The 41,036-nt window shown below is 66.2% G+C and carries 37 protein-coding genes, 2 tRNA genes and 1 pseudogene; 23 read left to right on the plus strand and 17 right to left on the minus strand.

Annotated features, from left to right (window positions below; genetic code table 11):
* Window positions 1-221 precede the first annotated feature (221 nt).
* On the plus strand, window positions 222-1,220 hold the full coding sequence (locus tag ACSBP4_RS18420; protein WP_435553087.1) for an SDR family oxidoreductase: 999 nt from the start codon (window positions 222-224) through the stop codon (window positions 1,218-1,220).
* Window positions 1,221-1,375: 155 nt separating this feature from the next.
* A complete protein-coding gene (locus ACSBP4_RS18425; protein WP_435553088.1) occupies window positions 1,376-5,284 on the plus strand; it encodes an Eco57I restriction-modification methylase domain-containing protein in 3,909 nt (1,302 codons plus the stop codon).
* Between the two features lie 236 nt (window positions 5,285-5,520).
* Here ACSBP4_RS18425 and ACSBP4_RS18430 read toward each other — a convergent pair.
* A tRNA-Ala gene (locus ACSBP4_RS18430) sits at window positions 5,521-5,592 on the minus strand.
* Window positions 5,593-5,748: 156 nt separating this feature from the next.
* On the opposite strand from ACSBP4_RS18430, the gene ACSBP4_RS18435 reads away from it, so the two are divergent.
* The 5 genes from ACSBP4_RS18435 (at window position 5,749) to ACSBP4_RS18455 (ending at window position 9,084) form a co-directional block, all read left to right on the plus strand.
* Entirely contained in the window at window positions 5,749-6,450 is a 702-nt protein-coding gene (locus tag ACSBP4_RS18435) for a class I SAM-dependent methyltransferase (protein WP_049964631.1), read from the plus strand.
* 262 nt (window positions 6,451-6,712) lie between these two features.
* Window positions 6,713-7,663, plus strand: a complete 951-nt coding sequence (locus ACSBP4_RS18440) for a WD40/YVTN/BNR-like repeat-containing protein (protein ID WP_006649182.1) — start codon at window positions 6,713-6,715, stop codon at window positions 7,661-7,663.
* A gap of 150 nt (window positions 7,664-7,813) precedes the next feature.
* A tRNA-Gly gene (locus tag ACSBP4_RS18445) sits at window positions 7,814-7,884 on the plus strand.
* A gap of 530 nt (window positions 7,885-8,414) precedes the next feature.
* Window positions 8,415-8,609, plus strand: a complete 195-nt coding sequence (locus ACSBP4_RS18450; RefSeq protein WP_006181985.1) for a cold-shock protein — start codon at window positions 8,415-8,417, stop codon at window positions 8,607-8,609.
* A gap of 217 nt (window positions 8,610-8,826) precedes the next feature.
* Complete coding sequence (locus ACSBP4_RS18455; RefSeq protein WP_049964616.1) at window positions 8,827-9,084, plus strand: HalOD1 output domain-containing protein; 258 nt, start codon at window positions 8,827-8,829, stop codon at window positions 9,082-9,084.
* Between the two features lie 17 nt (window positions 9,085-9,101).
* On the opposite strand, the gene ACSBP4_RS18460 is transcribed toward ACSBP4_RS18455, so the two are convergent.
* Both ACSBP4_RS18460 and ACSBP4_RS18465 read right to left on the minus strand, forming a co-directional pair.
* A complete protein-coding gene (locus tag ACSBP4_RS18460; protein WP_049964615.1) occupies window positions 9,102-9,914 on the minus strand; it encodes a TrmB family transcriptional regulator in 813 nt (270 codons plus the stop codon).
* Between the two features lie 352 nt (window positions 9,915-10,266).
* Window positions 10,267-10,569: a hypothetical protein gene (locus ACSBP4_RS18465; protein ID WP_049964614.1), complete on the minus strand. Its 303-nt coding sequence runs from the start codon at window positions 10,567-10,569 to the stop codon at window positions 10,267-10,269.
* Window positions 10,570-10,792: 223 nt separating this feature from the next.
* On the opposite strand from ACSBP4_RS18465, the gene ACSBP4_RS18470 reads away from it, so the two are divergent.
* Window positions 10,793-11,347: a GNAT family N-acetyltransferase gene (locus ACSBP4_RS18470; protein ID WP_435553089.1), complete on the plus strand. Its 555-nt coding sequence runs from the start codon at window positions 10,793-10,795 to the stop codon at window positions 11,345-11,347.
* Between the two features lie 19 nt (window positions 11,348-11,366).
* Here the strand turns inward: ACSBP4_RS18470 and ACSBP4_RS18475 are convergent, their stop codons facing one another.
* Window positions 11,367-12,374, minus strand: a complete 1,008-nt coding sequence (locus ACSBP4_RS18475) for a sulfurtransferase (RefSeq protein WP_435553090.1) — start codon at window positions 12,372-12,374, stop codon at window positions 11,367-11,369.
* A gap of 136 nt (window positions 12,375-12,510) precedes the next feature.
* On the opposite strand from ACSBP4_RS18475, the gene fen reads away from it, so the two are divergent.
* On the plus strand, window positions 12,511-13,488 hold the full coding sequence (fen, locus tag ACSBP4_RS18480) for a flap endonuclease-1 (protein WP_435553091.1): 978 nt from the start codon (window positions 12,511-12,513) through the stop codon (window positions 13,486-13,488).
* A gap of 58 nt (window positions 13,489-13,546) precedes the next feature.
* Here fen and mvaD read toward each other — a convergent pair whose 3' ends face one another.
* Window positions 13,547-14,530 (minus strand): phosphomevalonate decarboxylase MvaD, encoded by a 984-nt coding sequence (gene mvaD / locus ACSBP4_RS18485; protein ID WP_006649174.1) that lies wholly within the window; start codon window positions 14,528-14,530, stop codon window positions 13,547-13,549.
* A 91-nt stretch (window positions 14,531-14,621) separates the two neighbouring features.
* On the opposite strand from mvaD, the gene nth reads away from it, so the two are divergent.
* Together nth and ACSBP4_RS18495 are read left to right on the plus strand one after the other, a co-directional pair.
* Complete coding sequence (nth, locus tag ACSBP4_RS18490; protein WP_435553092.1) at window positions 14,622-15,305, plus strand: endonuclease III; 684 nt, start codon at window positions 14,622-14,624, stop codon at window positions 15,303-15,305.
* 100 nt (window positions 15,306-15,405) lie between these two features.
* Window positions 15,406-15,666: a hypothetical protein gene (locus tag ACSBP4_RS18495; RefSeq protein WP_049964608.1), complete on the plus strand. Its 261-nt coding sequence runs from the start codon at window positions 15,406-15,408 to the stop codon at window positions 15,664-15,666.
* 51 nt (window positions 15,667-15,717) lie between these two features.
* Here the strand turns inward: ACSBP4_RS18495 and ACSBP4_RS18500 are convergent, their stop codons facing one another.
* Entirely contained in the window at window positions 15,718-16,521 is an 804-nt protein-coding gene (locus ACSBP4_RS18500) for an NAD(+)/NADH kinase (RefSeq protein ID WP_435553093.1), read from the minus strand.
* Between the two features lie 75 nt (window positions 16,522-16,596).
* Window positions 16,597-17,907: a M28 family peptidase gene (locus ACSBP4_RS18505; RefSeq protein ID WP_435553094.1), complete on the minus strand. Its 1,311-nt coding sequence runs from the start codon at window positions 17,905-17,907 to the stop codon at window positions 16,597-16,599.
* A gap of 138 nt (window positions 17,908-18,045) precedes the next feature.
* Here ACSBP4_RS18505 and ACSBP4_RS18510 point away from each other — a divergent pair, with 138 nt between their 5' ends.
* Window positions 18,046-19,110, plus strand: coding sequence for a polyprenyl synthetase family protein (locus ACSBP4_RS18510; RefSeq protein WP_435553095.1), 1,065 nt, complete (start codon window positions 18,046-18,048; stop codon window positions 19,108-19,110).
* Between the two features lie 285 nt (window positions 19,111-19,395).
* On the opposite strand, the gene pan1 is transcribed toward ACSBP4_RS18510, so the two are convergent.
* A complete protein-coding gene (pan1, locus tag ACSBP4_RS18515) occupies window positions 19,396-20,613 on the minus strand; it encodes a proteasome-activating nucleotidase Pan1 (protein ID WP_006181969.1) in 1,218 nt (405 codons plus the stop codon).
* Between the two features lie 125 nt (window positions 20,614-20,738).
* Here pan1 and ACSBP4_RS18520 point away from each other — a divergent pair, with 125 nt between their 5' ends.
* The 3 genes from ACSBP4_RS18520 to rad50 all read left to right on the plus strand — a co-directional run bounded on the left by ACSBP4_RS18520 (window position 20,739) and on the right by rad50 (window position 25,167).
* Window positions 20,739-21,008, plus strand: a complete 270-nt coding sequence (locus ACSBP4_RS18520) for a MarR family transcriptional regulator (protein WP_006649167.1) — start codon at window positions 20,739-20,741, stop codon at window positions 21,006-21,008.
* A gap of 167 nt (window positions 21,009-21,175) precedes the next feature.
* Window positions 21,176-22,483: a DNA double-strand break repair protein Mre11 gene (mre11, locus tag ACSBP4_RS18525; protein WP_435553096.1), complete on the plus strand. Its 1,308-nt coding sequence runs from the start codon at window positions 21,176-21,178 to the stop codon at window positions 22,481-22,483.
* Window positions 22,480-25,167 (plus strand): DNA double-strand break repair ATPase Rad50, encoded by a 2,688-nt coding sequence (gene rad50 / locus ACSBP4_RS18530; protein WP_435553097.1) that lies wholly within the window; start codon window positions 22,480-22,482, stop codon window positions 25,165-25,167. The genes mre11 and rad50 overlap by 4 nt, the downstream gene beginning before the upstream one ends.
* Window positions 25,168-25,185: 18 nt before the next feature.
* Here rad50 and ACSBP4_RS18535 read toward each other — a convergent pair whose 3' ends face one another.
* Genes ACSBP4_RS18535 through ACSBP4_RS18545 form a run of 3 tightly spaced genes read right to left on the minus strand, consistent with a single transcriptional unit; the run spans window position 25,186 to window position 26,430 of the window.
* Window positions 25,186-25,644 carry a DUF7346 family protein gene (locus tag ACSBP4_RS18535; protein ID WP_435553098.1) on the minus strand — a complete coding sequence of 153 codons (459 nt, stop codon included), beginning with the start codon at window positions 25,642-25,644 and terminating at the stop codon, window positions 25,186-25,188.
* Window positions 25,641-26,195: a DUF7322 domain-containing protein gene (locus ACSBP4_RS18540; protein WP_049964601.1), complete on the minus strand. Its 555-nt coding sequence runs from the start codon at window positions 26,193-26,195 to the stop codon at window positions 25,641-25,643. Before ACSBP4_RS18540 ends, ACSBP4_RS18535 begins: the two co-directional genes overlap by 4 nt.
* A gap of 49 nt (window positions 26,196-26,244) precedes the next feature.
* A complete protein-coding gene (locus ACSBP4_RS18545) occupies window positions 26,245-26,430 on the minus strand; it encodes a DUF7331 family protein (protein ID WP_006649160.1) in 186 nt (61 codons plus the stop codon).
* Window positions 26,431-26,633: 203 nt separating this feature from the next.
* Between ACSBP4_RS18545 and ACSBP4_RS18550 the strand changes: the two genes are divergently transcribed.
* The 6 genes from ACSBP4_RS18550 to ACSBP4_RS18575 all read left to right on the plus strand — a co-directional run bounded on the left by ACSBP4_RS18550 (window position 26,634) and on the right by ACSBP4_RS18575 (window position 34,402).
* Window positions 26,634-29,363 (plus strand): DNA-directed DNA polymerase, encoded by a 2,730-nt coding sequence (locus ACSBP4_RS18550; RefSeq protein WP_435553099.1) that lies wholly within the window; start codon window positions 26,634-26,636, stop codon window positions 29,361-29,363.
* A 272-nt stretch (window positions 29,364-29,635) separates the two neighbouring features.
* On the plus strand, window positions 29,636-30,547 hold the full coding sequence (locus ACSBP4_RS18555; RefSeq protein ID WP_006649158.1) for an ABC transporter ATP-binding protein: 912 nt from the start codon (window positions 29,636-29,638) through the stop codon (window positions 30,545-30,547).
* Window positions 30,548-30,607: 60 nt separating this feature from the next.
* Window positions 30,608-32,038, plus strand: coding sequence for a Fe-S cluster assembly protein SufB (sufB, locus tag ACSBP4_RS18560; RefSeq protein WP_006181959.1), 1,431 nt, complete (start codon window positions 30,608-30,610; stop codon window positions 32,036-32,038).
* A gap of 1 nt (window position 32,039) precedes the next feature.
* Entirely contained in the window at window positions 32,040-33,254 is a 1,215-nt protein-coding gene (sufD, locus tag ACSBP4_RS18565) for a Fe-S cluster assembly protein SufD (RefSeq protein WP_049964598.1), read from the plus strand.
* An 85-nt stretch (window positions 33,255-33,339) separates the two neighbouring features.
* Entirely contained in the window at window positions 33,340-33,834 is a 495-nt protein-coding gene (locus ACSBP4_RS18570; protein WP_049964597.1) for a rubrerythrin, read from the plus strand.
* 133 nt (window positions 33,835-33,967) lie between these two features.
* The gene (locus ACSBP4_RS18575) at window positions 33,968-34,402 is read left to right on the plus strand and encodes a metal-dependent transcriptional regulator (RefSeq protein WP_006181956.1); all 435 of its coding nucleotides are present in this window, start codon (window positions 33,968-33,970) and stop codon (window positions 34,400-34,402) included.
* Window positions 34,403-34,408: 6 nt separating this feature from the next.
* Here the strand turns inward: ACSBP4_RS18575 and ACSBP4_RS18580 are convergent, their stop codons facing one another.
* The 3 genes from ACSBP4_RS18580 to ACSBP4_RS18590 all read right to left on the minus strand — a co-directional run bounded on the left by ACSBP4_RS18580 (window position 34,409) and on the right by ACSBP4_RS18590 (window position 38,812).
* A complete protein-coding gene (locus ACSBP4_RS18580) occupies window positions 34,409-36,220 on the minus strand; it encodes a phospholipase D-like domain-containing protein (protein ID WP_435553100.1) in 1,812 nt (603 codons plus the stop codon).
* Window positions 36,221-36,676: 456 nt separating this feature from the next.
* Complete coding sequence (locus ACSBP4_RS18585; protein ID WP_435553101.1) at window positions 36,677-38,020, minus strand: HEAT repeat domain-containing protein; 1,344 nt, start codon at window positions 38,018-38,020, stop codon at window positions 36,677-36,679.
* Window positions 38,021-38,086: 66 nt separating this feature from the next.
* Complete coding sequence (locus ACSBP4_RS18590; RefSeq protein ID WP_006649152.1) at window positions 38,087-38,812, minus strand: protein sorting system archaetidylserine synthase; 726 nt, start codon at window positions 38,810-38,812, stop codon at window positions 38,087-38,089.
* Window positions 38,813-38,949: 137 nt separating this feature from the next.
* On the opposite strand from ACSBP4_RS18590, the gene ACSBP4_RS18595 reads away from it, so the two are divergent.
* Window positions 38,950-39,387, plus strand: coding sequence for a cupredoxin domain-containing protein (locus tag ACSBP4_RS18595; RefSeq protein ID WP_006181951.1), 438 nt, complete (start codon window positions 38,950-38,952; stop codon window positions 39,385-39,387).
* Window positions 39,388-39,464: 77 nt separating this feature from the next.
* The gene (locus ACSBP4_RS18600) at window positions 39,465-39,770 is read left to right on the plus strand and encodes a putative quinol monooxygenase (protein WP_435553102.1); all 306 of its coding nucleotides are present in this window, start codon (window positions 39,465-39,467) and stop codon (window positions 39,768-39,770) included.
* 173 nt (window positions 39,771-39,943) lie between these two features.
* On the opposite strand, the gene ACSBP4_RS18605 is transcribed toward ACSBP4_RS18600, so the two are convergent.
* From ACSBP4_RS18605 to ACSBP4_RS18615, 3 genes and pseudogenes are all read right to left on the minus strand, one after another.
* Window positions 39,944-40,564, minus strand: coding sequence for a 30S ribosomal protein S3ae (locus tag ACSBP4_RS18605; protein ID WP_006181949.1), 621 nt, complete (start codon window positions 40,562-40,564; stop codon window positions 39,944-39,946).
* Window positions 40,557-40,847, minus strand: a complete 291-nt coding sequence (locus ACSBP4_RS18610; RefSeq protein WP_049905626.1) for a KEOPS complex subunit Pcc1 — start codon at window positions 40,845-40,847, stop codon at window positions 40,557-40,559. Before ACSBP4_RS18610 ends, ACSBP4_RS18605 begins: the two co-directional genes overlap by 8 nt.
* Window positions 40,844-41,036, minus strand: a pseudogene (locus tag ACSBP4_RS18615) (exonuclease); the annotation flags it as partial. The gene ACSBP4_RS18610 and the pseudogene ACSBP4_RS18615, both read right to left, overlap by 4 nt.

Here is a 41,036-nt window from a genome sequence, read left to right on the forward strand (position 1 = left end):
GACCGCGGGCCGCCGGCCGGCGACGGTCCGGGACCGCCCGACGGCACCGAGCGTGGCCCACCGGACGGGTCCGGACCACCCGGCGGTGACCGCGGTCCGCCCGACGGCGCCGGTCCGCCGGGCCGATAACGCCCGCTACGCCCGGACCCGTCGGTTCCCGTGACGGTCCGTTCGATCGGCCGACGCGGAACCCCTTCTTTCGGGCCGTCGTAGGCGCTCGCATGCCATCGACTGCACTCGTGACCGGCTGTTCGTCCGGGATCGGCTACGAAACCGCCCGCGCCCTGCTGGACGAGGGGTGGCGCGTCTACGCGACCGCCCGCGATCGCGACCGGCCGGGCCTCGAACGACTGGCGGACCGCGGGGCCGACATCGCGGCGCTCGATCTCACCGAGCCCGAGGCGCCCAAGCGCGTCGTCTCGCGGATCCGCGAGGAGGCCGGCGGCGTCGACTGTCTGGTTAACAACGCGGGCTACGGGCAGTTCGGGCCCGTGGAGGACGTGCCGACGCGCCTGCTCGAGCGCCAGTTCGCGGTCCACTGTTTCGGGCCCCACCGACTGATCCGCGCGGTGTTGCCGGGCATGCGCGAACGGGGTCGCGGCCGGATCGTGAACGTGACCAGCGCCGCGGACCGGCTCGCACTGGCGGGCATCGGCGGTTACACGGCCTCGAAGTGGGCGCTGGCGAGTCTCAGCGACGCGCTTCGACAGGAGTTGTCGGAGACCGAGATCGCGGTCGTCGTCGTCCAGCCGGGGATCGTCGCGACGCCGTTCTACGACCGCGCGCTGGCAGCCGTCGAGGACGCGGCCGCGAGCGCGGAGTCGCCGCGACCCGGCGCCGACGGGGCGACCCCCGATCGCGACCCCACGACCGCGGCGCGCAGGAACGTGACCGTCGTCGGATCGGACGGGAACACCGACCTCTATCGGGTCCTCGATCGGCTCCGAGCCGTCGAAGGCGGCGGGCCGTTCGTCAACGAGCCCGAGCGGGTCGCCGAGACGGTCCGAGAGGCCGCGACCGCTCGAACTCCCGACACGCACTACCGCGTCGGACCGGTCCCGCTGCTGGGCTCGCTGTACGGCACCCTCGTCCCCGCGACGATCCGGGACCGACTCACTCGACTCGGGATCCGCCTCGCCGCGAGCGAACCCGTGCTGGACTTGCTCGAGCGCCGGACGCCCGCCGCCGCGTCGGATCGGTATCCGCGCGGTGATCGATGACGCGGCCGGGTCGTCGTCTCGAATCGTCGGAGACTGAGGAAAACCTATGTGTCGCGGGCCTGACTTGGGAAGGGACACAGCACCGGAGCCGCCCGATCGCTATCGGCTCCTCGCGTCCCGCCGGCCCGCCCGGCCCGCGAGCTGTCCACACAGCTATGCAGTCGCCACACGTTCGCGCCGTTCACGGCCCGTTCTCGAGCGCCTTCCTCGAGCGGCGGCTCCCGGAGACCGACGAGTGGGCCGCGATCGACGACGCCGACTGCCGCGAGACGTTCGACGAACTGCGCCGCTGTTGGGATCGGGTCCGTGACTCGGCGGCGACCGACGCCATCGAGGAGCGATTCGTTCGCCCGGCGTTCCGGACTCTTGGACTGTCGGTCGTCCCGGTCGAGTCGACCGGGCCACCGAGAAGTCGGCCGGATTACGCGGTTCTGGCGGGCGACGCCGGGGCCGAGCGCACGGCACGAACCGACCGTCCAGATCGTGACGATTCGAACGCGGCCGCGAGCGAGGTCCCGGACGCGGCCGTCGCGATCGCCGACGTCAGGTCGTGGGGCCGAGCCCTCGACGGGCGCGGGGCCGCGGGGGACGATCGGCCCGCCGAGAACCCCACTCATAGGCTCCACGTTGCCGTACAGGAGAACGACGTTCGCTGGGGCATCCTGACGAACGGCCGGCGATGGCGGCTCTACGACGCCTCGACCAGCGGCCGGCTGGATTCGTACTACGAAGTCGACCTTTCCGCGATCCTCGAGGCCGGCGACCGTGAGGCTTTCAGGTACTTTTACTGTTTCTTCCGTCGCGAGGCCGTCAGTCCCGACGCCGACGGCGACTGTTTCCTCGATCGCGCCGCCGAACGGTCGGCCGCCCACGCGCAGACGCTCCGAGACGACCTCCGAGTGAACGTCGCCGAGGCCGTCGCCGTTGTCGCCGACGGCTTTCTCGCGTCGCCCGACACCGACCTCGAGCGGGACACGCTCGACGAGAGCGACCGCGACCTCCTCTTCGAGGCCTCCCTCACCGCCGTCTATCGGCTGCTGATCGGCGCGGTGGTCGAGCGGGAACGGACGCGCTCGAGCGCGACCGAGCGGTCCGACGGCGGCGGACTGCGGTCGTGCATGCGCTCGATCGCGCTCGGCCCCGACGAGTCAAACGAGTCTGACGATGTCGACGGGACCGACGCTTGGGCGCGCCTCGAGGATCGGCTCGAACGGTCGGCTGGCGTCTCCAGCAGTCGGTCCGTCGACGAGCGCTCGAGCCCCGCATTGTGCTTTCTCGCTGCACACGGCGTCGACGACGACAGCCTGTCGCACGCGCTCGAATTGCTCGCCCGACGGGACGGGGACGGACGGCTCGTGTTCGTCCCCACGTCGCTCGACGTCCGCGACCTCGGACGCGTTTACGAACGGTTGCTCGAGGCGCGCCTCAAGGTCGCCGACGAACCGCTCGCGACCGCCGACGGCGAGTACGTCCCGGCCGACGGGGGCCCCGTCGCCGTCGACCGGGGGAAGCCGTATCTCGCCGCCGACGGGAGTCACCGGAAGACCTCGGGCTCGTACTACACGCCGCCGTCCATGGTCGAGTACATCGTCGATCGGATCGTCGGGCCGCTCCTGTCCGAGATCCGCGCCGACCTCACCGATCACGACCCCGAGACGGACGCGCCGGTCGCGGACCGGGTCGCCGACCGCGTGTTCGATCTCGCCGTCCTCGACCCCGCGATGGGCAGCGGCCGCTTCCTGACCGCAGTCGTCGACGCGCTCACCCGGGACCTGGTCGCCGCACAGGAACGACAGGCCCGCGAGCGTGGACTCGAGTCCCTCGCCTCCGAGCGCGACGCCGACTGGGCCCGCCGACGGGTCGTCCAGCACTGCGTCTACGGGGTCGATCGCCGCCCCCTCGCGGTGGAACTGGCGACCGCGTCGCTCCGGCTCCGGACGCTGACCGCCGACCGGCCGCCCGTGGCCCTCAGTGGTCATTTCCGGGCCGGGAACACATTGGTCGGCAGCGACCGCGACCCGCTCGGAACGACGGCGACGGGACGGGACGATCCGATCGATTGGACCGAGGCATCCGTCGACCTCTCGTCTCTCGTTCGGGATCGCATCGCCCTCGAGGCCGACCCGCCAGCCGCTCCCGCGGAACTGGCGGCCGGCGTCCGCTCGTTTGAACGCGATCCCCACTGCCGGCGACTCGAGGCGGTCGCGAACGTTCGGACCGCCCGCGCGTTCGGCCTCGAGTCGGCCCCCGACGACGCGGTCGATCGGCTGCTGGCCGCGCTCGACGGCGACGGGGACGAAGCGTGGGATCACCTCGCGCGGACCGACTGGTTCACCGCCGCACAGCGGGCAGCCGCGGCCAACGGCTTCCTCCACTGGCGGCTGTCGTTTCCCGAACGGTTCTACGACCCGGCCGGCCGCCCGCTCGAAGCGGGCGGCTTCGACGCGGTCGTCGGCAACCCGCCTTGGGTCGCGACCGCGGGCCGGGCCGACATCAGCGCGTCGCTCGAGCCCGCGCTCCGCTCGTACCTCGCGGACGCGTTCGTCACGACCGAGAACCAGTTCGACCTCTACGTCGCCTGCTACGAACGGGCGGTCCGCCTGTCGACGGACGGGCGCGTCGGATTCGTCGTCCCCGACTCGATCCTCACCCGCGAGGGCAACGCGCCACTCAGGGCGTTTCTCCTGACGAACGCCCCGCCGTCGACGATCGTCCGCGTCGGCGCGGCGTTCGACGGCGTCGAAACGGGCGCGGCGATCGTCGTCAGCGGCGGCGATACCTCCAGCGACGGCGACGTCACGGTCGACTGTGCCGATACGACCGACGTCGGTGACCTCGACGCGCTGTCCTACAAATCGATCCCCGCCTCGGTCTTCGAGTCTCAGGACGCCGCCCGGTTTCGCATCTATCTGGACGCCGAGACGCGACGCGTGCTGTCGACGCTCGAGGAACGGCCGGCTCTGGGGTCGTTCATCGACATCTCCCGCGGCGAAGAGATCGGCAAGCGCGCCGATTCCCTCGCCGACAGCCCGGGGGCAAACCGCCGCCCGATCGCGCCTGGCGCGGCGATCCGCCGGTACGGACTCGACGCGGACGAACTCCGATACGTCGACCCGGCCGACGTGGCGAAAGCCGAGCGACAGTACGAGAGCCCAAAACTCCTCCTCAGACAGACCGGCGACGCCCTCGTCGCCGCCTACGACGCCGACGGCCTCGCCACGATCAAGTCGGTATACAACGTCCGGCTCGAGTCGGGATCGGCGGCCGCGCTGAAACACCTGCTCGGCGTCCTGAACTCGTCGGTACTCGCCTTCTATCACCACTACAAACACGCCGCCTATCGTGCCGTCTTCCCCCAGCTCAACCAGTCCACCGTCGAGTCGTTGCCCGTCCCGATGGCCGACGCTCCCGATCCGGAACTCGTCGCAGCCGTCGACGAACGGCGCTCGCTGACCGCCGAGCGATCCACCCTCTCGCTGGCGCTTCCCGACTACCTCGGCGACTACCGAGATGGTCCGTCGGTCGGCGATCTCCCCATCGTCCGTCGAGCTGACGGCGTAGCGACGACTCCCCTCGTGGCGACGACGACCGATCGTCCGACCCTGAAACTCGGCTCCGTCGCCGTCGACGACGGCACGACGTTCCGACTCTCGGCGACCGTCCGGTACAAGCCCGACGACGCTGCCGTCGATACCGACCGCTGGGGATACGCCGAAACCGATCCCATCCCTGCACTCGAGGTCACCGATCCCGACGACGACCGGGCGGCGCTGCTCGCGGCGTTCGTCCCCCACGCGGTCTCGGCTGGCCACGGGGCCGCGGGTTGCAGACGCGACGCGACGAAGACGCTCTCCCCGCTCGACCGACTCGAGTCGCTGGCCCTGCCCCGACTCGAGGACGTCGCCGACGGACTCGCGGCCTATCGTGAGGCACGGGAGCGTGTGGCGGCGTTGGACGCACGACTCGAGGCGCTCGACCGACGGATCGACGAGCGAGTCAGTGCGTTGTACGGCCTCTCGGCGACCGAACGCGAGACCGTACGACGCGAGTTCGGCAGCGAGTGAGCCGCGTTCGGAATCCGCGATCGCGACGACTCGAGATCGAAGCCGTTCGAACAATTGATCGCTGGTCGATTGCGACGCAACGAGAGGTCTTCGCGCTGTATTACTCTCCGACTCGAGGCAATTGAATCGGTGAGCGATCGCGTCTCGTTCCGGGCGTCTCTCGGCGGTACGATTCAGGCGCGTTCGGGGAAGCGTCGCTCGAGCGTCGTTCCCTGATCACGGCGGAAAATTTCGAGTGGACTCGCCGGGATTTGAACCCGGGGCCTCTCCCATGCCAAGGGAGTGATCTACCCCTGATCTACGAGCCCTCGAGCGCATTCTCCAGTTCCCGTCGGGAATAGATAAACCCCTCGAATTCATCGAGGCCCGTCACGGATACACATTCGTCGGGGCGACACGGGCAGCCCGTACCGTTGCTCGCGGTGGCGAACGCTTTTTGACCGTCCCGAGACGAGAGCCAACGGATGGCCGGGAACCGGGACCGAACGCAGCGTCGGGACGAAAGTGATGTGAAACGCGGCGATGTCCGGGAGACGTACGACCGGATTGCGACCCACTTCGCGTCCACGCGCGAGTACGCGTGGCCGGAGGTCGAATCGTTCGTCGCGTCCCACGCGACCGATCGGGGCTTCGATGCGGTCGGGCTCGACCTGGGGTGTGGCAACTGTCGCCACGCCGAACTGCTCGCAGCGGAGTGCGGGTCCGTCGTTGGCCTCGACGTGAGCCGTGGCCTGCTCGAGACGGGTCGGGAACGCGCCCTCGAGCGGAGGTTCGACGTTGAGTTGGTGCAGGGAGACGCGGCCGCGCTGCCGCTCACTGACGACGGCGTCGACCTAGCGGTCTACGTCGCGACGCTGCATCACCTGCCGACGCGAGCGGCGCGGCTGGCAAGCCTCGACGAACTCGCCCGCGTGTTGTCCCCGGACGGTCGTGCGTTGGTCAGTGCGTGGTCGACCGCTCACGACCGGTTCGATGCGACTGAGGGGTTCGATACGACCGTCGAGTGGACCCTCCCCGGCGGCGATCCGGTCGATCGGTTCTATCATATTTACGCGCCCGAGGAGTTCGAGGCCGACCTCGCTGCCAGCGACCTCACGCTCCGGGAGTGGGAACTCTCGAGCGGGAACTGTTATGCCACGGTTGCGGGCGCGGGCCAGTCGGGATAGCGCGACCGTACCCGGAATTCGGTTTCGAGAGGGATCGTTCGGCCGACGGTCGCCCGGTGGCTATGGTGGTATTTGTTCCCGTGACAGGTGATTCCACAAGCGATCCGACTCGCTATTTTAGCCGGTCGAATCCGTAGATATCGGGCTCAGTCCCACTCGATGAAAACGGTTTGAAATCGAGTAAAAGGTCCGGAATAGACGCTAACGATCTGAAGAACGTCCGGCTTTTATGATGGTCTCGTCCACCAGACCGGAATGCGCTATGACGCGCTTGACTCGACGTTCGGCGCTGAAGGTCGCAGGCGCATCGCTTGCCGCAGCCACCGTCCCCGCGACGGCTGCCGCCGCCGAGAGTGACGACGGGTGGACCGTCGTCGAGACGCCGGTCGATAGCACCCTCCACGACGTCGCCTATACGGCCACCAACCCGCACGCGGTCGCGGGCGGTGGGCTGGTGATCGAACGCACCGCCACCGGCTGGGAGGTCGTCCTGCAGGGCGGCCCGACCGGCAACGGGAACGACCTCTACGGGGTCGACACCACCGACGACGGCAAGCGGCTCTGGGTCGTCGGCTCGAGTGGTGCGATCGGCGAGTACGACGTAACGACCGGGAACCTGGTCGACCGCTCGGCGCCCAACGATTACACGGCGAACTTCAACGACGTCTCCGTCACCGGTCCCGCCGGTGAGGCCGACGTCTACGTGGCCGACGACTCCGGATCGATCCACTACAGCTTCGACAACGGTAAGGAGGGCACCTGGAACTACGTAGTGCCGGGCAGCGGCTCCGGGCTGAACGCGATCGAGTTCTACGCCGACGGCGCGGGCCACGTCATCGACACCAACGGGAAGGTCTTCGCCACCGACGACGGCGTCACCTGGAACCCGATCGGCATTGAGGACGCCGGCGTCACCTACTACGGCCTCGACAGCGACGCCGAAGACGACGTCTACGTCAGCGGCGGTAACGCGTCCGTCTTCGACTACACCGGCAGCCGCTGGATCCCCGAGAGCCTCGGCGACGCCGCCCTCTTCGACATCGAAACCGAGGCCGGCACGGGCTACACCGTCGGCAGCGGTGGCGCGGTGTTCGAACTCGAGGACGACAAGTGGACCCGGAACACGACGCCGGTCGGTGAGAACCTCCGTGCCGTCGCCACCGGTGACGTCGACATCGCCGTCGGCTCCTCGGGCGCGCTGCTCGAGCGGTAACCGCCGGCCGACCCGCGGTGTGGACCGCCCGGTAGCCCGCTGATCGCTGAGTACCGATCTCCTGTTTTTCCCCTCGGCGACCGTGATCGCGAGCGGGCGGCGACACAGAAAAGGAAGAGCCTTAAACGTGGACCGAAAAGCCGGTGATGCGCGCGGATGGTCTAGTGGTAGGACCTGAGCCTTCCAAGCTCATGGCCCGGGTTCAAATCCCGGTCCGCGCACTGTCTGCGAATCTGTGATTCGCAGGTCAGCAAATCTTTGATCTGCGCTACTGTCGTGAGCAAACTCGCGAGCGACAGCAATCGGAAGCGGGATTTGAAGCACGCGAGTCGCAGCGCGAACGTCGTGAGCGACCGTCTCGCAGTCGGGTTCAAATCCCGGTCCGCGCACTTTTCGACGAGCAGACGACGGGAACAACGCGTCGAGGCCATAGTTACGAACTCGTGAGAGACAGCAGTACTCGGCCCCGTTTGCAGGACGCTGTGCGATGACTCGAGACGGTGACAGGCCGGACCGACCGTCGTCGGTCGCGGGGTGGCTCGAGCGATGGCGGACCGAGCGGTCCAGAAGTGTCGATACGGCGGAGACAACAGATCATTCTGACGGTGCAGTCGGTTATTCGGACACAAATACGAGTAGTAGACGAAAATACAGACAGACCATACTATTCTAAACACTCGTCTACTCGAGATGGATTTTGGAAAACAGATGCAGAACACTTATCCGTGTATCGGACTTTCGTCTAATCGCAATGGCAAACGGAACGGTTGATTTCTTCAACGACACGGGCGGTTACGGTTTCATCGAGACTGACGACGCGGACGAGGACGTTTTCTTCCACATGGAGGACGTTGGCGGTCCGGACCTCGAAGAAGGCACAGACATCGAGTTCGACATCGAGCAGGCCCCCAAGGGCCCGCGAGCGACGAACGTCGTTCGTAACTAACACGGGTTCGCACCGTCGTCTTACGGCGACGTCGCGTGACTTCGTTTCTTCGACACCCTTACCCTCGAGAGTCATCGATAGACAGTGGGTGCTGCCGACCGACTCGGCCCGATAGCGACAGCGCTGCCGAAATCGGGCGTAGACTGTGACCCGAGTTCTCACAACGGTTATATACCCCTCCGCGTCGTCGTGGGTTTACCGTACCGGTGATCCCTGCGTGGACGACGTGATCGTACGACGTGAGTTCGACTGGTCGGAGACACCGCCGAGCATCGCTATCGTGACCGCCATCGCCGACATTGAGAACGTCGATCCGATCGACCTCCCGACGACCGCCGGGACGACGCTGTACTCGTACGTCGATCCCGGTGCGCTGGACGCGCTCGTCGACGGCGAGCGAGTCGCTGTGTCGTTTTCCATGGCGGAGTATCGGATTCGGATCGACGGTGCCGAACTGACAGTGGCCGCCGAGTAATCGTCGCTCGCTTTCGGTTACGGCTCCGGGTCCTCGACGGCGGCCAGCCCCGACGAGATCAACCGGCGGAGCAACACGACGATCCCGTTCTCGAGGCCGCTGGCGAAGATCGCCTGCTCGGTCGGGTCCTCGCTGTCGGGATAGTACGACCCGATCAGCAACGTCTCCCGATCGACGAGCAGGATGCGACTGATCGCGACCTCGTGGTCGGTCATCGAACCGATGAGGAAATCGAGGTTCGTCTCGAACACGCTGGCGGCCGGCAGCTCCGTCTCCAGCCGCGAGGTGATCTCCTCGGTCCGACCGCCGAGGACGACCGAGACGTCTCGATCGACCGCGCCGTGTAACGTCTCGTAGACCTCGTCCGAGAGGAAGGTTTCGTCGGCGACGACCAGCGCGATCTCGCTGTCGGCCTCCGCGAGCAGATCGAACGTCCGCGATTCGATCGCGTCGCGTCCGGTCAGTGACCACACCTCCTGCATCCGGTCGTCGTCGGGTTCGGTCTCCCGGTGTTCGACGGTTTCGAGATATGACTCGAGGGTGTCGATCCGGTCGTCGTACTTCTGTCGGAGCGTCCGCGTGGCCTCATCGATACCGACCGCCCGGAACTGCTGGGGGCTCGAGTGTTGTACCTCGACCAGTCCCTGTGATTCGAGTACCCGAATGGCGTCGTAGACCCGCGTTCGGGGGACCTCCGAGATCTCGTGTATTTCTTTGGCCGTACCGCTGGGTAACCGCGTCAGCGCCAGAAAACACCGCGCTTCGTACTCCTGAAGCCCGAGATCCTGGAGTAGACTGACCGCCTCGTTCGTAAGATTGTCCTGTGTCATGGCCCAACCACGTGTCCGGCGTTCCGAACAGGTACAATAGGAACTGACGGCGGGAAAAGGATTCGTGTCTGGCTTGCAATCACTGATACGAGCCGCCGAAAACGGTGGTTTCAGACGGAGTCTCCGATTCACCCAGATTATCACACAAGCTACTTGAGTCTACGACCGGTAGAGTTCGCTGGCGCGCCCCGTTACGGCCCAACCACGGCGGGGCGTGTCGTTTCATTCGTTCGAGCGACCCGCTCAAACCCATTACTATTAGATAAGACATCTGTTCCCATACTGGTATGTGTGGCGCGCCGGGGGGAATCAGCGTCGCGAGACCGGAGGAAAGAAACCGCTTCGGTCGCTCTCAGGGCCATCCATCGGGGAGTTCGTCCCGATGGTTCTCCAGTAGCTCGAGCAGCGGACGTATCTCGTCGAACCGCGGCCCTTTGACGACGTTTCCGGCCTCGCGGTGCCACTCGATGTAACCGTAGTCGGCCAGTTTCGGGAGATGGACGTGGTATTTCTGCGTCAGTCCCTCGTCGATCTCAGCGACCTCCCAGGGGATGCCGTCGACCGTCGAGACGTCTTGCGGGTTGTGATCCAGGAGACTGAGCAACAACCGTCGTCGGTGACCGTCTGCCAGCGCATCGAACGCATCGTCGACCATGGAGAGTTCCTCTAACCGCCGGTAGCACGCCCGCTCACTTGACGTAGTGCGGTTTTCACGTGAAAGCTTTTTTTGAGTAAGCGAGTGAACGGCTCGTTCGAGGAGACCGGCCGACCGGTCGATCGGAACGGGTCCAACCCACCTTCGTAACCGATGGGAGACGCGCGTGCCGAGGGACCGTCGGATTCCGAGGGTTGTTGTGCGGTCCCCGCGAAGCGACACCGTGGAGTACGACCTGCTCGGCTGGCCGCCCGACGGCCCGAAACTCCGGCTCGATCACGAACGGTTCAGCTACGCCGGCAAGTTCGTCATGACGAACACGGGCAAGGCCGTCGCCCGTACCGACGACGGCCGGCTCGTCGCCGCCGTCGCGTTCAACGAGGACCGGACTGACGCCGACACGCTGTGGCTACGGTACGTCACCGTCGATCGGGACCGTCGCGGCGAGGGGATCGGCCCCGCGCTCTGTCGGCTGGTCCGCGATCGGGCCCTCGAGCGAGGCTACGAGCGACTCCGGATCGCCGTCAACAACCCCTTCGCCTACGAGGCGCTCTACCGGACCGGCTTCGTCTACACCGGCGAGACGACCGGCATCGCCGAACTGATCCTCGAGTACCCGATGCCGGACGATCCCGATACCGCGACGTGGACCGACCGCGAGCGGTACCAGGCCGGCCTCGCGGAGTACCGCGATCGGGACCTCTCCGACGCGGAAGAACGGTTCCTCGCGGAACGACGCGACGGCGAGCCGCCGGGCGTCGATCCGAGCGACGAGTGAGTGGACGGCCGCGCCCCGATCACGAGAAGGTATCGACGACCGTCCCCGCGTCGGGACCGGACGTGTAGTAGTAGCCGTCCGCGTCCGAGAGTGTCCCCCAGTCCTCCCAGCTGCCCTCGTAGTTCCGGACGGTGTCCCAGCCGAGTTGTTCCATGACGAACCAGCCGACGGAGCCGCGGACGGCCGTCGAACAGTACGAGATCGTCTCCTCGCTCGGATCGAGCCCGGCGTCGTCCAGCCACAACGTCTCGAGGTCCGCGGGCGACCGCAACCGCTCGCCCCCGTCGACGAGGTTCTGTGTGAACTCGACGTTGACCGCACCCGTGATGTGGCCGTGTCGGTCGACGTCGTCGTCTCGCTCCTCCCCGCGGTACTCCGCCGGCGACCGGTTGTCGACGAGTTGTACGTCCGCGCCGTCCTCGCGAACGTTCGCCGCGACGCGCTCGCGCGTCGCGATCACGTTCATCTCGAGGTCGGGTTCGTACTCCTGGGTCGCCGTTTCGGCTGCCCCAGTTTCGGTCTCGCCGTTCGACGCCGTCCAGGCCGCGTACCCGCCGTCCAGGAGGGAGACGCGCCCCTCGTGACCGATCGCGCGGAGCGTGTAGATCGCGTAGGTCTCCCAGAGGTTCGATCCCTCGCCGTAGACGACGACGTCGTCGTCGGGCGCGATGCCGGCCGCCCCGATGGCGTCCGCGACCGCGTCCGGCGACGCCCGATAGCCGTCGGGCGTCTCCTCGTAGTGGGTATCGAGCAAGTCGGACCGCGGGATCCGGCCCGCGCCCGCAACGTGACCCTCGGTGAACGCGTCTTCCGCCCGGATGTCGAGCAGCGCGACGTCCGCCAGCCGCTCCTCGAGTCGCATGCTATCGACGACCGCCTCGAATGCATCGGCCGCCGGCGTTTGAAACAGGTCCGGCTCCGCCGCCTCTCGAGTTTCGCCCAGACACCCGCCGAGCGAGAGACCACTGGCCGCTGTCCCGATACCCCGAAGCACCGTCCGTCGGTCGGCCCGGCGATCCGCGCCCATGTTCTGGGCGAAAACGGGACCGAGAAGCAAAAGCGTAGTGCCCGACGGCGCTCGCGCTCGGGACGTCCCCGACCGCCGCCACGAGTCCCCGTCCGGAAGCCGACGATTCAAATCCCGGTCGACCCAACTACCGCCAATGGGAAACGCTGCACTCCGGGAGATCGCCGCGATCGAGGAGATCCCCTTCGACGATATCGAGGGGGTCGTCGCCGTCGACGCGCACAACTGGCTCTATCGCTATCTGACGACGACCGTCAAATGGACCGACAGCACGAAGTACACGACCGCCGACGGGACCGAGGTCGCCAACCTCGTCGGGATCGTGCAGGGACTGCCGAAGTTCTTCGAACACGACATCACGCCGGTGATGGTCTTCGACGGCGGCCCCTCCGAGCTGAAAGACGACGAGATCGAGTCCCGGCACGAACAGCGCCGCAGCTACGAAGAACAACTCGAGACCGCCCGCGAGGAGGGCGACGCGGTCGCTATCGCGCAACTCGAGTCCCGAACCCAGCGGCTGACGCCGACGATTCAGGAGACCAGCCGCGAGCTCCTCCGCCTGCTCGACGTGCCGATCGTCGAGGCCCCGGCGGAGGGCGAGGCCCAGGCCGCCCACATGGTCAAACGCGGTGACGCCGACTACGTCGGCTCCGAGGACTACGACGCCTTGCTCTTCGGTGCGCCGCTGACCCTGCGCCAGCTAACCAGCAAGGGGGATCCCGAACTGATGGATCTCGAGGCGACGCTGAAGCGCCACGACCTGACCCTTGAACAGCTGATCGACGCGGCGATCCTCATCGGGACCGACTTCAACGACGGGGTGTCGGGGATCGGCCCGAAGACGGCGCTGTCGGCGATCGCGGAACACGGCGATCTCTGGACCGTCCTCGAGGCCCGGGGCGACCACGTCGAACACGGCGATCGTGTCAGACAGCTATTCCGCGATCCCAACGTGACCGACGACTACGAGTTCGAGACGACGCTCGAGCCGGATCTCGCCGCCGCCCGCGAGTACGTTACCGACGAGTGGGGTGTCGACGAAGACGAGGTCGCACGCGGCTTCGAGCGAATCGAGGACAGCGTCACCCAGACCGGGCTGGACCGCTGGACGTGAGTTCCTAACCTGCTCTTGATCGAATTGTTGCCGAGGGTGCGCCAAACAAAACGTCGTCTCAGAACAGGTGTTTGTCCTCGTCCAGGAGTTTCGCGGGGCCGCCGACGTCCCAGACGGTGGTGGAGACGCCGCAGTCGGCGACGGCTTCCTCGACCTCGTCGGCGTGTTCCTCGGTAGTGTTGACGTAGACGCTGGCTCCGGTGTCCGTCGAGAAGTAGACGGGGATGTCCTCCTCCTCGCGGAGTTCGCGGACTGTGTTGAAGATCGCGAGCGTGGCCGGCTGCCAGTAGACCCAGCCCGACGGGCCGGTCATGGTCGTCGCGGCCAGCGACAGCGAGTCGTGTTCGGCACGTTCGAACACGCCCTCGAAGTCGTCGTTGCGCAGGGAGTCACGCATCTTCGCGATCTGTTCGTGGATGTGGGCGTTGCGGGCCTGGAACATGTGGCTGTCGGCGGCCTCGCGGTGGGCGTCGTCGGTGTCCTTGTGGTACGGGACGAGGCCAACGATGATCTTGAGATCCTCGTGGAGGTTCGAGGGGACCCGCTCGGAGCGACAGTCCTCGTCGTTCATCCCGGTGCGGAGATGCGAGAAGGCGCCGGTGACCGCTCGCGCGGCCGAGGCCGACCCGACGCGGGCGATCGTCGAGATCTCCCCCTTCGAGGCGTCGAGTTCGGCCGCCTCGGCCAAGGCCATCGCGGCGGCCGCAAAGCCCGAGGAGGACGACCCCAGCCCGACGTTCGTCGGGAAGCTGTTCTCGCTCTCGAGGCGGACCGGGTAGACGGTGTGGGCGGCGTCGGACTTCGAGCGGGCCTTCTCGACGACGGCCTCGACCCGTTCGTACGCTCGCCCCTCGAGTTCCTCGCCGTCGACGATGAAGGTGTCCTCGTCGTAGTCCATCGAGAACTCGACGGTCGTGCGGGTGTGGCTGGGGGCCGTACAGACGCTGATACTGTCGTGATAGGGAAGCCGCTCGATCTCGTCGCGCATCCCGTGATACTTGACAAGCCCCTGGATGGGGTGGGCCATGGCCGTGGCTTTCATACCCTGATAGGTGGCTGAAGGCCGCTTAAAGCTCACGGCATCCGCCGACCCGAACCCGAACGCTGAAACGAGCCGACGCTAACCACGCCCTATGGGAACGCCACGGGACTCGACGCAGGCCCAAGCCGAGGTAGTGGTCGACCGCCTCGAGGACGAATACCCCGACTCGACGATCTCGTTGCGGTACTCGAACCGCCTCGAGCTGCTGATCGCGGTGATCCTCTCGGCGCAGTGTACGGACGAACGGGTCAACAAGGAGACGAAACACCTCTTCGAGAAGTACGACGGCCCCGAGGACTACGCGAACGCCGACCAGGACGAACTCGCCGAGGACCTGAACTCGATCACCTACTACAACAGCAAGGCGGGGTACATCAAGAGTTCCTGCAAGACGATCCTCGAGGACCACGACGGCGAGGTGCCGGACACGATGGACGAGCTGATCGAGCTGTCGGGCGTGGGCCGGAAGACGGCGAACGTCGTCCTCCAGCACGGTCACGACATCGTCGAGGGCATCGTCGTCGACACGCACGTCCAGCGGCTCTCCCGGCGGCTGGGCCTGACCGAGGAGGAGTACCCCGAACGGATCGAGGAGGATCTGATGGGGATCGTCCCCGAGGAGAGCTGGCAGGAGTTTACCCACCTCTGTATCGATCACGGACGGGCGGTCTGTACGGCACAGAACCCCGACTGCGGCGACTGCGTGCTGGCGGACGTCTGCCCCTCGGAGAAAGGCGACGGTGAGATCGATCTCGCTTCCGGCGATCCCTGGTAACGGGCCCGTCGCGGGCAGCTGTCGGGAACCGGCCGGGACGCCGACCTTCGCAAGCCCAACGTCTTTTCGGGGACCGCGGGTATCCCCGGACGGGATCACGATGTCCGACACATCCGAGGAACGCGACGACACCGACAAGGACGAACACGGACGCGATGTCCAACTGGAACACGAGGCGACCGATCCCGAGGAGGCCCGCGACGAGGAGGGGCTCACTGAGGAGGAGAAAGAGGCCCGCGAGCGGGAGGCCGAACGAGAGCGCGAGCAGGACATCGAGGAGGGATCGGTCGACAGAGAGGACGACGCCCTCGAGAACCAGAATCCGGACAACCACCGCGACGAGGAGCCGTACAACGGGTAGCGCTCCCGTGCGGTCCGTCGCTCCGCGATCGACGCCGTTTTTCGCGCACTTTCAGTCGTCCTCGAGACGCCGTTCCGGTACCGAGAGCGTCGACAGCCGGTCGGTAACGGCGACGGTGACCCGCCGGTCGGTGGTGACGGCTCCGACGGCGTCGCCGTCGGCGACGAGTTGCACGTCACACGCCTCGCGTTCGATCGTGAACCGCAGGTCGTCGTTCGGCAGGACCCACCGTCGGGTCTGGGTGACGAACGGGCCGATGGGAGCGACCGCGACGGCGTCGACGGCTGCCGATAGCTGCGGTGCGTCGACGGCGCTGGCGTACCCGTGGGTGCCGGCCGGCGTGGCCACGACGACGCCGTCGGCCCGAAACGTCGCAACGGACGACCCACGGCTGTAAACGCCGTACTCCGAGATGCGGGCCGGCTTGTCGGTGATCAGGGTGACGTCGAACAGTGCGCGCTCTCGAGCGATCGGATCGCTCTCGCCGGAACGCGATTCGAGTGCGGCCTCGAGAACCGGCCGTTCGCGGCGGGTCGCCGTCCCCCGAAGTGCCTGTCGGACCGCGTCGAGCAGTCGATCGCGGTCGACCGACTCGATCCCACAGACCGGACCGACCGGGAGGACCGGCGTGTCGACGCCGGCGCGGGCGAGCGCCGACAGCCCCGCTTCGCCGGGGGTCACGAGCAGCGACGGGTCGGCCGCGAGAACCCCTTCGAGCCCGCCGTCGACGACCGTCCCACCGGCGTCGGCGACCGCCCCCTCGAGGCGGCCGGCCTCGACGCCCTCGGTTCCGTCGGCCTCGGGGTCGACGACGCCGACGACGGGGGAGTCGCCCGCGCTCCACGCGGCATCCATGGGCGCCAGTTCACACGGCCCGCTCAAAAGCGTACGGTTGTCGATCCGGGCGGTCCGATCCGGCCGCGGGGGCGGCTACCCGTCGTAGGGCCAGTCGCCGGTGACCTTCATCCCCTCGGCAAGCCCCTGTGACTCGAGGTCGGCGGCGATGGCGGCCGTGTCCCGGGCCTCGACAGACACGTCCTCGCGGGCGAGTTCGACCACGTAGGCGGTCAGCAGGATCGCCTGTTCGCGCAGGGTTCTGGGCTCGAGTTTCTCGATGGTGTCGGCGAAGGTATGTCCCCAGCCCCGACCCGGTCCCTCGGACTTCGCTTTCACGTGACAGCCGGGGACGCCCCGCTCGACGAACGGCCAGTGGTCGCTGTGGGGGCCAAGCGTCGGGACTGTCTCGATCGGGTGGTCGTACCGGTCCGCGACCTCGTTGGCGGCCGCCTGGAGGCCGCCGAACCCGTGGGTGACGATCGATAGCGTCCGATCGCGGACGACGCCGTCGTTGTTGACGACCGCTTTGATGCGCTCGGGATCGGCCGCCGCGGCGAACCGTTCGGAGCCGGTCAGTCCGACCTCCTCCGCGCCGAACGCGACGAACTCGACGCGGGTCTCGAGGTCGGCCTCCCGGGCCGCGAGGGCGTTCGCGAGTTCGACGACCATCGCGGTGCCGGCCCCGTTGTCCATCGCCCCCTCGGCGATGTCGTGGGCGTCGACGTGGCTGGTCACCAGGACGCGCTCGTCGGTGTCCGGCCCGAGTTCGGCGCGGACGTTCTGACTCTCGGCGGCGTGGATCTCGGCGCCGACCGACAGCGTGATCTCGTCGCCGTCGAATCGACGGGCCAGACGCGCGCCGACCTCGCTCGAGACGCCGACGGCCGGGATCGGCCCGATCGGCTGGTCCGTCCAGCCGACGCTGCCGGTCGGCGGCAGACAGCCCTCGACGTGGTTGCGGTAGACGAACCCGACCGCGCCGTTCTCGATCGCGTGGAAGTACTTCTCACGGCGGTGGAGATACCGGTCGTAGTAGTCCGGCACGTCGCTGCGGACCATGACGATCGTTCCCTCGAGGTCGGCCTCCTCGAAGTCGGCTGGCAGCCCGTAGCCGAGATCGACCAGCGGCGCGTCGACCCGGTCCGCGGGGCTGCGCGGCAGTGCGATGCAGTCCTGGGTCGTCTCGCCCGCTTCGATCGCGCTGTCTGCCCGTTCCCAGCCCTGGATCTCGAACGGCTCGAGGCGGGCGTTTCGCGCGCCGGCGTCGGCCAGCGCGTCCCGGGTCAGTTCGGCGGCCTCGCGTTCGCCCTCGCTGCCTGCCATGCGGTTCCCCACGTCGACTAGGGCCTCGAGGTGGTCCCAACCGACGTCGCTCTCGAAGACGTTGCCGATCCACTCGGACATGTACGAGCTATCACGGTAAGCCCGGGTAACGGTTCCGCTCGCGGAGCCGGCCCGCCGATGGAACCGTCCCGGGGTTGATGACAGTTCAGTCACACGGAACTACGAATCTTTTTTACGCCGCTCCCTCTCGGACCGCGTATGCGGGAAACGCTTGCCGACTGGCGACCGGCTATCGACGACGCCATCGCCGAACTGGTCCCACGGGAGATCGACGCCGACTACCTCGAGTCGTACTTCGGATCACCGACCTACGCGTACGATCCCGAGGGTATCCAGCGAGCGCTCGCGACGCCGCTGTGGGACCTGCTCGACCGTGGCGGCAAACGCTGGCGGGCGGTCCTCTTTCTCGTCTTCATGGAGGGGTTCGGGGAGGATCCCGCCGAGTATCTCCCCTACGCCTGCATTCCGGAGATCCTGCACAACGGGACGATCATCGTCGACGACGTCGAGGACGGAGCCACGATCCGTCGTGGAGAGCCAGCGCTCCACCGCGTCTACGGCCGCGACATCGCGCTCAACGCCGGCAACGCGATGTACTTCCTGCCGCTGAAGATCATCACGAACGACCCGGCCGACCTCCCGGCCGACCGGCAACTCGCCGCCTACGAGATGCTCATGGAGGAACTCAACCGGACGCATCTCGGGCAGGGCATGGACATCTGCTGGCACAACGAGCGCGAGGTCCGGATCGGTACCGAGGAGTACCTCGAGATGTGCGCGTGCAAGACCGGCTGTCTCGGGCGGATCGTCGCTCGACTGGCCGCGATCATCGCCGACCAGCCCCCCGAGGTCGAGGCGGCGGTCGCGAAGTACGCGGAACTGACCGCAGTCGCCTTCCAGATCGGCGACGACATCTTGGACGTCGAGAACTCGCTGGGGCGGGCCGGCGACTTCGGCAAGGCGTTCGGCAACGATATCCGCGAGGGCAAGAAGACGCTCATGGTCATTCACGCGATCGAAACGAGCGATCCCGAACGCGCCGACCGACTCCAGACGATTCTGGCGGCCGACGACACCACCGACGACGACGTCCGCGAGGCCCTCGAGATCATTTCCGACGCCGGCAGCATCGAGTACGCCCGCGATCGCGCCCTCGAACTGGCGGCCCAGGCCCGCGCCGAGATCGACGGCCTCGGCTTCGACGACGAAACGTCCCGCAAGCTCGAGGAGTTCACCGAATTCGTCATCGAACGCGACGAGTGACGCCGGGTCGAAACGGACGTCGCTTCGGCCGTCGAACGACACTGACGCCGCTCGAGAGCGGTGATAAATCGGTGGACAGAAACTGCGAGTACCCCTACCCGCTGTCCACCGTCCTACCCGATGGGTAGGCGTTGGGCAGAATATGTCTTGTGGTCCCGTCCGCTCTCGAGGGGGCCCGACCGAACGAGTCGCTCGTCGTTCTGAAACGAAGCCAGTAGTCACGGCACCGACCGCGGTTTGCGTCGAAAGCGGTGTGAGAAACGACGTCGACCTCCCGACGCGGTCTCAGGCGAAGGTCTTCGAGACGTCCTCGGTCTCGTCGGACTCGGCCTGAACCTTGTCCCAGGCGTTGCGGAAGTCCTCCATCCGGATCTCGGTGCGGTCGTCGCGGATGGCGAACATGCCGGCTTCGGTACAGACGGCTTTGATGTCGGCACCGGAGGCATTGTCGGCCTCTTCGGCCAGTTCGGCGAACTCGACGTCGTCGGCGACGTTCATCCCGCGGGTGTGGATCTCGAAGATGATCTCGCGGCCCTCGGCGTTCGGTTTCGGGACCTCGATCAGGCGGTCGAACCGACCGGGCCGGAGGATGGCACGGTCGAGCATGTCGAAGCGGTTGGTCGCGGCGATGATCCGGATCTCGCCCCGCTCCTCGAAGCCGTCCATCTCCGAGAGCAGTTGCATCATCGTCCGCTGGACCTCGGCGTCGCCGGAGGTCTTCGACTCCGTTCGCTTTGCCGCGATGGCGTCGATCTCGTCGATGAAGATGACCGCGGGTTCGTGTTCGCGGGCGACGTCGAAGAGGTCTCGAACCAGCTTCGCGCCCTCGCCGATAAACTTGTGGACCAGTTCCGAGCCGGCCATCTTGATGAAGGTGGCGTCGGTCTGGTTGGCGACGGCCTTCGCGAGCATCGTTTTCCCCGTCCCCGGCGGCCCGTAGAGGAGAACGCCGCTCGGCGGGTCGATGCCCACGTCGTCGAACATCTCGGGCTTCTCGAGGGGCATCTCGACGGTCTCGCGGACCTCCTGCATCTGCTCCTCGAGCCCGCCGATGTCCTCGTAGCTGACCTCGGGGCTCTCGGTGACTTCCATCACGCGGGCGCGGACGTCGGTCTCGTTCGAGAGGGGCTTGACGATCGACAGCGAGTTGTTGACCGCGACCCGGGCGTCGGGTTCGAGATCGTCGCGCATCTCGTCAGTGACCTCGGTCAGGGCCTCCTGGTTGTTCCCGTGCTGTTTGATGATGACGCCCTCCTCCGTGACTTCCTGTACGGTGGCGACGAACAGCGGGGACTGCTTGAGCTTCTTGTTCTCGTGTGTGAGCCGCTCGAGTTTCTGCTGGTACTTGTTGTTCTCGGCGTTGGCGTCGAGGAGTTTGTCGCGCATCTCCTCGTTTTGCGCCTCGAGGATCTCCAGCCGTTCCTCGAGCGCCTGGATTTTCTCCTGTTGGGACGCCTCGTCCTCGTCGTATGGGAGGTCGACGTCGTCCACGGTGTCGCTCATCACCCGACCTTTGGGTGTTGGTTCTTAAGAGACTTCGGGTAGGTGCACTCAACTCGGAGTATAACTGTTAGACATTAATCGGAATAGAAAATATTATTACCCCGTATTCGGAATGGAGGAGTAAGATGAGTGCTTCAGAGCCGCTTCGACAGGAGACCAACGAGCGCGGAACGTGGGATGACGTCCGAGACCTGCCCCCGAGTGCGAAACTCGTCGCGAAGGTCCTCGAGTACAACGACACGATGACTCAGCAACAGCTCGCCGACGAGACGCTGTTGCCCTCGCGGACGGTTCGATACGCCCTGAACCGACTCGACGAGGCAAACGTCATCGACTCGCGCTTTTCCTTTTCCGACGCGCGAAAGCGCCTGTACAGCCTCGACATTCAGTCGTAACGACGCAGTCCTTCTTCGAGCAGTTCTCCTCGGCACCGATTTTCGGCATCGGTCGCGATCACCCGTGTGGCGATCCACCGTGCTGTCAGCGTCTCGTGTGCCCTGTCGTTTTCACTTTCACTTCGGTTACAGAACCCCTTTAGGGCGGGCTCGCCAACGACTGGCCAATGACGCGGGTTATCCATACGGGCGATACCCACATCGGGTACCAGCAGTACAACTCGCCCGAGCGACGCCGGGACTTCCTCGAGGCCTTCCGCTCGGTCGTCGAGGACGCCGTCGCCGATGACGTCGACGCGGTGATCCACGCCGGCGACCTCTTTCACGACCGCCGGCCGAGCCTGGTCGATCTACAGGGCACCGTCGATATCCTCCGGACGCTCTCGGAAGCCGGGATTCCCTTTCTGGCCGTCGTCGGCAACCACGAGTCGAAACGCGACGCTCAGTGGCTCGATCTCTTCGCCGATCTCGGCCTCGCGACGCGGCTCGGTGCCGAGCCGGTCGTCGTCGACGACGTCGCCGTCTACGGCCTGGACTTCGTCCCCAGGTCCCGGCGCGAGGACCTCGAGTACGAGTTCGATCCCGTTCCCGACGGGGCCGACTACGCGACCCTCGTGAGCCACGGTCTCTTCGAACCGTTCGCGCACGCGGACTGGGATACGGACACCGTCCTCGCGGCGTCGACGGTCGATTTCGACGCCGTCCTGTTGGGGGACAACCACAAACCGGATACCGCCGAGGTGCGCGACACCTGGATCACCTACTGCGGGTCGACTGAGCGGGCAAGCGCCAGCGAGCGCGAGGACCGGGGCTACAACCTCGTGGATTTCGACGACGAGGTCGCGATCAGTCGCCGCGGGCTGACCGACACCCGCGAGTTCGTCTTCGTCGACGTGGACCTGGCCGAAGGCGAGGGCGTCGACCGCGTTCAGGAGCGGGTCCGCCAGCACGACCTCGCGGACGCGGTCGTTATCGTCACCGTCGAGGGCGAGGGCCGGCCGATCACCCCCGCCGCGATCGAGGAACTCGCGATCGATCGCGGGGCGCTGGTCGCTCGGGTCAACGACCGCCGGGAGCTACCCGACGAGGACGAGGACGTCTCGGTGAGCTTCGCCGATCCCGACGCCGCCGTCCGCGAGCGGGTGCGCGAACTGGGCCTGAGCGACGCCGCTCTCGAGATCGACGAGACCGTTCGCACCGACGACCTGGCCGACGCGAACGTCCGCGAGCGCGTCGAACGCCGGGTCCGGGACCTCCTCGAGGACGACGCATCGGCGCTCGAGCCCGCGCCCGACCGGGAACCCGCGGACGACGACGTGACGACGGTCGCCGACGAACTCGGGGCCGAGGGGGGCGACTCGAGCGAGGCCGAACCGGACGGTGACGGCGGGACGACCACCGACGAATCCGAGGGCGACGCCGAGGACGCGGCCGACGCTGACGCCGACGCCGCCTCGCTGGGTGATTTCGCGTGAGGGTCGACCGCGTCCGCCTGCTGAACTTCAAGTGCTACGGCGACGCCGACTTGACGCTCGAGCGCGGCGTCACCGTCGTCCACGGCGTCAACGGCAGCGGGAAGTCGACGCTGCTCGAGGCGGTCTTCTTCGCGCTCTACGGCTCGAAGGCGCTCGACGACCGCACCTTAGACGACGTGATCACGACCGGCGAGGAGGAGGCCGAGGTCGAACTCTGGTTCACCCACGACGGCCGCGAGTACCACGTCGAACGCCGGCTCAAACTGCGCGGCGACCGCGCGACCACGACGAAGTGCGTCCTCGAGACGCCCACCGAGACCTACGAGGGCGCTCGCGACGTGCGCCGGAAAGTGACTGAAATCCTGCGGATGGACGCCGAAGCGTTCGTCAACTGCGCGTACGTCCGCCAGGGCGAGGTCAACAAGCTCATCCACGCCTCGCCGAGCGACCGCCAGGACATGATCGACGATCTCCTTCAACTGGGCGCGCTCGAGGACTACCGCGAACGGGCCAGCGAGGCCCGACTCGGCGTCAAAACGGTGCTTGATGGCCAGCGGGAGATCCTCGAAAACGTCCGACGAAAGGTTCAGGAGAAAGAAAAGAAGGACCTCCACGAGCGGTTGAACAGCCTCGAGTCCCGCCGGAACGACGTCGCGGAGGAGATCGATCACTACGAGACACAGCGCGAGCAGGCCCAGGAAACCCTGGAAGCCGCCGTGGACGTCCTCGAACGGCACGAGGAGACCCGCGAGGAGATCGCAACGCTCGACGAGGAGATCGAGGAGTTGCGCTCGAAGATCAGCGACACCGAGCGCAAGCGCGACGAGGCCGGCGACGAGATCAGCGAGATCCGAGACCGACGCGAAGAACTCGCAGACGAGCGTGCCGACCTCGTTGCGGCCGTCGATCTCGAGGTCGACGAACCCGACGAAAAAGTGGTTCAGGACCACATCGACGACCTCGAGGACCGCGACGAGGAACTCCGGGACGAACTCGAGGACGTTCGCGTGATGATCACGGAGGGGAACAACGAGGTCGAGCGGCTCCGTGAGGAGGCCGACGACCTCGAGGAAAACGCCGAAGCGGCCCGGACGGAGGCCGACGACCTCGAGGCACAGATCGAGGCCGACGAGAACGCGATCGCGGAGCGCGAGGCGAAACTCGACGACCTCGACGACGAGATCGCATCCGCGCAGGCGACGTTCGACGATGCGCCGGTCGAGTTCGGCGCGGCCGAATCGTACCTCGAGGACCTCGAGACCGAGCGCGACGAACTGGTCTCGCGAATCAACGACATCACCGCCGATATCAGGACTGCTGAGAACGCGATCGAGGACGGCGAGCGGCTGCTCGAGGAAGGGAAGTGTCCCGAGTGCGGCCAGCCGGTCGAGGACTCACCGCACGTGGATGTCCTTGGCGATCGCCGGGAGGAACTCGCCGACCTCGAAGCCGAGCGGGCGACTCTCGAGACCGAGCGCGACGAGATAGACGAGCGGGTCGACCGCGCCGAGGAACTGCGAGACGCCGAGCGGCGGGTCGACCGGCTCGAGGAAAACCGGGACAACATCGAACAACTGCTCGCGGAAAAACGCGAGAGCCTCGCGGACCGGCGCGAGCAGCGCGATCGGCTCCGTGACGACGCCGAGGAGTACGAGGCCGAGGCCGAGGAGAAACGGGCGGCAGCCACAGACCGCGAGGACGAGGTCGCCGATGCCCGGGCGGAACTCGGCGAGATCAACACCGAGCGGGGGGAGATCAAAGAGACCCTCGAGACGCTCGAGCGTATCTCGGAGATTACCGACGAGCAGGCCGCTCTCGAGACGGAGATCGAGAACCTGCGCGAGCGGCGAGCCGACTGGGAGACGATGAACGACGAGCGCCGCGAGACGCTCTCGGAAAAGCGCGACCGCAAGCGCGACCTCGAGTCGGAGTTCGACGAGGACCGCGTCGAGACCGCCCGCGAGGACAAGGCCAACGCCGAGCAGTACATCGACAAGGTCGACGGGAAACTCGACGAACTCGAGGCCCAGCGCGACGAGATTCAGAACGCGATCGGTGCCGTCGAGAACGAAATCGCGGAACTCGAGGAACGACGCGAGGAACTCGAAACCGTCGAAGAACGGTGTGAACGCCTCGAGTCGCTGTACGAGGAGGCCGAGACGCTCCAGACCACCTACGGCGAGTTGCGGGCGGAACTGCGCCAGCGCAACGTCGAGACCTTAGAGCGATTGCTCAACGAGACCTTCGAGCTGGTCTACCAGAACGATTCCTACGCGGCGATCGATCTGGACGGCGACTACCGACTGACGGTCTATCAGAAAGACGGCGAAGCCTTAGAGCCCGAACAGCTCTCGGGCGGCGAGCGGGCGCTGTTCAACCTCAGCTTGCGGTGTGCGATCTATCGGCTGCTCGCGGAGGGCGTCGAGGGATCGGCACCGATGCCGCCGCTGATCTTAGACGAGCCGACGGTCTTCCTCGATTCGGGCCACGTCACGCAACTGGTCTCGCTGATCGAGTCGATGCGCAACGACTTCGGCGTCGAACAGATCGTCGTCGTCAGCCACGACGAAGAACTCGTCGGCGCGGCCGACTCGCTCGTCCGCGTCGAAAAGGACGCCACGTCGAACCGCTCGCGACTCGAGCGTGGCCAGCCGCCCGAGTCGGAACTGCTCGCGTCGGACTGAGGAAACGGGGCCTGCGGCTCAGGCGGTGTCGCCGTCCGACTCGGCCGTCGACTCGACGGTCGGTCGGATCGCCTCGAGCGCCGTCTCGCAGTCTGCAGTCACTCGATACCCGCGTTCCCCCGCGATCTCGGCCTCCTCGAGCAGGCCGGCGGCCGAGAGGACCGTCAGGCGGCCGTGTAGGTCGCTCTCGCAGAAGTCGTAGGCGTCGAGCAGGGTCCGGACCCCGAGCGGCCCCCGCTCTGCGAGTTCGATGAGGAGGCCAAGCGTCTCCGCGTCGTGAACGTTCGTCAGGAAGGTGAGAACCGGGTCTGGGACGCTTTGCGCCGCCGTCTCGAGGGCCGTTTGGTCGACGGCCTCGAGGCGGTCGTTTCGGATGTAACACTCGTTGCCGGTTTCGGGATCGCGGACCAGACTCGCGTCCTCGGAGCGTTTGCGAAGCAGGTACCGCTTTCCGGTGTCGTCCTCGACTGTGTTCATGAGCGGTCGTTTCCGTTCGGTGACTGGCGTTGGGTCACCGACCCTGAAGTAGTTTCGGCCGCATCGTCGGACCGGGTCGTCGCCTCGGAGTCCTCGTCGTCGGACGCCGTCCCGGCGTCGGAACCCCCGCCGTCGGATTCCGGTGGCGTTTCGGCGTCGGAACCGTCGTCGAGATCGCCGGAATCGTCGGCTCGGAACCGTCTGTATCGTCGAACGGCGAACCCCAGCAGGACGAGGCCGGCGACCACCAGTGCGCCCGCGCGGGTCGAGACCCCCTCGAACAGCAGGAACAAGAGACCGAGCGAGACGGCCAGTACCGCGGCGTTGATGACCAACACGAGCGCCCAGAAGGTCTGGAGGAGGTCCGCGGATGCGTCCGTTTCCCCCATCTCCACTTCGGGGGGGTCGATCGCGCTCGAGAGGTCGTCGAGATCGTCCGGACCGTCGTCTCCCGACACCTGTGGGATGGTCAACCCGTCGCTGTCGGGGTCGTAGTACTCCTCTTCGGGGTCCCACTCGTCGGGCTCGTTCTCGGTCCGGTCGAAGACCACAGGCGGATCGTCGGGCAGTGGAAGGAAAAGCGTTCGCTTCGCGGACGGCTTAGGCCAGTTCCTCGAGGGTGAGCGTCCGGGAGGTTTCCACCCAGGCGAGCGGGTTCTCGGCGTCATAGAAGACGACGCCGTCCTCGGTCTCGTAGGACTCGATGGTCGCAGTCCCCGCCGGCTGGCTACTCGGTTCGCGCCGGTCCGTCGCGTCGTCGTTTAGGTAGGTGGACACATCGATCACCTGATCCCATGCTAAGTGTTACCACGTTATATGTCTTGTTGCCCCCGCAAGTGTTCCCCCGAACGCCGTCTCGCTGGTCCGACGAGACCGTGCCCTACGCGTGACTGTTCGCAATGGCCGACCGCTTCCGAACGACCCGCCGCGAGCCCCTCGCGGGCGGGGATTGCAGGGGTTTTTATCCGGCGACTGCCAACCGGAGTACCATGACTGAGGCGGGCCAGACCGGACTCACGGAGTTCGGCGGCGACTCCGAGGCAGCCGACGACCGGCCGGAGGAAGAGGCCGTCGCCGTCGCCGGCAACGGCGGTAGCGACGCCGCGGAGGTGATCGACGTCGTCGAGGAAACCCTCCCCGAATCCGAGGGCGATCTCGAACTCGCCGTGATGCAGGTCGACTACACCATCGTCGGCTACGGCGACGAGGAACGACCCATCATGCACGTGTTCGGGCGTACCCCCGATGAGGAACTCGAACACGTCCAGATCGTCGGTTTCAAACCCTACTTCTACGCGCCGACGGAGAGCCTCGAGCGACCGCCGGCGGAGGAATACGACCGACTGACCGGCAGCAGGGAGTACGACCACGACGGCAACCCCTACGAGAGCATCCGGGGGGAGAGACTCACCAAAATCTTCGGCCAGACCCCCCGCGACGTCGGGCAGGTCCGCGACGACTTTGAACACTACGAAGCCGACATCCTGTTCCCGAACCGCTTTCTGATCGACAAGGACATCCGCAGCGGAATGCGGGTGCCCGAACGACGGGCCGAGGACGACTCGCTGGTCGTCCCCCACGACGAGGTCGAACCGGTCGACGTCGACGCCGACCCCCGCATCAACACCTTCGACATCGAGGTCGACGACCGGTCGGGCTTTCCCGAGGACGGCGAGGAGCCGATCGTCTGTCTCACCAGCCACGACTCCTACCGCGACGAGTACGTGATGTGGCTCTACGAGGCCCCGATCGGCGACGGCGAGATTCCGGCCGAGATCGACGACTACGACCCGATCGAGGGCGAGATCGACCACGAGGTCCGCAGTTTCGAGGAAGAGGAGGCCATGCTCGAGGCCTTCATCGAGTACGTCGACGAGACCGACCCCGATGTACTGACCGGCTGGAACTTCGAGGACTTCGACGCGCCCTATTTCCTCGACCGCCTCGAGGAACTCGCCGGCTCCCACCACGAGTACGACCTCTCGATCGATCGGCTCTCACGCGTCGACGAAGTCTGGCGCAGCAACTGGGGCGGCCCGGACATCAAGGGTCGCGTCGTCTTCGACCTGCTCTATGGCTATCAGCGGATGGTCTTCTCCGAGTTGGACTCGTACCGGCTCGATGCAGTCGGCGAGGCGGAACTCGGCGTCGGCAAGGAGCGTTACGCCGGCGACATCGGCGACCTCTGGGAGGAGGACCCGACCCAACTGCTCGCGTACAACCTCCGGGACGTCGAACTCTGTGTCGAACTCGACCGACAGCAGGAGATCATCCCCTTCTGGGACGAAGTGCGGGCGTTCGTCGGCTGCAAACTCGAGGACGCGCCGACGCCGGGCGATGCGGTCGACATGTACGTCCTCCACGAGGCCCACGGCCGCTTCGCGCTGCCCTCGAAGGGGCAACAGGAGGCCGGCGAGGAATACGAGGGTGGCGCGGTGTTCGAGCCCATCACGGGCGTCAAGGAGAACGTCACCGTACTGGACCTGAAGTCGCTGTACCCGATGTGTATGACGACGATCAACGCCTCCCCGGAGACGAAAGTCGACCCCGACGAGTACGATGGGGAGACCTACGTTGCGCCGACGGGGACCCACTTCCGGAAGGAACCCGACGGCGTCAACCGTGAGATGATCACGGAACTGCTCGCCGAGCGCGAGGAGAAAAAGGAACTGCGAGACCAGCACGAACCCGGCTCGCCCGAGTACGAACAGTACGACCGTCAGCAGGGCGCGGTAAAGGTTATCATGAACTCGCTTTACGGAGTGTCGGGGTGGGAACAATTCCGTCTATACGATAAAGAGGCGGCATCCGCAATCACGGCTACTGGCCGCGAAGTGATCGAGTTCACGGATACAGCCGCAAACGAACTCAATTATCAAGTTACGTATGGGGATACTGACTCAGTCATGCTCGAGTTAGGCCCCGACGTACCCAAGGACGACGCGCTCGAGCAGTCCTTCGAGATCGAGGAGTACATCAACGGTCGCTACGACGACTTCGCGCAGAAGGATCTAAACGCCGAGGAACACCGCTTCCAGATCGAGTTCGAAAAACTCTACCGGCGGTTCTTCCAGGCGGGCAAAAAGAAACGCTACGCGGGCCACATCACCTGGAAGGAAGGCAAAGACGTCAACGACGTCGACATCGTCGGCTTCGAGTACCAGCGCTCCGATATCGCGCCGATCACCAAGGAGGTCCAGCACCGCGTCATCGAGATGATCGTCCGGGAGGGCGACATCGAGGGTGCCAAGGAATACGTCAACGGCGTCATCGAGGACGTGCTGGCAGGCGAGATCGCCCTCGAGGAGATCGCCATCCCGGGCGGGATCGGCAAGCGACTCGACAACTACGACACCGACACGGCACAAGTCCGCGGCGCGAAGTATGCCAACCTGCTGCTCGGCACCAACTTCCAGCGGGGCAGCAAGCCCAAGCGGCTCTATCTCGAGCGGGTCGATCCCTCGTTCTTCGAGCGACTCGAGGCGGAGGAAGGGTTCGACGCCCGGACTGACCCGCTCTACGGTGCGTTCAAGCGCGATCCCGACGTGATCTGTTTCGAGTACGAGGACCAGATCCCCGAGGCGTTCGCGGTCGACTACGAGAAGATGCTCGAGAAGACCCTGCAGGGGCCGATCGAGCGCATCCTCGAAGCACTGGACATCTCGTGGGACGAAGTGAAAAACGGCCAGGAACAGAAAGGTCTCGACTCCTTTATGTAGCACGTCGGGACGCTTCGGTCCCGGTCGTCGCTTCTTATCGCAGCCGTTCCGACGAGTTTTTCCGCCGTCTTCGGGGTTCGAACAGCCCCGTAATCCGTTCCTGTGGCCCTGCCGATCCCACCGGTGAACAGGGGTCTATATGGCGGTATTTCTCCACCTACCCAAAGGCTGGTTTTCGAATGGGAAACTTATTTTGCTAATGCGAGACTGTATCCAATTGGATACGAAACCGTTATCAGTCATACGGCCCACCGTTCGAGTGACAGAGTACTATGGCACGTCTCGAACTATCCAACCTGCACGCGGAAGTGGCGGAGGGCGACGAGCAGATTCTCGAGGGGGTCGACCTCGAGGTCCAGTCGGGCGAGATCCACGCCCTGATGGGCCCGAACGGCTCCGGGAAGTCGACGACCGCGAAAGTCATCGCCGGTCATCCCGCCTACGAGGTCACCGAGGGCGAGGTTCTCCTCCACCTCGAGGACGACGAGTTCGGCGAGGACATCGAGATCGACGAAGACCAGCGCACCTGGAACCTGCTCGATCTCGAACCCAACGAACGTGCCGCGCTCGGGATCTTCCTCGGCTTCCAGTACCCCGCCGAGATCGAGGGCGTCACGATGACGAACTTCCTCCGCACGGCGCTGAACGCCAAGATCGAAGAGCGCGAGGAACTCTTCGAGGACGAGGACGACGAGGACGAAGCGGAAGAGGACGACGAAGGCTTCGAGAACTCGCCGATGGAAGGCCCCGCGGACGAGGGCGAGGTCGGCGTCGCCGAGTTCCAGGGCATCCTCCAGGAGAAGATGGAGCAGCTGGAGATGGACGAGAAGTTCGCCCAGCGCTATCTCAACGCCGGCTTCTCCGGCGGCGAGAAGAAGCAAAACGAAGTGCTGCAGGCCGCCATCCTCGAGCCCTCGGTCGCCGTGCTGGACGAGATCGACTCCGGGCTCGACATCGACCGCCTGCAGGACGTCTCGGAGGGCATCAACGCCCTGCGCGACGAGCAGGGCACCGGCATCCTGCAGATCACCCACTACCAGCGCATCCTCGATTACGTCGAGCCCGATCACGTCCACGTGATGCTCGACGGCCAGATCGCCAAGAGCGGCGGTCCCGAACTCGCCGAGAAGCTCGAGGACAAGGGGTACGACTGGGTCCGCGAAGACGTCTACGGCACCGCGTAACCGGATTCGACTAGAACAACCGTAATAACGCTACAGCCGTAACCACAACTACATCAACCAATGAGTTCCGATCAAGACCACCTAAAAGAGACAGACACTGAGGCCCGGTTCGAGTTCAAGAAAGAGGAGAACTCCGCCGTCAGATCCGGCAAAGGCCTGACCGAAGAGGTCATCCGCATGATCTCCGAGGACAAGGACGAGCCCGACTGGATGCTCGAGCGGCGTCTCCGTGCGCTCGAGCAGTATCACAACATGCCGATGCCGTCCGACTGGCCCGGTATGCCCGACCTCTCCGAACTGGACGTCGAAGAGATCATTCCCTACATCCGACCGGACGTCGACAAACGCGAAGGCGTCGACGACTGGACGGAGCTGCCAGACGAGATTCAGGACACCTTCGACAAGCTCGGCATCCCGGAAGCGGAGAAGAACGCCCTCTCGGGCGTCGGTGCCCAGTACGAGTCCGAGGTCGTCTACCAGAACATGCAAGAGCAGTGGGAGGAGAAAGGCGTCATCTTCTGTAACATGGATGAGGCCGTCCGCGAACATCCCGAGCTCGTCAAAGAACACTTCATGACGACCTGCGTGCCCCCGAGCGACAACAAGTTCGCCGCCTTGCACGGGGCCGTCTGGTCCGGCGGGTCGTTCGTCTACGTCCCCGAGGACGTCACTGTCGAGATGCCGGTGCAGGCCTACTTCCGGATGAACTCGGAAGGGATGGGCCAGTTCGAACACACGCTCATCATCGCCGAGGAAGGCTCCGAGGTCCACTACATCGAGGGCTGTTCCGCGCCCAAGTACGGGACCCACAACCTCCACTCCGGCGGCGTCGAGGTCTTCGTCGGCGAAGACGCTCACGTTCAGTACTCGACCGTGCAGAACTGGTCGAAGAACACGTTCAACCTGAACACCAAGCGCGCCATCTGCGAGGAGAACGGGACGATGGAGTGGGTCTCGGGCAGCATGGGCTCGAAAGTGACCATGCTCTACCCGTGTACCATCCTCAAGGGTCGCGGCTCGACCGACACCCACATCACCATCGCCCTGGCGGGCGAAGGCCAGGACATCGACACCGGCGCGAAGGTCTACCACAACGCGCCCGAGACGAGTTCGACCATCGAGTCCAAGTCGATCTCCAAGGACGGCGGCCGCACCAACTACCGCGGCCTCGTCCACATCGCCGACGGCGCCGAGAACGCCTCGACCGCCGTCGAGTGCGACGCCCTGATGTTCGACAACGAGTCGACCTCGGACACCATGCCGTACATGGAGATCGAGGAGTCGAAGGTCGACGTCGCCCACGAGGCGACCGTCGGCAAGATCGGCGACGAGGACATCTTCTATCTGCAGTCCCGCGGGCTGGACGACGACGACGCCAAGAAGATGATCGTCGCCGGCTTCATCGAGCCGATCACGGAGGAACTGCCGATCGAGTACGCGGTCGAGCTCAACCGCCTCATCGAACTCGAGATGGAGGGGAGCCTCGGATAATATGAGTACGCAGGTACACGCCAATCTGACGGAGGAACAGGTACGCGAAATTTCGGGCGACCTCGACGAGCCCGACTGGCTCCTCGAGACGCGTCTCGAGGCGCTCGCGGCGCTCGAGGACCTCGAGATGCCCGACGTCATCCGGACGCCGGGTCGGGACTGGACGAACCTCCACGAACTCGACTTCGAGTCCCTCGTCGATCCGCTGAACGCGGCCGAGGACAAGGACCAGGTCGGTCCCGAGGAGGCCGAGGTCCTCTCGTGGGCCGACGCGGTCCAGGAACACGAGGACCTCCTGCAGGACCACTTCGGCAGCATCGTCGACCCCCAGGAGAACTACCTGACGGCGCTCTCCACGGCGCTGTTTAGCACCGGCACGGTCATCTACGTCCCCGAGGGCGTCGACGCCGAGGACGTCACCGTCCGGACCGAACAGAACTCCCGCTCGCTGTTTAACTACACGCTCGTCGTCACCGAGGAGTCGTCCTCGGTCACGATCCTCGAGCGCCAGTCGACTGGCGAAGAGGCCGAGGAGCAGTACTACAGCGGGATCGTCGAGGTCGCCGCCGGCGAGAACAGCTACGTCCAGTACGGCAGCCTCCAGAACCTCTCGGAGGAGGCCTACAACTTCACGCTCAAGCGCGGCGTCGCCGACACCTACGCCACGATCGACTGGATCGAGGGCAACCTCGGCACCCAGCTGACGAAGACGGAGGTCTCGACGGAGCTGCGCGGCGACTCCTCCGAGACGCAGATCGTCGGTGCCTTCTACGGCCACAACGACCAGCACTTCGACCTCGACGCGAAGGTCTGGCATCGTGCGGAACACACGACGGCCGACCTCGTGACCCGCGGCGTCACCGACGACGTTGCCCGCTCGGTCTACGAGGGCGTCCAGGACGTCGGCTCCGACGCGTGGGACACCAGCTCCTACCAGCGCGAGAACACGCTGATGCTCTCCGACGAGAGCGAGGCCGACGCCTCCCCGAAGCTGATCATCAACAACCACGACACCGAGGCCAGCCACTCCGCGACGGTCGGCCAGATCGATCAGGAGGACCTGTTCTACATGACCTCCCGCGGTGTCGACCCCCGCGCGGCCCGAAACATGCTCGTCGAGGGCTTCTTCGTGCCCGTTCTCGCGGAGATCGACGTCGACGAACTCCGAGAGGACCTCGAGGAGCTGATCGGCGCGCGACTCCGCAAGCGGGACTGATCGCCACCGACCGACCGTCGTTTTGCCGCGTTTTCGACGTCCGCGCTCCGAGACGACTAAGTAACCACGGCTCCCTTGTCGTGATATGAGTCTGGGACAGCGTGTCTCGAGCGACCACCAGCTGACCCGATTGCTACAGATCGGGGTCGTGCTGGAGGAACTCGTCGAGTCACGCGCCGCCCACCACATCGAGTCGCTCCCGCCCGACGAGCGGGCGACGGTCGACGAGGAGGTGGAGGAGTTGCTCGCGGAGGCCGCCACGGAGTCGGCCGACCACCGCGAGCGACTCGAGGCGCTGATCGACGATCTCGAGGCCGAAACGGTCGGATACGAGGAGATAAACGCCTTAGTCGACGCCCAGTACGGACCGCCCGAGGACACGGACGGCGTCCTCTATGACCAGCTCGCAAACGAGGAGACCGCCTACAAGTTCTACGACGACCTGATCGAGGCGATCGAGGCCTCCGACTCCGAGTTCGCGGTCGACCGCGAGCGACTCCTCGAGACGCTATACGGCATCCGCGAGGAGGAAAAGGAGGGCGTCGAGGAAGTGACCGCAATTATGGAGCAGCGAGCATGATCGGGGCGATCGTCACCTCGACCGGGGCTGGAACGGCCGCGGAGTCGGCGACATCGTCCATGACGCGTATCGACGCCCGGCCGCGAGACTGCCGGCGAGGAACCGACGTGTCACACACCGACGGAGGGACGGCATGAACACTGCAGATCAATACCTCAAGGCGATCTATCTGGCCCAGCGCATCGAGGACGGGCCTGCATCGACCGGTACGCTCGCGGACCTGCTCGAGGTGAGCCCGGCCAGCGTCAACGAGATGATCGGCAAGCTCGAGGACCGCGAGCTAGTCGACCACGAGAAGTACAAGGGCGCGAGTCTGACCAACGAGGGGCTCGAGCGCGCCCACGACGCCCTCCAGACCTACTGTATCATCGAGCGGTTCCTCGCGAACGTCCTCGAGGTCGAGGAGTTCAAAGACGAGGCCCGCGCCTTGGAGAGCGTCATCGACGACACCGTCGCGGAGCGGCTCGATACGATCATCGACCGACCCGACCAGTGTCCCGACTGTTTCGACGCCGAGGAGGACTGCTGTGAGCTGCTCGAACTCGAGGCTAGCGGCCACGCCGACTGAGCCGGCTCAGTCCTCGTCGTTCGCGTCCGGCGTGACCGGGTCCACGGCCGACTCGCCCCCGAACCTGACATAGCGCCGGCCGACGACCGCGGCGACAGCAAGTGCAACCGCGACCGCGACGCCGGCACCGATCGGGAACGACCACGAGTCACCCGCCCAATCCGACTCGAAGACGGTCGCGTAGTAGTCGGCGACCGCCTCGCCGTGGAGCGCCACCAACACCTCCCGGTTGTTCTCGAGCGAGTTCGAATTCCAGTTGGCACTGCCGACGACCGCCGTCTCGCCGTCGATCACGATCCCTTTCGCGTGTATCTTCTCGAAGCGGTCCGTGTCACCGACGAGTCGAACCTCGAGCGGCAGGTTCTCGCGGTCGGCGATCCGCTCGAGATCCGCCGCCAGCGCCTCGTTCTCCGCGGCGTTGTACCGCGCCGAGCCGACCAGGATGCGGACATCGACCCCACGGCGGGCGGCCGCGAGCGTGGCCTCGAGCAGCGAGACGTCGTCGGCGATCGACGGCTGGAGGACGAGGATCTCCTCGTTGGCGTTCTCGAGCATCGCCGTCAGCCGGGCGTCGGCGTTGTCCGGTGCGAGCAGGAGTTCGGCCGACTCGACGGGCACCGGAGTCGGCTCGTGGGTCGTGGGATACTCGGGAGCGGACGAGGAGTAGACCGGCCCGTCGTCGGTAAACGTCGTGTTCCTGCGATAGGCCGCGCCCACGGTCGTGTCCCGGCCCGCGAAGTCCGCGTGGAAGACGGTCGCGAGGTCGGCCGCGAGGGACGCCGACTCGAGGCGAATACCCCAGCCGCGATTGCTCTCGCCGCCGACACCGGACGGCTTCCAGTTCTCGGTGGTGACCAGCAGGCGGTCGTCGGCGACGGCGTACTTGGGGTGGTGATACCGGTATCGCGAGTCCTCGCCGCCGATGACGCGCACCTCAACGCCGCCGTCCGCCAGCGTCTCGAGGACACCCTCGGTCGCCGCGGGCGTACCCCCGACTGGGCTGGCCTCGAGGAGGACCGCGACCTCGACGCCGCGATCGGCCGCGTCCACGAGGTCGGCAGCGATCGCCTCGGAGGTGACGGTGTAGCCGGCCAGCAGGAGTCGGTCGTCGGCGTTGCGGATCGTTTCCCGCGGGACCCCGGGACCGTCCGGGAGGACGAACGCCGTGGCGTCGTCGACGGCGGCCGTCGAAACGGGGAGGCAGGTGGCGTCGCGGGGCCACCACTGGCCGTCGCTCCGGCGGTCCGCCTTGCCGCCGACCGGTCCCGTTCGATACCATTTTTCGGCGGTCGGTGCCCGGTCGTAGGAGACCGAGTCGACGGTTGCCGTCGCGTTTCGGAGCCGGAGATCGTCGCCGTCGGCCGCGAGCCGGAGCCGGCCCTCGAGTTCGCTGACGGGAACGTCGGTCAGCGTCTCCGTCACGTTGGGGGCCATCGAGAGGGCGATCCGTCCGGATACCGTCTCGTTCGGGAGCCGGGCCGTCGTGTGGCCGTCGGTCAGCGTCAGGTTCCCGAGTCGGGTGTCGGACGGCGTCTCGAGGACGACGAACTCGCCGACGTTCTCGTCGGTCGTCGGATTCGGATAGAGGCCGGCGATCCGGGGTTCGTCAGGCGTCTCCGTACTGGTGGAGTTCGTTTCGCCCGCTCGAGGCGGGCAGGCGAGGTCGGTTGCGTTCGTCGCCGGGAGCGTGGTCGCTCGAGCGGCGGCACGATCGGCTGCCGCCGGTTCGTTGGCGACGGCAAAGCCCGCCAGTAGCGCGGTGCCGGCGACGAGCCCACAGATGACCACGGCCGCGAGGGCGGCCCGTCGGGTATCCATCGCTCCGTCTGGCCGGCCGTTCGTACTTAAACTGTCGGGCGATCCGATCGGGTCGGCCCGGACGGTGTGACGTTAAATGATCCCGTCCGATACTAGTACCCATGGATCGCGAGACGGCACCACCCTCTCGAGCGGAGGTCGAAGCGCGAATCCAGCGGATCGGCAGGTACTCCCGGGCAGTGCGCCTCGGACTGGTGATCATTCTGAGCGCATTCCTGCTGGCCGTCGGTATCGTCCTCCCCGCCACCTCGACAGTCCGTCACAGGCGATCGAGTCGATACTCATGCCGCTGACGTTCGTCGGGCTGGGTACCATCCTGTACGGTATCGGGATGCATCTCCACCTGATGCATCTAAACCTCGTTCGGCAGTTACAGCCCGAACAGCGGGACGAGTAGCCGTCGGTTTCCGAGACGGTCCGTTCAGAACGCAGTGAGAGCCGTTCGTCGACGCTGCGTCAGGCCGCGGGCTCGAGGTCGGCGTTCTCGGCCTCGGCCTGAACGAGATAGGCCCGGTCGTCGTCGTAGTCGGCGACGATCTCGAGGGCCTCCTGCGTGCCGATGCGGTTGAGCGCCCACGCGGCGCTGGCTCGGACGCGGTCGGCCTCGTCGTCCGCGAGGACGTCCGCGAGCGGCTCGATGGCACGGGTGTCGCCGATCAGGCCGAGCGCGCGGGCGGCCCAGCTGCGGACGTCGGCTTCCTCGGCGACGAGTTGCTGGGCGATCGGCTCGACCGCGTCTTCGGCACCGATCTCGCCGAGGGCGCGGAAGGCGGGTTGCTGGAGGTTCGGATTGGAGTCGACGTAGTCGACCAGCGTCTCGACGACCTCCTCGTCGGCGACGCCGATCTTCCCGAGGATGCGCATGGCGGCCTTATCGCGGCGGTTGGCCTTCTGCAGCATTGCGTCGGTGGCCGGTTCCGCGCGTGAGCCCATGCGCTCGAGCGACTCCATGCAGTGTTCTTCCATGAAATCGGAGTCGAAGGTCTCGAGGGCAAGCAGGATCATGTCGACGTTGCCCTGCTTCTCGTGGACCTTCAGCGCGTGCCACTCCGGCGGGAAGTCCTTGACGTGATCGAGGACGTCGTAGTAGCCCTCGCGGCGCAACTGTTCGCGGATCTCGAGGTCGGTCCACTCCGTCGCATCGTCGACGTCGCCCTCGAGATCGTCGGTGGCCGTGAGCAGGCCGGCGATCGTCTCGGCGTCGTCGTCGGCGTCGAGGCCGGCGTCGTCGACGGCCGCGGCGGCGTCGTCGAGAGTCGCATCGAGCTGTTCGGAGACGTCCTCGCCCTCGTTGACCAGCGTGACCGACGTCTCGAGCAGGCCGTTCAGTTCGTCGAGGAAGCCATCGACGGCTTCGATCAGCTCGGCGTTGCCCTCCTCGGTCCAGCGGGTGCCCGTGATCGTCCCGCTGACGCCCTCGATCTCGCTCACCACGTCCTCGCCGTAGGGACCGCGCTGGTCCTCGAGGTCGGACTCGAGATCCGAGAGATCGCTCTCGATCTCGTCGTACTGCTCCTGGAGTTCCTCTTCCGGGGCCGGCTCCTCGTCTTCCTCGTCCTCGTCGTCGGTTTCCGGCGGCTCCGGCACCTCGACGCTCTCGAGTTCCGCCCGGAACGACTCGAGGTCGGCCTCGACGACGTCTAGATCGTCTTCGGTCTCGGCCGACTCGAGGCTCGACTCGAGGGCCTCGAGGTCGGCGGCGAGTCCGTCGAGGCGCTCCCGGATCGCCTCGAGGTCTACGGGTTCTTGCTCGTCTGCCCCCGCTTCGGCCGCGTCGTCAGTTGCCTCGTCCTCGCTCATGGTTCCACCTCGGGACGACGCCGACGCGTGACGGTGTACATATCCTACGGTCGTATCAGGACGGCCCTAAGCGTTTCCATGCACGTCGACCTCGCCGGTGCGTTCGGCGTCGCCCCAGTAGAACCAGGGGCTGAGTGTCATGTAGGCCAACCCGAGCGTCAGGAGGGCGTAGGGGAACGTCCGGCCGGCGAAGTCGGGGACGAGGATCGCGAGTGCGTGGACGATCCCCATGATGCCGGCGTCGCGGGCGAGCAGGTCGGGGTACTGGATCCGGGAGACCATCAGGTAACAGAACGCGCCGGTGACGCCGAGGACGAGCCACGGCTGGGTTTCGCCGGCGAGGATCGCCGCACCCAGCACGGTCGCAGCCAGTGTCGTCTGAACGCCCTCCGTGTAGCTCCCGGAGATGTCGTAGGCGGTGTACATCCCGAGCCGGGTGACGGCCATGGCGACGAACAGCGCACAGACGCCGGCAACCGCGAGCAGTTCCGGCGTGACCGTATCGAAATCGACCGCGAGGCCGTCGGTGACGACGGTAAAGGAGAGGACCGCGGGGGCGAGGGCGAAGGAGGCGACGTCGGCGAGCGAGTCGAGGTACGGCCCAGCCTCGGTGCCGCCGTAGCGGCGCGCGAGGATGCCGTCGAGCCCGTCCGCGATCGCCGCCAGGAGGATCAGTCGGGCGGCCAGCTCGATGTCGACGGCCGCGACGACGACGGCGACGAAACCCAGGGCGGCGTTCGCGATCGTCACCGCGTCGGCGACACCGAGTCGACCGACGAACCGGGGGAGCATATCGCCGAGTCGGCGGGGCGTTCCCTTACGTGTTTTCGTTTCCACGGGTCGGCCGTCCTCGAGTCGGGGCGGAGGCTACTCCTACGGACCGGGAATCGAACCGGGGTGATTATACCGGGAGTCCCCTAAGCGCCCGTATGAACCGGCGCGCCTATCTCGCTACCGTCGGCACTGCCACCGCTGTCGGACTGGCCGGCTGTTCGTCCGCGCTCAGCGTGTTCGACGACGATTCCTGTACCGGCGAGGACTGTCATATCGGCATGACTCGGACCGAGTTCCGGCCCGAATCCTACGAGGTCTCCGTCGGCGAGACGGTCGTCTGGAAGAACACGAGCGAGGCCTATCACACCGTGACCGCCTTCGAGTCGAGCATCCCCGACGGGGCCGACTACTTCGCCACCGGCGGGTTCGAGGACCAGGCGACGGCCTACGAGGCCTGGCACGAGGACCAGGGCGGTCGCCTCTCCTCCCGCGAGACGTTCGAACACACCTTCGAGGTCCCCGGCACCTACGACTACGTCTGTATTCCCCACGAGCGAGCGGAGATGCTCGGCGAAATCGTCGTCACCGAGTGAGCCGCGGACCGAAAACGGGGTCCCGCCTTGCCCGTGTGCCTACCTTTATCACGCCTCGCCCGCACCGTGTGCCCGGCATGATCGTTATCCACGCGAGTTTCCCGATCGATCCCGATCGCCGCGAGGAAGCCCTCGAGCTGATCGCGGACCTCGTCGATGAATCGCAGGCCGAAGATGGCATCCTCGACTACCGAGCCACGACCGATATCGCCGAGCCGAACGTCGTCCGCTTCTTCGAGCGCTACGAGGACGAAGCGGCCGTCGGCGCACACGTCCGGAGCGACCACTACCAGGAGTTCGAGGCCACGCTGCCGGAACTGCTCGACGGCGAGCCCGAGGTCACCCGGTTCGACGTCGACTCGGCCGAGGACGTCGAACTGTAGCGGCCAGCGACTCGCTCGAGCGATCGGCGACCATCTCGAGCGAAGCGGCGGCGCTTCTTACCGGTGACGACGGCGGTTCAGCCGATCGAGGAGGGCGGTAGCTCACGGGTCAGGTCGTCGTCAAAATACGAAATGTCGGTTGGGCGAGCGATGACGAGCCGCGCCGATCGCGGTCAGTCCTCGACGTCGACCGCGGTCGCTTCCTCTTCGGCGACTTCCTCGGGGTGGGCCTCGAGGGTGGTCTTCTGGATCTCGACGCGTCGCAGCGGGTAGATCGTCTTGGCCTCGCCGTAGATGGCGGAGGAGAGACGACCCTCGACGACGCTGTCGACGAGTTCCTCGAAGGAGCGCTCCTCGGCGGCCTCCTCGATCATCTCGACCATCTGTTCGCGGATGGCCTTCTCCTGGCTCGCGTCGGCCTTCTTCGTCGTGAAGGCGACGGGCTGGATCTGGACGCGGTAGTCGTCCGTCGTGAGGACGGTGACGTAGGCCTCGATCTTGGAGGCACCGCGTCGCACGAGCGAGCGCAGGTAGTCCCGCGTCAGCGAGTGCTCGACGAACTCGGTGTAGGCCGAGTCGCTGCCGACGTCCGTGATCTTGAAGGTCAGCTTCGTGTTGTTCTCGCTGGCGTTGTTGTTGAGGTCGCCGAGCGTCGTTTCGATGGTTCGGTCGTAGACTTTCTCCGGTTCGTCAGCGGGGGTTTCGCCGAGTTCCTGGCGGTCGAACTGTTCGGGTGCCAGGACGGTGTACCACCGCTTCTCCTGTTTCGCGCGTGAAACTGATCGTTCACTCATTGTGTGTTGTATCGGTGTCGTGGTCGGACACAGGTCCCGTGTCCGTCGGTCGGTCGTCCTGTTCGGTTCGTGTCGTCGACGCGACGTCGATCGCGACGGCGAGGTTGACGACGTAGTCGTCGACCGTCGACTGCAGGCCGCTCGTCGTCCCGCGGTCGATCCGCGTGACGACCGTGCCGTCGTCGACCGTCGTCGCCATCTCGTCGGTGTTGTCCGGCTCGAGCGCCCGTGCGACCAGCGCTGCGTCGTCGTGGGTCGTCCGGATCGTCGCTCGCCGGCTCATAGCAGTTCCCTCGCTGTCGTGACGATCGTCTCGTCCTCGAGTCCGGGGTCGAAGCGCAGGTAGCCGCGGCGATGGCCGACGTCGTACTCGACGCCGCCATCGGCGTCGGGCTCCGCCGCGTCGGTCGCCGGGACCGCATCCGCGAGGTCCCGCGCGATCGCCTCGAGCGCCGCGCCGAGGGCGTCGGCG

It is taken from the genome of Natrinema sp. CGMCC1.2065 (assembly GCF_051225675.1).
Taxonomy (GTDB): Archaea; Halobacteriota; Halobacteria; order Halobacteriales; family Natrialbaceae; genus Natrinema; species Natrinema thermotolerans.

Bases quoted from the DNA above. Each gene is read 5' to 3' on its own strand.
- ACSBP4_RS18420 (WP_435553087.1), top strand. From the start codon at position 222: ATGCCATCGACTGCACTCGTGACCGGCTGTTCGTCCGGGATCGGCTAC.
- ACSBP4_RS18425 (WP_435553088.1), top strand. From the start codon at position 1,376: ATGCAGTCGCCACACGTTCGCGCCGTTCACGGCCCGTTCTCGAGCGCC.
- ACSBP4_RS18435 (WP_049964631.1), top strand. From the start codon at position 5,749: ATGGCCGGGAACCGGGACCGAACGCAGCGTCGGGACGAAAGTGATGTG.
- ACSBP4_RS18440 (WP_006649182.1), top strand. From the start codon at position 6,713: ATGACGCGCTTGACTCGACGTTCGGCGCTGAAGGTCGCAGGCGCATCG.
- ACSBP4_RS18450 (WP_006181985.1), top strand. From the start codon at position 8,415: ATGGCAAACGGAACGGTTGATTTCTTCAACGACACGGGCGGTTACGGT.
- ACSBP4_RS18460 (WP_049964615.1), bottom strand. From the start codon at position 9,914: ATGACACAGGACAATCTTACGAACGAGGCGGTCAGTCTACTCCAGGAT.
- ACSBP4_RS18465 (WP_049964614.1), bottom strand. From the start codon at position 10,569: ATGGTCGACGATGCGTTCGATGCGCTGGCAGACGGTCACCGACGACGG.
- ACSBP4_RS18475 (WP_435553090.1), bottom strand. From the start codon at position 12,374: ATGGGCGCGGATCGCCGGGCCGACCGACGGACGGTGCTTCGGGGTATC.
- fen (WP_435553091.1), top strand. From the start codon at position 12,511: ATGGGAAACGCTGCACTCCGGGAGATCGCCGCGATCGAGGAGATCCCC.
- mvaD (WP_006649174.1), bottom strand. From the start codon at position 14,530: ATGAAAGCCACGGCCATGGCCCACCCCATCCAGGGGCTTGTCAAGTAT.
- nth (WP_435553092.1), top strand. From the start codon at position 14,622: ATGGGAACGCCACGGGACTCGACGCAGGCCCAAGCCGAGGTAGTGGTC.
- ACSBP4_RS18495 (WP_049964608.1), top strand. From the start codon at position 15,406: ATGTCCGACACATCCGAGGAACGCGACGACACCGACAAGGACGAACAC.
- ACSBP4_RS18500 (WP_435553093.1), bottom strand. From the start codon at position 16,521: ATGGATGCCGCGTGGAGCGCGGGCGACTCCCCCGTCGTCGGCGTCGTC.
- ACSBP4_RS18505 (WP_435553094.1), bottom strand. From the start codon at position 17,907: ATGTCCGAGTGGATCGGCAACGTCTTCGAGAGCGACGTCGGTTGGGAC.
- ACSBP4_RS18510 (WP_435553095.1), top strand. From the start codon at position 18,046: ATGCGGGAAACGCTTGCCGACTGGCGACCGGCTATCGACGACGCCATC.
- pan1 (WP_006181969.1), bottom strand. From the start codon at position 20,613: ATGAGCGACACCGTGGACGACGTCGACCTCCCATACGACGAGGACGAG.
- ACSBP4_RS18520 (WP_006649167.1), top strand. From the start codon at position 20,739: ATGAGTGCTTCAGAGCCGCTTCGACAGGAGACCAACGAGCGCGGAACG.
- mre11 (WP_435553096.1), top strand. From the start codon at position 21,176: ATGACGCGGGTTATCCATACGGGCGATACCCACATCGGGTACCAGCAG.
- ACSBP4_RS18535 (WP_435553098.1), bottom strand. From the start codon at position 25,644: ATGAACACAGTCGAGGACGACACCGGAAAGCGGTACCTGCTTCGCAAA.
- ACSBP4_RS18550 (WP_435553099.1), top strand. From the start codon at position 26,634: ATGACTGAGGCGGGCCAGACCGGACTCACGGAGTTCGGCGGCGACTCC.
- ACSBP4_RS18555 (WP_006649158.1), top strand. From the start codon at position 29,636: ATGGCACGTCTCGAACTATCCAACCTGCACGCGGAAGTGGCGGAGGGC.
- sufB (WP_006181959.1), top strand. From the start codon at position 30,608: ATGAGTTCCGATCAAGACCACCTAAAAGAGACAGACACTGAGGCCCGG.
- sufD (WP_049964598.1), top strand. From the start codon at position 32,040: ATGAGTACGCAGGTACACGCCAATCTGACGGAGGAACAGGTACGCGAA.
- ACSBP4_RS18570 (WP_049964597.1), top strand. From the start codon at position 33,340: ATGAGTCTGGGACAGCGTGTCTCGAGCGACCACCAGCTGACCCGATTG.
- ACSBP4_RS18575 (WP_006181956.1), top strand. From the start codon at position 33,968: ATGAACACTGCAGATCAATACCTCAAGGCGATCTATCTGGCCCAGCGC.
- ACSBP4_RS18580 (WP_435553100.1), bottom strand. From the start codon at position 36,220: ATGGATACCCGACGGGCCGCCCTCGCGGCCGTGGTCATCTGTGGGCTC.
- ACSBP4_RS18585 (WP_435553101.1), bottom strand. From the start codon at position 38,020: ATGAGCGAGGACGAGGCAACTGACGACGCGGCCGAAGCGGGGGCAGAC.
- ACSBP4_RS18590 (WP_006649152.1), bottom strand. From the start codon at position 38,812: ATGCTCCCCCGGTTCGTCGGTCGACTCGGTGTCGCCGACGCGGTGACG.
- ACSBP4_RS18595 (WP_006181951.1), top strand. From the start codon at position 38,950: ATGAACCGGCGCGCCTATCTCGCTACCGTCGGCACTGCCACCGCTGTC.
- ACSBP4_RS18600 (WP_435553102.1), top strand. From the start codon at position 39,465: ATGATCGTTATCCACGCGAGTTTCCCGATCGATCCCGATCGCCGCGAG.
- ACSBP4_RS18605 (WP_006181949.1), bottom strand. From the start codon at position 40,564: ATGAGTGAACGATCAGTTTCACGCGCGAAACAGGAGAAGCGGTGGTAC.
- ACSBP4_RS18610 (WP_049905626.1), bottom strand. From the start codon at position 40,847: ATGAGCCGGCGAGCGACGATCCGGACGACCCACGACGACGCAGCGCTG.